Origin of the sequence: Streptomyces tuirus (assembly GCF_014701095.1) — a bacterium.
Classification (GTDB): domain Bacteria; phylum Actinomycetota; class Actinomycetes; order Streptomycetales; family Streptomycetaceae; genus Streptomyces; species Streptomyces tuirus.
The window spans coordinates 5,075,012-5,131,280 of sequence record NZ_AP023439.1; the positions used below are offsets into that span (position 1 = coordinate 5,075,012).

General features: G+C 70.4%; 52 protein-coding genes, 2 pseudogenes and 1 riboswitch (2 of these 55 cut by a window edge). Of the genes and pseudogenes, 32 read left to right on the forward strand and 22 right to left on the reverse strand.

Features of this window, described 5'->3' with window-relative positions; all coding sequences use genetic code 11:
• The 7 genes from rsrA to IGS69_RS23490 all read left to right on the forward strand — a co-directional run.
• A protein-coding gene (gene rsrA / locus IGS69_RS23460; protein WP_190902501.1) for a mycothiol system anti-sigma-R factor crosses the window boundary here: on the forward strand, positions 1 to 160 show its 3' portion. Its footprint begins 152 nt before the window's first position; the window shows 160 of its 312 coding nt (coding positions 153–312); its start codon lies off the left edge, out of view; it ends in the stop codon at positions 158 to 160.
• A gap of 155 nt (positions 161 to 315) precedes the next feature.
• Positions 316 to 1,653, forward strand: a complete 1,338-nt coding sequence (locus IGS69_RS23465) for an HD-GYP domain-containing protein (protein WP_190902502.1) — start codon at positions 316 to 318, stop codon at positions 1,651 to 1,653.
• Positions 1,650 to 2,897: an HD domain-containing protein gene (locus IGS69_RS23470; protein WP_190902503.1), complete on the forward strand. Its 1,248-nt coding sequence runs from the start codon at positions 1,650 to 1,652 to the stop codon at positions 2,895 to 2,897. Before IGS69_RS23465 ends, IGS69_RS23470 begins: the two co-directional genes overlap by 4 nt.
• 117 nt (positions 2,898 to 3,014) lie before the next feature.
• On the forward strand, positions 3,015 to 3,995 hold the full coding sequence (locus IGS69_RS23475) for a tetratricopeptide repeat protein (RefSeq protein ID WP_190904613.1): 981 nt from the start codon (positions 3,015 to 3,017) through the stop codon (positions 3,993 to 3,995).
• Between the two features lie 126 nt (positions 3,996 to 4,121).
• Positions 4,122 to 4,772, forward strand: coding sequence for a peptide deformylase (gene def / locus IGS69_RS23480; RefSeq protein WP_190902504.1), 651 nt, complete (start codon positions 4,122 to 4,124; stop codon positions 4,770 to 4,772).
• A 294-nt stretch (positions 4,773 to 5,066) separates the two neighbouring features.
• Entirely contained in the window at positions 5,067 to 6,152 is a 1,086-nt protein-coding gene (cyc1, locus tag IGS69_RS23485; RefSeq protein ID WP_190902505.1) for an epi-isozizaene synthase, read from the forward strand.
• A complete protein-coding gene (locus IGS69_RS23490) occupies positions 6,149 to 7,519 on the forward strand; it encodes a bifunctional albaflavenone monooxygenase/terpene synthase (protein ID WP_190902506.1) in 1,371 nt (456 codons plus the stop codon). Before cyc1 ends, IGS69_RS23490 begins: the two co-directional genes overlap by 4 nt.
• A gap of 12 nt (positions 7,520 to 7,531) precedes the next feature.
• Here the strand turns inward: IGS69_RS23490 and IGS69_RS23495 are convergent, their stop codons facing one another.
• Complete coding sequence (locus IGS69_RS23495; protein ID WP_190902507.1) at positions 7,532 to 8,494, reverse strand: GlxA family transcriptional regulator; 963 nt, start codon at positions 8,492 to 8,494, stop codon at positions 7,532 to 7,534.
• 93 nt (positions 8,495 to 8,587) lie between these two features.
• Here IGS69_RS23495 and IGS69_RS23500 point away from each other — a divergent pair, with 93 nt between their 5' ends.
• Positions 8,588 to 8,830 (forward strand): hypothetical protein, encoded by a 243-nt coding sequence (locus tag IGS69_RS23500; RefSeq protein WP_190902508.1) that lies wholly within the window; start codon positions 8,588 to 8,590, stop codon positions 8,828 to 8,830.
• On the opposite strand, the gene IGS69_RS23505 is transcribed toward IGS69_RS23500, so the two are convergent.
• The gene (locus IGS69_RS23505; RefSeq protein ID WP_190902509.1) at positions 8,743 to 9,750 is read right to left on the reverse strand and encodes a ribonucleotide-diphosphate reductase subunit beta; all 1,008 of its coding nucleotides are present in this window, start codon (positions 9,748 to 9,750) and stop codon (positions 8,743 to 8,745) included. The two genes, IGS69_RS23500 and IGS69_RS23505, sit on opposite strands and share 88 nt — an antisense overlap.
• Positions 9,750 to 12,107, reverse strand: a complete 2,358-nt coding sequence (locus IGS69_RS23510) for a ribonucleoside-diphosphate reductase subunit alpha (protein ID WP_190902510.1) — start codon at positions 12,105 to 12,107, stop codon at positions 9,750 to 9,752. The genes IGS69_RS23505 and IGS69_RS23510 overlap by 1 nt, the downstream gene beginning before the upstream one ends.
• Before the next feature lie 123 nt (positions 12,108 to 12,230).
• Positions 12,231 to 12,357, reverse strand: a riboswitch (cobalamin riboswitch).
• A 201-nt stretch (positions 12,358 to 12,558) separates the two neighbouring features.
• Between IGS69_RS23510 and IGS69_RS23515 the strand changes: the two genes are divergently transcribed.
• Positions 12,559 to 16,164 carry an NACHT domain-containing protein gene (locus IGS69_RS23515; protein WP_190902511.1) on the forward strand — a complete coding sequence of 1,202 codons (3,606 nt, stop codon included), beginning with the start codon at positions 12,559 to 12,561 and terminating at the stop codon, positions 16,162 to 16,164.
• 83 nt (positions 16,165 to 16,247) lie between these two features.
• On the opposite strand, the gene mctP is transcribed toward IGS69_RS23515, so the two are convergent.
• From mctP to IGS69_RS23530, 3 genes are all read right to left on the reverse strand, one after another.
• Entirely contained in the window at positions 16,248 to 17,876 is a 1,629-nt protein-coding gene (gene mctP, locus IGS69_RS23520; RefSeq protein ID WP_190902512.1) for a monocarboxylate uptake permease MctP, read from the reverse strand.
• On the reverse strand, positions 17,873 to 18,139 hold the full coding sequence (locus IGS69_RS23525) for a DUF3311 domain-containing protein (protein ID WP_190902513.1): 267 nt from the start codon (positions 18,137 to 18,139) through the stop codon (positions 17,873 to 17,875). Before IGS69_RS23525 ends, mctP begins: the two co-directional genes overlap by 4 nt.
• 143 nt (positions 18,140 to 18,282) lie before the next feature.
• Positions 18,283 to 19,047, reverse strand: a complete 765-nt coding sequence (locus tag IGS69_RS23530; RefSeq protein WP_031109149.1) for a GntR family transcriptional regulator — start codon at positions 19,045 to 19,047, stop codon at positions 18,283 to 18,285.
• A 312-nt stretch (positions 19,048 to 19,359) separates the two neighbouring features.
• On the opposite strand from IGS69_RS23530, the gene IGS69_RS23535 reads away from it, so the two are divergent.
• From IGS69_RS23535 to IGS69_RS23550, 4 genes are all read left to right on the forward strand, one after another.
• Positions 19,360 to 20,640 (forward strand): extracellular solute-binding protein, encoded by a 1,281-nt coding sequence (locus IGS69_RS23535; RefSeq protein WP_190902514.1) that lies wholly within the window; start codon positions 19,360 to 19,362, stop codon positions 20,638 to 20,640.
• Between the two features lie 73 nt (positions 20,641 to 20,713).
• Positions 20,714 to 21,703: a carbohydrate ABC transporter permease gene (locus IGS69_RS23540; protein ID WP_190902515.1), complete on the forward strand. Its 990-nt coding sequence runs from the start codon at positions 20,714 to 20,716 to the stop codon at positions 21,701 to 21,703.
• Entirely contained in the window at positions 21,700 to 22,542 is an 843-nt protein-coding gene (locus IGS69_RS23545) for a carbohydrate ABC transporter permease (protein WP_190902516.1), read from the forward strand. The genes IGS69_RS23540 and IGS69_RS23545 overlap by 4 nt, the downstream gene beginning before the upstream one ends.
• A 9-nt stretch (positions 22,543 to 22,551) precedes the next feature.
• The gene (locus tag IGS69_RS23550) at positions 22,552 to 24,090 is read left to right on the forward strand and encodes a glycoside hydrolase family 3 protein (protein WP_190902517.1); all 1,539 of its coding nucleotides are present in this window, start codon (positions 22,552 to 22,554) and stop codon (positions 24,088 to 24,090) included.
• A 319-nt stretch (positions 24,091 to 24,409) separates the two neighbouring features.
• On the opposite strand, the gene nagB is transcribed toward IGS69_RS23550, so the two are convergent.
• Positions 24,410 to 25,195, reverse strand: a complete 786-nt coding sequence (gene nagB, locus IGS69_RS23555; RefSeq protein WP_190902518.1) for a glucosamine-6-phosphate deaminase — start codon at positions 25,193 to 25,195, stop codon at positions 24,410 to 24,412.
• A 235-nt stretch (positions 25,196 to 25,430) separates the two neighbouring features.
• Positions 25,431 to 26,183 (reverse strand): SDR family oxidoreductase, encoded by a 753-nt coding sequence (locus IGS69_RS23560; RefSeq protein ID WP_190902519.1) that lies wholly within the window; start codon positions 26,181 to 26,183, stop codon positions 25,431 to 25,433.
• Between the two features lie 89 nt (positions 26,184 to 26,272).
• Here IGS69_RS23560 and IGS69_RS23565 point away from each other — a divergent pair, with 89 nt between their 5' ends.
• Together IGS69_RS23565 and IGS69_RS23570 are read left to right on the forward strand one after the other, a co-directional pair.
• On the forward strand, positions 26,273 to 26,971 hold the full coding sequence (locus tag IGS69_RS23565) for a TetR/AcrR family transcriptional regulator (RefSeq protein ID WP_385863440.1): 699 nt from the start codon (positions 26,273 to 26,275) through the stop codon (positions 26,969 to 26,971).
• A gap of 352 nt (positions 26,972 to 27,323) precedes the next feature.
• Positions 27,324 to 28,790: a sensor histidine kinase gene (locus IGS69_RS23570; RefSeq protein ID WP_190904615.1), complete on the forward strand. Its 1,467-nt coding sequence runs from the start codon at positions 27,324 to 27,326 to the stop codon at positions 28,788 to 28,790.
• A 238-nt stretch (positions 28,791 to 29,028) separates the two neighbouring features.
• Here the strand turns inward: IGS69_RS23570 and IGS69_RS23575 are convergent, their stop codons facing one another.
• Entirely contained in the window at positions 29,029 to 29,286 is a 258-nt protein-coding gene (locus IGS69_RS23575) for a WhiB family transcriptional regulator (protein ID WP_016639615.1), read from the reverse strand.
• Positions 29,287 to 29,607: 321 nt separating this feature from the next.
• Positions 29,608 to 30,576: a diacylglycerol/lipid kinase family protein gene (locus tag IGS69_RS23580; protein WP_190902520.1), complete on the reverse strand. Its 969-nt coding sequence runs from the start codon at positions 30,574 to 30,576 to the stop codon at positions 29,608 to 29,610.
• 116 nt (positions 30,577 to 30,692) lie between these two features.
• Here IGS69_RS23580 and IGS69_RS23585 point away from each other — a divergent pair, with 116 nt between their 5' ends.
• Complete coding sequence (locus IGS69_RS23585; protein WP_190902521.1) at positions 30,693 to 31,133, forward strand: hypothetical protein; 441 nt, start codon at positions 30,693 to 30,695, stop codon at positions 31,131 to 31,133.
• A gap of 3 nt (positions 31,134 to 31,136) precedes the next feature.
• Here the strand turns inward: IGS69_RS23585 and IGS69_RS23590 are convergent, their stop codons facing one another.
• The 3 genes from IGS69_RS23590 to IGS69_RS23600 form a co-directional block, all read right to left on the reverse strand.
• Positions 31,137 to 32,264: an RNA polymerase sigma factor SigF gene (locus IGS69_RS23590; RefSeq protein ID WP_190902522.1), complete on the reverse strand. Its 1,128-nt coding sequence runs from the start codon at positions 32,262 to 32,264 to the stop codon at positions 31,137 to 31,139.
• A gap of 17 nt (positions 32,265 to 32,281) precedes the next feature.
• A complete protein-coding gene (locus IGS69_RS23595) occupies positions 32,282 to 32,695 on the reverse strand; it encodes an ATP-binding protein (RefSeq protein WP_003992877.1) in 414 nt (137 codons plus the stop codon).
• Positions 32,696 to 32,957: 262 nt separating this feature from the next.
• Entirely contained in the window at positions 32,958 to 33,218 is a 261-nt protein-coding gene (locus IGS69_RS23600) for a UBP-type zinc finger domain-containing protein (RefSeq protein ID WP_190902523.1), read from the reverse strand.
• Between the two features lie 62 nt (positions 33,219 to 33,280).
• On the opposite strand from IGS69_RS23600, the gene IGS69_RS23605 reads away from it, so the two are divergent.
• Complete coding sequence (locus IGS69_RS23605; protein ID WP_190902524.1) at positions 33,281 to 34,879, forward strand: Na+/H+ antiporter; 1,599 nt, start codon at positions 33,281 to 33,283, stop codon at positions 34,877 to 34,879.
• Positions 34,880 to 34,969: 90 nt separating this feature from the next.
• Here the strand turns inward: IGS69_RS23605 and IGS69_RS23610 are convergent, their stop codons facing one another.
• Complete coding sequence (locus tag IGS69_RS23610) at positions 34,970 to 35,878, reverse strand: 1-aminocyclopropane-1-carboxylate deaminase/D-cysteine desulfhydrase (protein ID WP_190902525.1); 909 nt, start codon at positions 35,876 to 35,878, stop codon at positions 34,970 to 34,972.
• A 251-nt stretch (positions 35,879 to 36,129) separates the two neighbouring features.
• Here IGS69_RS23610 and IGS69_RS23615 point away from each other — a divergent pair, with 251 nt between their 5' ends.
• The 8 genes from IGS69_RS23615 (at position 36,130) to IGS69_RS23650 (ending at position 43,040) form a co-directional block, all read left to right on the forward strand.
• Positions 36,130 to 37,536, forward strand: a complete 1,407-nt coding sequence (locus tag IGS69_RS23615) for a family 2B encapsulin nanocompartment shell protein (RefSeq protein WP_190902526.1) — start codon at positions 36,130 to 36,132, stop codon at positions 37,534 to 37,536.
• Positions 37,537 to 37,647: 111 nt separating this feature from the next.
• The gene (locus IGS69_RS23620; protein WP_190902527.1) at positions 37,648 to 38,817 is read left to right on the forward strand and encodes a family 2 encapsulin nanocompartment cargo protein polyprenyl transferase; all 1,170 of its coding nucleotides are present in this window, start codon (positions 37,648 to 37,650) and stop codon (positions 38,815 to 38,817) included.
• 341 nt (positions 38,818 to 39,158) lie between these two features.
• The gene (locus IGS69_RS23625) at positions 39,159 to 39,779 is read left to right on the forward strand and encodes a GNAT family N-acetyltransferase (protein WP_190902528.1); all 621 of its coding nucleotides are present in this window, start codon (positions 39,159 to 39,161) and stop codon (positions 39,777 to 39,779) included.
• Between the two features lie 303 nt (positions 39,780 to 40,082).
• A complete protein-coding gene (locus IGS69_RS23630) occupies positions 40,083 to 40,667 on the forward strand; it encodes a dihydrofolate reductase family protein (protein ID WP_190902529.1) in 585 nt (194 codons plus the stop codon).
• Between the two features lie 26 nt (positions 40,668 to 40,693).
• The gene (locus IGS69_RS23635) at positions 40,694 to 41,065 is read left to right on the forward strand and encodes an LITAF-like zinc ribbon domain-containing protein (RefSeq protein ID WP_190904780.1); all 372 of its coding nucleotides are present in this window, start codon (positions 40,694 to 40,696) and stop codon (positions 41,063 to 41,065) included.
• 85 nt (positions 41,066 to 41,150) lie between these two features.
• A complete protein-coding gene (locus IGS69_RS23640; RefSeq protein ID WP_190902530.1) occupies positions 41,151 to 41,564 on the forward strand; it encodes a YciI family protein in 414 nt (137 codons plus the stop codon).
• 29 nt (positions 41,565 to 41,593) lie between these two features.
• Positions 41,594 to 42,814 carry an RNA polymerase sigma factor gene (locus IGS69_RS23645; protein WP_190902531.1) on the forward strand — a complete coding sequence of 407 codons (1,221 nt, stop codon included), beginning with the start codon at positions 41,594 to 41,596 and terminating at the stop codon, positions 42,812 to 42,814.
• A gap of 10 nt (positions 42,815 to 42,824) precedes the next feature.
• Positions 42,825 to 43,040 (forward strand): hypothetical protein, encoded by a 216-nt coding sequence (locus IGS69_RS23650; RefSeq protein WP_190904781.1) that lies wholly within the window; start codon positions 42,825 to 42,827, stop codon positions 43,038 to 43,040.
• Here IGS69_RS23650 and IGS69_RS23655 read toward each other — a convergent pair.
• A pseudogene (locus IGS69_RS23655) lies at positions 43,037 to 43,770 on the reverse strand (VOC family protein). The gene IGS69_RS23650 and the pseudogene IGS69_RS23655 sit on opposite strands and share 4 nt — an antisense overlap.
• Before the next feature lie 105 nt (positions 43,771 to 43,875).
• On the opposite strand from IGS69_RS23655, the gene IGS69_RS23660 reads away from it, so the two are divergent.
• Positions 43,876 to 45,030 (forward strand): inorganic phosphate transporter, encoded by a 1,155-nt coding sequence (locus tag IGS69_RS23660; RefSeq protein WP_190902532.1) that lies wholly within the window; start codon positions 43,876 to 43,878, stop codon positions 45,028 to 45,030.
• 277 nt (positions 45,031 to 45,307) lie between these two features.
• Here IGS69_RS23660 and sodN read toward each other — a convergent pair whose 3' ends face one another.
• Positions 45,308 to 45,703 carry a superoxide dismutase, Ni gene (gene sodN / locus IGS69_RS23665; RefSeq protein WP_020123534.1) on the reverse strand — a complete coding sequence of 132 codons (396 nt, stop codon included), beginning with the start codon at positions 45,701 to 45,703 and terminating at the stop codon, positions 45,308 to 45,310.
• Between the two features lie 223 nt (positions 45,704 to 45,926).
• On the opposite strand from sodN, the pseudogene sodX reads away from it, so the two are divergent.
• A pseudogene (gene sodX / locus IGS69_RS35235) lies at positions 45,927 to 46,100 on the forward strand (nickel-type superoxide dismutase maturation protease); the annotation flags it as partial.
• A gap of 65 nt (positions 46,101 to 46,165) precedes the next feature.
• Here the strand turns inward: sodX and IGS69_RS23675 are convergent.
• Positions 46,166 to 46,825 (reverse strand): CGNR zinc finger domain-containing protein, encoded by a 660-nt coding sequence (locus IGS69_RS23675; RefSeq protein WP_232543623.1) that lies wholly within the window; start codon positions 46,823 to 46,825, stop codon positions 46,166 to 46,168.
• A gap of 88 nt (positions 46,826 to 46,913) precedes the next feature.
• On the opposite strand from IGS69_RS23675, the gene IGS69_RS23680 reads away from it, so the two are divergent.
• Positions 46,914 to 47,684 carry a class I SAM-dependent methyltransferase gene (locus tag IGS69_RS23680; RefSeq protein WP_190902534.1) on the forward strand — a complete coding sequence of 257 codons (771 nt, stop codon included), beginning with the start codon at positions 46,914 to 46,916 and terminating at the stop codon, positions 47,682 to 47,684.
• A 56-nt stretch (positions 47,685 to 47,740) separates the two neighbouring features.
• Here IGS69_RS23680 and IGS69_RS23685 read toward each other — a convergent pair whose 3' ends face one another.
• Genes IGS69_RS23685 through IGS69_RS23695 form a run of 3 tightly spaced genes read right to left on the reverse strand, consistent with a single transcriptional unit; the run spans position 47,741 to position 50,423 of the window.
• The gene (locus tag IGS69_RS23685; RefSeq protein WP_269783181.1) at positions 47,741 to 48,502 is read right to left on the reverse strand and encodes an amino acid ABC transporter ATP-binding protein; all 762 of its coding nucleotides are present in this window, start codon (positions 48,500 to 48,502) and stop codon (positions 47,741 to 47,743) included.
• Positions 48,499 to 49,440, reverse strand: a complete 942-nt coding sequence (locus IGS69_RS23690) for an amino acid ABC transporter permease (RefSeq protein ID WP_190902535.1) — start codon at positions 49,438 to 49,440, stop codon at positions 48,499 to 48,501. Before IGS69_RS23690 ends, IGS69_RS23685 begins: the two co-directional genes overlap by 4 nt.
• Positions 49,441 to 49,472: 32 nt before the next feature.
• Complete coding sequence (locus IGS69_RS23695) at positions 49,473 to 50,423, reverse strand: ABC transporter substrate-binding protein (RefSeq protein WP_190902536.1); 951 nt, start codon at positions 50,421 to 50,423, stop codon at positions 49,473 to 49,475.
• A gap of 625 nt (positions 50,424 to 51,048) precedes the next feature.
• Here IGS69_RS23695 and IGS69_RS23700 point away from each other — a divergent pair.
• From IGS69_RS23700 to IGS69_RS23715, 4 genes are all read left to right on the forward strand, one after another.
• Entirely contained in the window at positions 51,049 to 52,281 is a 1,233-nt protein-coding gene (locus tag IGS69_RS23700) for an NAD(P)-dependent malic enzyme (protein ID WP_190902537.1), read from the forward strand.
• 364 nt (positions 52,282 to 52,645) lie between these two features.
• Positions 52,646 to 53,611 carry a zinc-binding dehydrogenase gene (locus IGS69_RS23705; protein ID WP_190902538.1) on the forward strand — a complete coding sequence of 322 codons (966 nt, stop codon included), beginning with the start codon at positions 52,646 to 52,648 and terminating at the stop codon, positions 53,609 to 53,611.
• A 100-nt stretch (positions 53,612 to 53,711) separates the two neighbouring features.
• On the forward strand, positions 53,712 to 53,921 hold the full coding sequence (locus IGS69_RS23710; protein ID WP_003992902.1) for an HTH domain-containing protein: 210 nt from the start codon (positions 53,712 to 53,714) through the stop codon (positions 53,919 to 53,921).
• Positions 53,921 to 54,493, forward strand: a complete 573-nt coding sequence (locus IGS69_RS23715) for a Clp protease N-terminal domain-containing protein (RefSeq protein WP_190902539.1) — start codon at positions 53,921 to 53,923, stop codon at positions 54,491 to 54,493. Before IGS69_RS23710 ends, IGS69_RS23715 begins: the two co-directional genes overlap by 1 nt.
• A gap of 29 nt (positions 54,494 to 54,522) precedes the next feature.
• Here IGS69_RS23715 and IGS69_RS23720 read toward each other — a convergent pair whose 3' ends face one another.
• Complete coding sequence (locus IGS69_RS23720; RefSeq protein ID WP_190902540.1) at positions 54,523 to 55,590, reverse strand: helix-turn-helix transcriptional regulator; 1,068 nt, start codon at positions 55,588 to 55,590, stop codon at positions 54,523 to 54,525.
• 1 nt (position 55,591) lies between these two features.
• On the reverse strand, positions 55,592 to 56,269 hold the 3' portion of the coding sequence (locus IGS69_RS23725; protein WP_190902541.1) for a DUF4097 family beta strand repeat-containing protein. It continues 291 nt past the right edge of the window; the window shows 678 of its 969 coding nt (coding positions 292–969); its start codon lies beyond the right edge, outside the window — the gene reads right to left on this strand; its stop codon occupies positions 55,592 to 55,594.

A 56,269-nucleotide genomic window follows, 5' to 3' on the forward strand; every position in this document is an offset into this window, starting at 1 on the left:
GCAGGCCGTGAAGAAGCTCGTCAAGCGCTGCTGCGGGCACGACGACGTGCCGGGTGACCTGCGGGACAAGGTCATGGGGCGGATCGACCTGATCCGCTCCGGCCAGGCCGTCCCCGAGCAGGACATCACGGCCTCGCCCGCCACGCCCCAGGAGTCCTGACACTCCCGCGCCTTTGGACCCACCCCGCCTCTGCGGGGTCAGTCCCCCCCGAACACGTCACTCGAACGTGCTAAACCGCGGGCTATCGACCCGCGGAACCCCCTGCCGCCGTCCTAGGCTCCGATGCCTGACGGACATGGCCGGGGGAGGGGCTCATGGAAGCGGTACCGGCACGGGCACGTGTCTACATCGCCTGTGTCGCCGTGGCCGCGCTGCTCTGCCTGCTGCCGCTGCCGGGCGTCCGCACGCCCTGGTGGGCGGCCGCGCTGCTCGCGGCGCTGTACGCGGTGTGCGAGCGCGTGGCCAGGTCCCGGTTCGTGGGGATCTCCCACCCGGCCGGGACCTTCTACCCCGTCCTGCTCGCCGGCGCCTTCCTGTTGCCGGCGAGCGCCGCCGCGCTGGTGGTCGTGCCCGGCGCGCTGCTCTCCCAGGTCGCGCAGCGGCCCGTGGCGCTGCGGCGGGTCTGGCGGGCCGCCCAGCTCGTCCTCGGCGTGTGGGCCGCGGCCGAGGTGCACCGGCTGCTCGGCGGGCGCGACGCGGTCGCGGCGGGCGACGTCCCGTACGCCCTCGGCCCGGCCGGAGCGGCCGTGCTGGCGTTCTGCCTGGTGCTCGCGCTGCTCGACGCCGGCATCCTGGCCCTGGCGGAACGGGTGCCGGTACGGCGGGCCTGGCGCGGCCTGGTGGCCCGCTCGCTCGCGCCGATCGCCGTGCACGGCCTCGCCGGGCTGATGATGGCCGTCCTCTGGCGCAGCCCCTACGGCCCCGTCTCCGCGCTGCTCGTCCTGCTGCCCATGTGCGTCTCGTGGTGGGCGTTCGCGCAGTACCACCGGGAACGCGCCGCCCATCAGGCGACCATCCGGGCGCTGGTGCAGGCCGTCGACATCAAGGACGGCTACACCCGCGGGCACAGCGAGCGCGTCGGGCAGGCCTCCATGATGATCGCGCGCGAGCTGGGCATGGCCGACGAGCGCGTGGAGGTGCTCCGCTTCGCCGGGATCCTGCACGACGTCGGCAAGCTGGGCGTGCCCACCCGGCTGCTCAGAAAGGACGGGCCACTGACACCCGAGGAGCGGCGGGTGATCGAGCTGCACCCCGAGTACGGGCACGAGATGGTGCGCGGCATCGGCTTCCTCGGCGAGGCCCGCGCCGCCGTGCTGCACCACCACGAGCGGCTCGACGGCAGCGGGTACCCCTATGGCCTGGTGGGCCGTCAGATCCCGGAGTCCGCACGGGTGGTGGCCGTCGCGGACGCCTTCGACGCCATGACCTCCACCCGCAGCTACAGCAGGGCCCGGCCCGTCTCCGTGGCCCTGGCGGAGCTGGAGCGGTGCGCGGGCAGCCAGTTCGACCCGGTGATGGTCGCGGCGCTCGTCGAGGCCGTCGGGCGCGCGGGATGGCACCCCGCGGTGACCGCCGACGACGAGGAGACCCGCCCGTCCCGCGTGCCCCCGCCCGGCACCCGCCTGGCCGGCCGTCCGGGAGCACACCGATGAGCGCCTACCGGCCGCCCCCGCTCCTCACCCTCGTCCACGCCTGCGCCGCCCTCTTAGCGACCGGCTCCCTCGTCGTCACCCTCCACCACGGCCTGGAGGAACGCCGGGTCGCCCTCGCCTTCGGCGTCCTCGTCACCGTCGGCGAGCTCACCCGGCGCAACGGCGCCCGAGTCCGGGAACCGGCACCCCTCGGGGCCGCCGCCGCCCTCTCCTACGCCCTGCTCGGCGAGGCCGGCGGACGGGCCAGCCACCACGGCCCCGCCCAGGTCGTCACCGTCGTACTGATCGCCTCCCTGCTCGGCAGCGTCCCGCATGTCGCACGCGGGCAGGGGCCCACCCTCGACCACCTCGCCCGCCGCGTGCTCACCGTCGGATTCGTCGCCGTCTGCTTCCAGCCCCCGTACAGCCGGGGCATGTTCGACGACTGGGGCGGTCCCGCCTACGCCCTGCTCCTCCTCGCGCTGCTGTCCCTGACCGCGCTGTGCGACGCGGTGCTCGCCGCCGCCCTGGCCCACACCCGCACCGGCTGGCCCTTCGGGCCGGTACTGCGGGACGAGATGCGGGCCGTGTACGGCATCGGGTCCGCCGTCATCGCCACCGGGGCGGTGATGGCGCTGGCGGTCGCCGTGGTGGGGCTGTGGGCGCTGCCCGTGTTCTCCGTGCCGCTGCTGCTCGCCCAGATGGCGTTCCGCCGGTACGCCGCCGTCCGGGCGACCTACCGGCAGACCATCGCCTCCCTCGCCCGGGCCACCGAGGTCGCCGGATACACCCCGGCCGGGCACGCCCGGCGCGTCGCCGTGGTCAGCAAGGCGGTGGGGCGCGACCTGGGCCTGACCCAGCCCGAGCTCGCCGTCCTCGAGTACGCCGCGCTCATGCACGACATCGGCCAGCTCAGCCTCGTCGACCCCGTTCCGGCGGGTGCCACCGCCGCGCTGCCCGTCGCGGAGCAGCGGCGGATCGCCCTGCTCGGCGGAGCCGTCGTACGGCAGACGGGCGTCGACGAGGCGGTGGCCGTGGTCGTGGAGCGGCAGGCCGACCCCTACGCCGAGCAGCCGCTCGCCGCGCGAATCGTCCGGGCCGTGAACGCGTACGAGGAGAAGTCCCGGGAAGGAGGGCCCGGCGGGCCGCTGACGGCGCTGGAGGAACTCCGGCTCGCCACCGCCGGGACGTACGCCCCGGAGGTGGTGGAATCACTGGCCCGGGTACTGGCAAGGAGCAGTCTGACCCTGCCCGTGGCTGGGTAACCCATGGGTAATGAGCGCCCTCGAGGCCGTACATGGTTGGATGCGAAGGAGAAGGTGTCCGGGGGCTCGAAACACAGCTACGGCCAGCCCACCGCACGGAACTGGCAGGCGGGAATCGTGAGGATCTTCGGCAAGGGACGGCACCGGCCCTCCGCCTCCTGGCGGCAGGCCACGGACCGGGCGTTCACCCTCATCGGCGACGGCCGGTACGAGGACGCAGGCGCACTGCTGACACGTGCCGCCGATCTGGAGCCCTGGCTTTCCGAGTCCTGGTTCAACCTCGCGCTGCTGCACAAGTTCCGGCACGACTGGGAGCAGGCGCGGGCGGCCGGACTCAGGGCCGTGGCGCTGCTCGACCGGGACGCCGGCGCCCCCGACTGGTGGAACGTCGGCATCGCCGCGACCGCGCTCCAGGACTGGCCGCTGGCCCGGCGCGCCTGGCAGGCCTACGGGCTGCGGGTGCCGGGGGCGGCCAACGACTCCGGTGAACCCCTCGGCATGGACCTCGGCAGCGCGGCCGTACGGCTGTCCCCGGAGGGCGAGGCCGAGGTCGTGTGGGGGCGCAGGCTGGACCCCGCGCGGATCGAGGTGCTGTCCATCCCGCTGCCGTCCTCCGGGCGGCGCTGGGGAGAGGTCGTCCTGCACGACGGGGTGCCGCACGGCGAGCGGACGACCGCCGCCGGGCACACGTACCCGGTGTTCGACGAGATCGAGCTGTGGGCGCCGTCGCCCGTGCCGACGTGGGTGGTGCTGCTGGAGGCGGCGACCGAGGCGGACCGGGACGCGCTGGAGCAGCTGGCCGCGGACGCCGGGTTCGCCGCGGAGGACTGGTCCTCGTCGGTGCGGTTGCTGTGCCGGATGTGCTCGGAGTCACGGATGCCGTCGGACGAGGGCGACGGGGAGCATCTCGACCCGCACGATCACAGTGAGCCGGGGCATCCGGGGCCGCTGGGGCACCGGACGGACGGGCAGCTGTGGGTCCCCGAGCGGGAGTGCGGGCTGGCTGCGCCGGCTGCGCTGGTCCGGGGGCTTCTGGACGGGTGGGTCGCCGACAGCCCGGATTCTCGCGACTGGCGGGATCTGGAAGAGGTCTGTTAGCGCCGTTGCCGGGTGCGGCTGCGTCGTGGTTGTTCGCGCAGTTCCCCGCGCCCCTGAGGGGGCGCCTTCCCCGTACCCTGTATGAGCATCCCGGGTTGGATTTGTTCAGGAAGGCGTACGGACGTCATGGCTCAGCAGGACACCGATCAGCAGCGCGCGGGCGTGCTCCCCGTCGATGACGAGGGGTACGTGATCGACACGCAGGACTGCGAGGAGCGCGAGGCTGCCTGGCGGGAGCGGGGGACCTCGCGGCCGATCACGGTCGTCGGGAACCCGGTGCTGCACAAGGAGTGCAAGGACGTCACCGACTTCGGCGACGAGTTCCAGCAGCTCGTCGCGGACATGTTCGCCAGCCAGCGCACCGCCGAGGGCGTGGGCCTCGCCGCCAACCAGATCGGCGTCGACGCGAAGGTCTTCGTCTACGACTGCCCCGACGACGAGGGCGTCCGGCACACCGGCGTCGTCTGCAACCCCAGGCTCGTCGAGCTGCCCGCCGACAAGCGCCGCCTGGACGACAGCAACGAGGGCTGTCTGTCGGTGCCCACGGCGTACGCGCCGCTCGCCCGGCCCGACTACGCCGAGGTGACCGGGCAGGACGAGAAGGGCAACCCGATCAAGGTGCGCGGCACCGGATACTTCGCACGGTGTTTGCAGCACGAGACGGATCACCTGTACGGCTACCTCTACATCGACCGGCTCTCCAAGCGCGAACGCAAGGACGCGCTGCGGCAGATGGCCGAGAACGAGCCCCGCTACCCGGTCGTGGCCAACGACTGAGACCTCAGCCGCACCGGGCGCACGGCGTCTGTTCGGGTTTCCCACCCGAACGGGCGCCGTTCGTCTGTTCCGTTCGCCTGTCCGTCGCACGTTCGATCGCATCTGCTCTTCAGGTGATCCCCCAGTAGCCACACAACGGGATGTTCCCGGCACTGTGGGGTAGTGAATGAAGCAAATGCGTTCCCAGAACGGTCAGTTGTAGTGCTGAATGGGATGAGCGGGGTATGCAACGGCGCACGCCCGGCACGAAGGGAGGGGCGCTCGCGCCGACTGGCGGCTGAGAGGGGTTAGTTCGTGCATGCTTTGTCACACGGCACCACACCGACACCGGTCACGATCGCAGTTCCACCTTCGCTCTCTCTCCCGGTGATCGAGGCGGAGTTTCCCCGGCAACTCCACCCGTATTGGCCCAAGTGTCAGGAGAAGACCCGGGCCTGGCTGCTCGAAAAGCGGCTCATGTCGGCGGACAAGGTGGAGGCATATGCCGACGGCCTTTGCTACACCGACCTCATGGCCGGGTACTACATCGGCGCCTCCGACGAGGTCATGCAGGCGATCGCCGACTACAGCGCGTGGTTCTTCGTCTGGGACGACCGTCACGACCGCGACATCGTGCACGGCCGTCCTGTCGCCTGGCGGCTCCTGAGGGACCGGCTGCACACGGCCCTCGACTCCCCCGAGGAGCACCTGCACCACGAGGACCCACTGGTCGCGGGGTTCGCCGACAGCGTGCTGCGGCTGTACGCGTTCCTGGGCCAGACGTGGAACCTCCGGTTCGCCCGGCACTTCCACGCGGTGATCGACGCCTATGACCGGGAGTTCCACAACCGCACCCAGGGCATCGTCCCGACGGTCGAGGAATACCTCCAACTGCGCCGGCTCACGTTCGCGCACTGGATATGGACGGATCTGCTGGAGCCGACCGCCGGCTGTGAATTCCCCGACGCCGTGCGGAACCACCCGGCGTATCGGCGGGCGGCGCTGCTCAGCCAGGAATTCGCCGCCTGGTACAACGATCTGTGCTCGCTCCCGAAGGAAATCGCGGGCGACGAGGTGCACAATCTCGGAATCAGCCTCATCACCCATGAGGGGCTGACTCTGGAACAGGCCGTCGCGGAAGTCAGGTGCCGAGTCGAGAAAACCATCACGGGTTTCCTCGAAGTCGAGCAGGAAGCGTTGCGGTTCGCCGACGACCTCGCCGACGGATCCGTGCGGGGAAAGGAATTGAGCGCCGCCGTGCGGGCCTGCCTGAGCAATATGCGGAACTGGTTCAGTTCCGTCTACTGGTTCCACCACGAGTCCGGCCGGTACATGGTCGACAGCTGGGACGACCGGTCCACGCCCCCGTACGTCAACAACGAAGCGGCAGGTGAGAAATGACCGTCGAGTCTGTGCAGCCCGAAACCCCGCCGGCCCTGGAGCTGCGGGAGCCGCCCCGGGCGGGCGGAGGCGTCCCCGTGCTCGGGCACGGCTGGAAGCTGGCCCGCGACCCGCTGGCCTTCATGTCCCGGCTGCGCGAGCACGGCGACGTCGTGCGGCTGAAGCTCGGGCCGAAGACGGTGTACGCGGTCACCACCCCGGCCCTGACCGGCGCCCTGGCGCTGAGCAACGACTTCATCATCGCCGGACCGTTGTGGGAGTCCCTGGAGGGTCTGCTCGGCAAGCAGGGCGTGGCCACGGCGAACGGCCCGCGCCACCGGCGCCAGCGGCGCACCATCCAGCCCGCCTTCCGGCTCGACGCCATCCCCGGCTACGGCCCGATCATGGAGGAGGAGGCACACGCGCTCGCCGAGCGCTGGAAGCCCGGCGAGACGATCGACTGCACGTCGGAGTCCTTCCGGGTGGCCGTGCGCATCGCGGCCCGCTGTCTGCTGCGCGGCGACTACATGGACGAACGGGCGGAGCGGCTGTGCGTCGCCCTCGCCACCGTCTTCCGCGGGATGTACCGGCGGATGGTGGTCCCGCTCGGACCGCTCTACAACCTGCCGCTCCCGGCCAATCGCGAATTCAACCGGGCCTTGGCCGATTTGCATCTCCTCGTCGACGAGATCGTCGCCGAGCGCCGGGCATCCGGTCAAAAGCCGGACGATTTGCTGACGGCATTGCTCGAGGCGAAGGACGAGAATGGCGACCCGATCGGGGAACAGGAGATCCACGATCAAGTCGTCGCGATCCTCACCCCCGGCAGCGAAACCATCGCCTCCACGATCATGTGGCTCTTGCATATGCTCGCGGAGCACCCCGAACACGCCGACCGGGTGCATGACGAAGTGCAAGCCGTCACCGGTGGGAGGCCGGTGGCATTCGCAGACGTCCGAGGACTCAGGCACACCAACAATGTCGTCGTCGAGTCCATGCGTTTGAGCCCGGCCGTCTGGATTCTCACCCGCCGGGCGGTGCGGGACACGGAACTCGGTGGATACAGTATTCCGTCCGGGGCGGACATCATCTACAGCCCGTACGCGATCCAGCGCGATCCGAAGTCGTACGAGCGGCACCTGGAGTTCGACCCCGACCGCTGGCTTCCGGACCGGGTCACCGACATCCCGAAGCACGCCATGAGCCCCTTCAGTGTGGGCAACCGCAAGTGCCCCAGCGACCACTTCTCGATGGCCCAGCTGACGCTGGTCACGGCGGCGCTGGCGACGAAGTACCGCTTCGAGCAGGTGCCGGGCTCGAAGGACGCCACCCGTGTCGGCATCACGCTGCGGCCGCACGACCTGCGGGTGCGGCCGGTGGCGAGGTGAGAATCCCCGGGCTCAGGCCGCCTCGGGGCCCCTGAACGTCCGCCGGTAGGCGTTCGGGGTCGTCCCCACCGCCCGGACGAAGTGGTGGCGCAGTGTGGCCGCGTTGCCGAACCCCGTTCGGCCGGCGATGGCGTCCATGGTCTCGTCCGTCGCCTCCAGCAGCCGCTGGGCCAGCAGCACGCGCTGGCGCAGGATCCAGCGGTAGGGAGTGGTCCCGGTCTCCTGCTGGAAGCGGCGGGCGAAGGTGCGCGGGGACATGTGGGCGTGGATGGCGAGCTGCTCGACGGTGACCTCCTCGTCGAGATGGCGCTCCATCCACGCCAGCACCTCGCCGATCGTGTCGCCCTCGGGGTGGGGGAGGGGGCGCTCGATGTACTGGGCCTGGCCGCCGTCGCGGTGCGGCGGCACCACCATCCGCCGGGCGATCTTGTTGGCGACCTCGGTGCCCTGCTCCTTGCGCACCAGGTGGAGGCAGGCGTCGATGCCGGCGGCCGTGCCGGCGGAGGTGATCACCGGGTCCTCGTCGACGTAGAGCACGTCCGGCTCGACGACCACGCCGGGGTACAGCCGGGCGAGGTCCGTCGCGTGCTTCCAGTGCGTGGCGCACCGGCGGCCGTCCAGCAGTCCGGCCGCGGCCAGCACGAAGACACCGGAGCAGACGCTCAGCACGCGCGCCCCGCGGTCGACCGCGCGGCGCAGCGCGTCCAGCAGCTCCGGCGGGAAGTCCCGGGACGCGTAGCTGTGCCCCGCGGGCACGGCGATCAGATCGGCCGTCTCCAGCCGCTCCAGACCGTGCTCCACCTGGAGCGAGAAGCCCGAGTTCATCCGCAGGACCGGGCCCTCGGCCGAGGCGACGGCGAAGTCGTAGACCGGCAGGCCCTCGTCGCTCCGGTCCGTGCCGAAGACTTCGCACACCACACCGAGTTCAAAGGGGTTCACGCCGTCGAGGAGGGCGACGGCCACGTTCTGCAGCATGGATCCAGTGTGCCTCGTCCTTGGCAGGAATTCGAGGGTCTACGGCAGTACTGCCACTGACGGTAAGGAGTAATCGGCGCGACAGTGGTGTCCATGAACACGAACCAGATCGAAGCACTCATCGGACTGTCCGCCACCTTCGGGATCCTGGTCCTCCTGATCCTCCCGTCCGTGATCGGCCTGGTGCGCGAGCGGCGCATCGACCGTCAGATCCGGGAGGCCCAGGAGGCCCGCGGAGAGCGTCCGGCTCAGAAGTCCTCGTCCAGGTCGACGGTGCCCTCCACCGCCACCTGGTACGCGGAGGGCCGCCGCTCGAAGAAGTTGGTCAACTCCTGAACCCCCTGGAGCTCCATGAACGAGAAGGGGTTCTCCGAGCCGTGGACCGGAGCGAAGCCCAGGCGGGTGAGCCGCTGGTCGGCGACGCACTCCAGGTACTGCCGCATCGACTCGGTGTTCATGCCCGGCAGGCCGTCACCGCACAGGTCGCGCGCGAACTGCAGCTCGGCCTCGACGGCCTCCCGGAGCATGTCCGTCACCTCCTGCTGGAGCCGGTCGTCGAACAGCTCCGGCTCCTCCTTGCGGACCGTGTCGACCACGTCGAAGGCGAAGGACATGTGCATCGTCTCGTCGCGGAACACCCAGTTGGTGCCGGTGGCCAGGCCGTGCAGCAGGCCCCGGCTGCGGAACCAGTAGACGTAGGCGAAGGCGCCGTAGAAGAACAGGCCCTCGATGCACGCGGCGAAGCAGATCAGGTTGAGCAGGAACCGGCGGCGGTCGGCCCGGGTCTCCAGCCGGTCCAGCTTCTCCACCGAGTCCATCCACTTGAAGCAGAACGACGCCTTCTCGCGGATGGACGGGATGTTCTCCACGGCGGCGAAGGCCGCAGTGCGGTCCTCCGGGTCGGGCAGATAGGTGTCGAGCAGCGTCAGATAGAACTGGACGTGCACGGCCTCCTCGAAGAGCTGACGGCTCAGATACAGCCGCGCCTCGGGGGAGTTGATGTGCTTGTACAGCGTCAGCACCAGGTTGTTCGCGACGATCGAGTCGCCCGTGGCGAAGAAGGCCACCAGCCGGCCGATCAGGTGCTGCTCCGCCGGTGACAGCTTGGCGAGGTCGGCGACGTCCGAGTGGAGGTCGACCTCCTCCACGGTCCAGGTGTTCTTGATGGCGTCCCGGTAGCGCTCGTAGAAGTCCGGGTAGCGCATGGGACGCAGGGTGAGCTCGAAGCCGGGGTCGAGAAGGTTCTGGGTGCTCATTACTGGCAGGCCTCGCAGGACTCGGGGTTTTCCAGGGAGCAGGCGACCGCTTCGGGATCCGGGGTGGCCTGCGCGGGGACGGTGGCCTGGGCGGCACGGGCGATGCGGGTCGCCGGGCGCGAGCGCAGGTAGTACGTGGTCTTCAGCCCGGACTTCCAGGCGTAGGCGTACATCGAGGAGAGCTTGCCGATGGTCGGCGTCTCCAGGAACAGGTTCAGTGACTGGGACTGGTCCAGGAACGGCGTCCTGGCCGCCGCCATGTCGATCAGGCCGCGCTGCGGGATCTCCCACGCCGTGCGGTAGAGGGCGCGCACGTCCTCGGGGATCCAGGCGAAGTCCTGCACCGAGCCGCTGGCCTCACGCAGGGCCTCCCGGCTGCGGGCGTCCCACACGCCGAGCCGCTTGAGCTCGTCCACCAGGTAGGAGTTGACCTGGAGGAACTCACCCGACAGCGTCTCGCGCTTGAACAGGTTGGACACCTGCGGCTCGATGCACTCGTACACGCCCGCGATCGAGGCGATGGTGGCCGTGGGGGCGATGGCGAGGAGCAGCGAGTTGCGCATGCCGGTCGTGGCGATGCGCTCGCGCAGCGCCGCCCAGCGCTCCGGCCAGGTCAGCTCCACGTCGTAGTGGTCGGGGTGCAGTACGCCCCGGGCCGTACGGGTCTTCTTCCAGGCCGGCAGCGGGCCGCTCCGCTCGGCGAGGTCGGCGGAGGCCTCGTACGCGGCGAGCATGATCCGCTCGGCGATGCGGGTGGAGAGGGCCTTGGCCTGAGGCGAGTCGAAGGGCAGGCGCAGCTTGAAGAAGACGTCCTGAAGGCCCATCGCGCCGAGGCCGACCGGACGCCAGCGGGCGTTGGAGCGGCCCGCCTGCTCGGTCGGGTAGAAGTTGATGTCGACGACCCGGTCGAGGAAGGTCACGGCCGTACGGACGGTCTCGTCCAGTCGCTCCCAGTCCAGGCCGCCGGTCGATGTGTCGACAAAGGAACCCAGGTTGACCGAGCCCAGGTTGCAGACCGCCGTCTCCCCGTCGCTGGTGACCTCCAGGATCTCCGTGCAGAGGTTGGAGGAGTGGACGACGTGGCCCGGCTCGGCCGTCTGGTTGGCGGTGCGGTTGGCGGCGTCCTTGAAGGTCATCCAGCCGTTGCCGGTCTGCGCGAGGGTGCGCATCATGCGGCCGTACAGCTCACGGGCGGGCAGGGTCTTCCTCGCCAGGCCCTTCGCCTCGGCCGCCCGGTACGCCGCGTCGAACTCCTCGCCCCACAGGTCGACCAGCTCGGGCACGTCCGAGGGGGAGAACAGCGACCACTGCCCGTCGGCGTTCACGCGCCGCATGAACTCGTCCGGCACCCAGTGCGCCAGGTTCAGGTTGTGCGTGCGGCGGGCGTCCTCGCCGGTGTTGTCGCGCAGCTCCAGGAACTCCTCGATGTCGGAGTGCCAGGTCTCCAGGTAGACCGCGGCCGCGCCCTTGCGCCGGCCGCCCTGGTTCACGGCGGCGACCGAGGCGTCGAGGGTCTTCAGGAACGGGACGATGCCGTTGGAGTGCCCGTTGGTGCCGCGGATCAGCGAACCGCGGGCGCGGATGCGGGAGTAGGCGACTCCGATGCCCCCGGCGTGCTTCGACAGCCGGGCCACCTGGTGGTAGCGGTCGTAGATGGAGTCCAGCTCGTCCTTGGGGGAGTCGAGGAGGTAGCAGGACGACATCTGCGGGTGCCGGGTCCCCGAGTTGAAGAGGGTGGGGGAGGAGGGGAGGTAGTCGAGGCGGCTCATGAGCCCGTACAGGGCCGCGACCTCCTCCAGCGCACGGGTGGTGTCGTCCTCCGCGAGGCCGCTCGCCACCCGCAGCATGAAGTGCTGGGGCGTCTCGACGACCTTGCGGGTGATCGGGTGCCGGAGCAGGTAGCGGCTGTGCAGGGTGCGCAGGCCGAAGTAGCCGAAGCGGTCGTCGGCGCCGGTGTCGATCAGGGCGTCGAGCCGGGCCGCGTGCACCCGGACGAACTCGGCGGTGCGGTCGGCGATGAGGCCCTCTCGGTGGCCGACCGCCACGGACTCGGTGAAAGACGTGACGCCCTGCGAGGCGGCCTCCTCGCGGATGCCGATGGTCAGCAGCCGGGCGGCCAGCCGGGAGTAGGCGGGATCCTCGGAGATCAGACCGGCCGCGGCCTCTGTCGCCAGTTCCCGCAACTCCGCCTCGTCCGCGGCGGCGGACCGGCCGCGCAGCGCGGCGGCGGCGACCCGGCCGGGGTCGGCGTCGGGGAGGTCGGCGGTCAGCTCGGTCAGGGTCCGCAGCAGCGCGGTACCGGGAGCGTCCTGCTCCTCCTCGGCGGCTGAGACCGGTTCGGCTGGCGCGATGGTCACGTGGGGCTCTCCCTCGCTCGGCACGGGGCCTCGTCGAGGGCAGGGGGCAGCACACGAGCGCACGCGGCGTCGCGTCCACCGGCCCATTCCACGAGGCCCGGACGTCAGGGCACACCGGCCGGGTGGCCGGGTGCGCTGTCGGCAGGTCCTCGGACTGACGCCCATGCGCCGATATGGGCATGGGTACACCGTTGCGGGACAGTTCCGGATTCGCACCGGATTCCCCTGCGGCGACAGCGAGCATGAGCATACATCTTGTGCCGGGCCGGGTTGGCACCCCCAGATGTTGTGTCGCGGTGGTGTCGGAGCGTCAGCTGATGGATGAGGAGAGTGATCCCTCGGGGCGTGTCCCACCGGGTTGCGGGGCGTGCCTGGAGTGCTTCCATGGAAGTAGGTGCCGGCGCCCGTCAGATCCTCCGCAGCGGAAGTCCTCTCGGAGGGAGCAAGCGCCATGACGAGGGTCGTCCGTCGCACTGCGGGCAAGGAGCGGCCGCGCAACGCGCCGATGGTGACACTGGATCTGCGCCGGGCAGCGAAGCGGACCAGCCGCGGATTCGTCGGCCACTGGCACGGTCTGACCATTCGTCTCGAGGCCCGCCGGGGCACCACCCGCCCCAAGAAGTGGCGCAGGTGGTTCTCCTACACCAACGTGGTCCGGATGGCGTGGGCGGTCGGAGCCCTCGTGGTCTTCGGCTGGATCGGGGCCGGCGTCCACATGCTGCTGGTCACCGGCAGGGAGACCACGGTCGAGAAGTGGCAGCAGGAGCCGGGGGTAGAGGCGCTGGTCAGGTTCGTCGGCCCGGTCCTCACCGCATCGGTCGCCGCCGCGCTCTTCCTGTTCTGGTGGTACAGCTGGAACAAACGGCGCTACCTCGTCAAGGCGCGCAAGGACCCTCATGGACTCGTGCTCACCTCCGGCCACGACGACACGCAGATCGTGGGCCGCGAGGAACTCGCCCAGGTCATCGCGCAACGGCTGAGGGAACGCACCACCCGTCGGCCCTATCTGCTCGTCGGCGGTGTCGGCACGGGGAAGACCGCCGTCCTCGTGCGGCTCACGGAACTGCTGGCCCATGAGCGTGCCGTTCCCGTGCCGATCCGGCTGCGGGACGCCGACGGCGAGGCCGATCTGAACTTCGAGCGGATGGCCCAGCAGCGGTTCGCCGAGGAAGCGCCCCAGGGCATCCTCGCCCGCACCAAGACCGAGCGTGTCTGGCAGCAACTGCTCGCCGACGACAAGCTGGTCGTCATCGCCGACGGCCTCGAAGAGGCTCTTCTGGACGGCCGTCTCCAGCAGAACCGGGACAACATCATCCGCCGTGCCATCGAACGTGCCTACGAGGAGCGGCTACCGGTGGTCATCGCCTCCCGGCCGCACAGTCCGCTGGACACCACGTCCGCCGCGATCGTGGAGCTGGAACCGCTGAGCGAGGAGGAGGCGCTGGACTTCGTCAAGGCCTCCGCACCGGAGACGGACGAGCGCCGGGTGGACTGGATTGTGGAGACGGCGGAGGTGACCGAGTCGCCCGTCTACCTGCAGATCGCCCGCGAACTCCACCGGCACGGCGCCCTGGAGCGCGACCGCCCGACCGACGACCCCAAGCGCCTGAACACCCGCAGCCGGGATCGCAGCATGCTCCGGCTGTGGCTGCTGGACACCTGGGGCCGTGCCCTGCAGGAGGGCCGACTGCGCGTGGACGTCGCGCTCACGCCCCAGGAGCGCCAGGACACTCTGGAGGTTGTCTCCGCCCTGGCGTGCGTGGGCCTCCTGCAGGACAAGCTGGAAGTGGACTTCGCCGAGTTGCTCGGCCGGGACGCCCACCCCGGCAGAGCCCGGCACGCGAGGACCCAGGCAGGCCACCTGTGGACCCGGGTGCGTGGCACCGACCGGTACGGCAAGCAGGACCACGCCTTCTCCGAGTGGCACCGGGAGAGGATCTGGGAGGCGCTCAGCGTCAGGCTCGGCGACGAGGAGAACAAGCGGCTGCACCGGGGGAACATGACCCAGGCCCACGCCGTCCTCGCCCGTCTGGTGGGCAACGCGGACAAGCTCGGACTGCTGGAGGGCTTCGAGCAGAAGGCGCGCTTCCCGCACAGCATCCTCCAGGCCTACTTCGGCTTCCGTCTGCTGACCCACCTGGACGAGACGGACGTCTGCGAGCTGATCGAGGATGCGCTGCAGCCGCCCGGTCCCGGCCGTGAGCTTCTCGTCATGGTCGTGCTGCTCTCCCGTCGGCGGGCGGCGGAGCGTCCCGCCCGGAACGGCCGGGTGGGCTGGCACAAGGGCAGGGAGGAGCTGTTGCGGCGGGTCCCGGCGCTGGGGCGCGCCCCGTCCGAACAGCTCTGCGCGGCAGCACGGCAGCGACTGGAGGACCCGAAGAGCCTCGACCTCTACGCCGCTGCCCTCGAAGTCGAAAGCGTGGACGCGGACTTCAGACGGCTGAGCGACATCGTCGACAGGGTGGCGGCCGACTGGCCGGCCATCAAGGGCGACCAGCGCTCCCTGGAGGACGCGAAGCGGAGGTTGCTCAAACAACTCGGCGCCGCGCTGCGGGAGGCTGCAAAGAAGATCGACACCACTTCGCTGTACGAGCGGCTCTTCCAGATCGGCATCGCGGAGCCCTCGTACTCCATACGACTGGCCGCCGCCCAGGAGTTCGGCAGCGGCGGCAACGAGGCGTTCGCCGTGATCCGCAAGCGCGTCGGTCTCAACAGCGACCCCATCGAGGAGTACAACGACAAGATCCGTGACCTGAAAGCCGAGAGGACGAAGAACTTCGAGGCGTGGACCGTCCGTATGGGGCAGGCCCGGTCCAGCCGCTGGTCCACTCGGGTCGCCTCCTCGACGTCTCCCGAACGGCTGCAGGACGAGCGGGAGGAACTCAACCGGCGGTACGAGAGCGATCGGGTGGAACTCCTACGGGAGTTCGTGATGCGGGCCTGGATGCTGCCCATGCTCCTGGGGTCGGTCGACGACTCCCACCGCGGTGAGGCCGGAGAGCGCCTCACCAAGTGGCTGCTCCATCTCGACCCGGCCCACACCGATGGTGTCCCCGACCTCCCTCTCGCCCTGGAGGTGGCGCTGGCCCAGGGTTTCAAGTACGCGGCCAACCGGCGTCAACGCCATCCGCACACCGACCCGGGCAGACGCGTCGACCTGATACGGCAGGCGGAGACCGTGCTGCAGCAGTCCCGATGCTGGTACACGCAGGTCAGCCTGCTCCAGGCACTGTGCCTGTGGAGGCTTCCGGACCGGCTCGGCCACCACGAGCACGGCGGCCATACCGGAGCGGCGCAGAACGGTGATCACGGCGGGGCACGTGAGCCGGGCACGACGATCGGTGGTTCCACCGCCGTGCAGACCGTGCAGCGCTGGCTGGCGATGGCCGGCACGGTGAACGCCCCGCCCGGTGGCGACGGCGATTCGCCGCGGCGGCTTCTGCACCCGTTCGTCGCCGAGGCGGGCGATCTGGTGGCCCTCGCCCTGGAGACCGGGCAGCCCGAGCGCTTCCTCTGGATCGACGAGAAGGGGGTCGCCGACAACATCGGCTCCCGCGCGGGGAACTCCGGCGGATACCGCAAGCACAACCTGTGGATCCCGCCCTCGGTCGGCTGGAGCACCCTCGACGGGCGGGCCCAACGTCTCGTCGCCGACGTGCTGGTGCTGCTGAACCTGATCGAACGGGACGGGCGCCCCGACGAGGTCGAGGAGCGCATGATCCGCGCGGAGCAGTCCGGCATGCCGCTTCCGCCGTGTCTCCGTACGAACCGCGAACCGCTGCGGCCCGGCGCGCGGGACGGTACCGCGGCCCCGCCCCAGCCCGGCACCACATGCCTGCCCGACTGCAAGTTCCAGCTCTGCCCGTACCCGCCCCGGGGCGTGCCCCGGGGAGAGATCCGGGAGCCGTTCTGCCGCCAGCAGCAGGCTCTGCTGCCCGGCCGCCTGCGCCGCTTGTTCCCCAGGTTGCTGCGCCGGAAGACACCGCCCTGGGTGAGCATGCGCGTCCGCGAGCTGGACCGCTTCTGGCACGCCATGGCCACACGCACACGCGACTAGGGCACGGGGCGGGCGCGCCACGGGGCGGATACGCCGACGGGCCGCCGGGATGCCCCCGACGGCCCGCCTCCGCTGTGCAGGAATCAGTGCGCGGAACCAGCCGTCGCCGGCGGGAGTTCCACCTGGACCCCCGGGTCGCCCGCGTCCGCCGTGTAGTCCTCCGGCTTGGTCTCGTCGATGCCGTCGGGGGCCTTCAGGGCCTTGAGGACGAAGGTCAGGACCACCGTCACCACCGCGTTCAGGACGAACGCCGTGAGGCCGATGTAGCCGATCTCGCCGATGCCCGGGATCTCCTTCGCGGAGCCGCCGAAGTGCTTCTGGGTCGGGGAGGCCACGCCGTACGCGGCGACCGTGCCGTAGATCATGCCGACCGCCCAGCCCGCGAGCAGCGCCCAGCGGTGGAACCAGCGGGTGAACAGGCCGCCGACCAGGGCCGGGAAGGTCTGCAGGATCCAGATGCCGCCCAGCAGCTGGAAGTTGATGGCGACCGTCTTGTCCATGGTGAGGACGAAGGCCAGCGCGCCCACCTTCACCAGCAGGGAGACCAGCTTGGAGACCTTGGTCTCCTGCGCCGGAGTGGCGTCCGGCTTGATGAAGTCCTTGTAGATGTTGCGGGTGAAGAGATTCGCGGCCGCGATGGACATGATGGCCGCGGGCACCAGCGCGCCGATGCCGATCGCCGCGAACGCCACGCCCGCGAACCAGTCCGGGAACATCGTCTCGAACAGCTGCGGAATCGCCAGCTGCCCGTTCTGCACCTTGATGCCGGCCGCGATCGCCATGAACCCGAGCAGCGCCAGCAGACCCAGCATCAGCGAGTACAGCGGCAGGATCGTGGTGTTGCGGCGGATCACCTCACGGCTCTTGGAGGACAGCGTCGCCGTGATCGAGTGCGGGTACATGAACAGGGCCAGGGCGGAGCCCAGCGCCAGCGTGGCGTACGTCCACTGTCCCGGCTCGGCCGGTGTCAGCGCACCGCGCGGCGCGCCCGTCGCCGGGTTGGTCTGGCCGTACGCCTCACTGGCCTTGGCGAAGATGTCGTCGAAGCCGCCCAGCTTGATCGGGATGTAGATGATCGCCACCGCGATGACGATGTAGATCAGCGTGTCCTTCACGAACGCGATGAGCGCGGGGGCCCGCAGACCCGAGGAGTAGGTGTACGCCGCCAGCACGCCGAACGCGATCAGCAACGGCAGGTCCTTGATGAACCAGTTGGTGTTCTCGCCGCCGCCGACGCCCATCACGTCCAGCACGGCCTGGATGCCGACCAGCTGGAGCGCGATGTACGGCATCGTCGCCAGGATGCCCGTCACGGCCACCGCCAGCGACAGGCCCTTCGAACCGAAGCGGCCGCGCACGAAGTCGGACGTCGTGACGTAGCCGTGCTTGTGGGACACCGACCACAGGCGGGGCAGGAAGGTGAAGATCAGCGGGTAGACCAGGATCGTGTACGGCACCGCGAAGAAGCCGGCCGCGCCCGCCGCGTAGATGGCCGCCGGCACGGCGACGAAGGTGTACGCCGTGTACAGGTCGCCGCCGAGCAGGAACCAGGTGATCCAGGTGCCGAACGAGCGGCCGCCCAGGCCCCATTCGTCCAGGCTGTTCTCGTTCTCGGCCTTGCGCCAGCGCGCGGCCAGGAAGCCCATGACCGTCACGGCCAGGAAGAAGAAGATGAAGACGCCGAGCGCGACGCCGTTCACGCCGTCCTTCACTGCGACGCACCGCCCTTCGCGGCCGAGCGGGCGCGCTGGTCACGCTGCCACAGCTTGAAGGCGGTCATCGTCAGGACGCTGGAGATGAGCACCCACGCCATCTGGTACCAGTAGAAGAACGGGATCCCGATGAAGGCCGGGTCGGTCTTGGCGTACGAGCCGACCCACAGCAGGGCCACGAACGGTGCTATGAGGCAGACGGCGATGACGACGCGCATGGGCGTCACCACCGGCCCTCCACCGGCTTCTGGGGCTTGCGACATCAGGCGGCTCCGTCCCCTTGGTGATCACCTGTGCAATGCGCAGGCAATCTAGGTCAGGGCGTGCCCATAGCGGAACCCCTCGTTCGCAATGCGGTACCCAACCGAAACCAGGCCTCGGCAGTGACTCGAGCGGCCAGGTTTCCCTAGTCGGCGGGCCGCTTCAGCCGCGCCACGAACTTGTACCGGTCGCCCCGGTAGACCGACCGCACCCACTCCACCGGCTGGCCGCTGCGGTCCAGGGAGTGCCGGGAGAGCATCAGCATCGGCAGCCCGACGTCCGTGCCGAGCAGGCCGGCCTCGCGCGGGGTGGCCAGGGACGTCTCGATGGTCTCCTCGGCCTCCGCGAGGTGGACGTCGTAGACCTCGGCCAGCGCCGTGTAGAGGGACGTGTACTTCACCAGCGAGCGCCGCAGCGCCGGGAAGCGCTTCGCGCTCAGGTGCGTGGTCTCGATCGCCATCGGCTCGCCGTTGGCCATGCGCAGCCGCTCGATGCGCAGCACGCGCCCGCCGGGCGTGATGTCGAGCAGCCCCGCCAGGCGGTCGTCGGCGGTGATGTAGCCGATGTCCAGCAGCTGAGAGGTGGGCTCGAGACCCTGGGCGCGCATGTCCTCGGTGTACGAGGTCAGTTGCAGTGCCTGCGAGACCTTGGGCTTGGCGACGAACGTGCCCTTGCCCTGGATGCGCTCCAGCCGGCCCTCGACGACCAGTTCCTGCAGCGCCTGGCGCACGGTGGTGCGCGAGGTGTCGAACTCCGCCGCCAGGGTGCGCTCGGGCGGGACCGGCGTGCCGGGCGCCTGGGTCTCCGTCATGTCCAGCAGGTGCTTCTTCAGGCGGTAGTACTTGGGCACGCGCGCGGTACGGACGGGCACCCCGTTCTCGTTCTCCGCACTGCTGACGTCGGTGCTCATGCTCCGCCTTCCCGGCTGGGTCTGCCGACACGATCCCACTTGTATACCGTCGGCGCCTCTTTTGGTCTAGTCCACCAATCACTGTGGTCTACCCGCAGTATGCCGTGTCCATCCGGGTTTTCGCTGACTTCTTACTTAAAGGTTCCTGCATATGTAGGTCGCATAACGGCTGGTCAGGGCCGTATCGCGACCCTTGACAGGCTTCATGGTCTGGTCCAAGCTCCCCGTACTGGTCTACACCATTGGTCCAGGCCCGGCCCCACGTTCACTGCGGGGAGCCAGGGGGGTTGTGGGATCCCTGAGGAGGGTGGCGTGAAGCGCAAGCTGACAGCCGCGATCGGTATCGCGGGCATGATGGTCTCCATCGCGGCGTGCGGCGGCGAGGGCGGCGGGGGTTCCGACAAGGGCGCGGACGCCAAGGAGCTGACCGTCTGGCTCACCGTCGACGCGCAGAACAACTGGCCGGAACTGGTGAAGGCCGCCGACGCCGCGGTGAAGAAGAAGCACCCCGGCGTCAAGATCAACCACGAGTACTACGGCTGGCCCGACAAGAACGCCAAGCTCGACGCCGTCCTCGCCACGGACAAGGTCCCCGACGTGGTCGAGATGGGCAACACCGAGATGCTCGGCTACATGGTCAAGGGCGCCTTCGCCCCGCTCGACCAGGCCAAGTTCGACAACTCCGACGCCTGGCTGGACGGCCTCAAGGCCTCCGTCACCTACCAGGACAAGACCTACGGCGTCCCGTACTACGCCGGCGGCCGCGTCGCCAACTGGCGCAAGGACGTGGCGGCTTCCGTCGGGGTGAAGTCGGCGCCCAGGACGTACAAGGAACTCACCGCCGCCCTGGACAAGATCCAGAAGAAGCAGGGCGACAAGTACAACGCCTGGTACCAGCCCACCCGCGACTGGTACGCGGCCATGTCCTTCGTCTACGACGCCGGCGGCGCCATCGCCACCGAGTCCGGCGGCCAGTGGAAGGCCTCCCTCTCCTCGCCCGAGTCCCTCAAGGGCCTGAAGGAGTTCAAGAACGTCGTCGACTCCTACATGCACGGCGACAAGACCAAGGACGAGTCCGACCGCTACATCGTCTACGGCCAGGGCAAGTCCGCCATGATCTTCGCGGCGGCCTGGGAGGGCGCGACCGCCGAGGACCCCAAGAACGACAAGACCGGCAAGCTCAAGGGCAACCTCGAGAACTTCGTGATGCCCGGCCCGTCCGGCAAGAACATGCCCGTCTTCCTGGGCGGCTCCGACCTCGCCGTGCCGGTGAAGTCCGACGCGCAGGCCCTGGCCGCCGAGTGGATCAACGCCCTCACCGGCTCCTCCGGGCAGAAGGGCCTGATGGCCAAGGGCAACCTGCCCAACAACAAGACCGACCTCGCGACGCTCAAGAACGACCCTAAGACGGCGGTCCCCGCCACCGCGGCCGAGTCCAACTGGTTCGTCCCGATGGCCCCCGGCTGGGGCCAGGTCGAGAAGGCGCAGATCCTGCAGACCATGCTGCAGAGCATCGGCACCGGCAAGAAGTCCGTCGAGGCCGCCGCCAAGGACGCGGACGCCGCGATCGACAAGGTCATCAACACCAAGTGACCTGCGCGCGGGGCTCCCTGGCCTGCGGAGCCCCGCCGCCGTCAAGACCTGAGGGACCGCCGAGGAGCGCGCGATGAGTGCCGCAGACACCACCACCCCCGCCAAGGTGCCGCCACCGCGGCAGGCACCACCGCCGCCCCCGAAGGACCGGCGGCCCCGCGGGCAGCGCACGTCGGGCGGTGCCTCCGCCCCCTGGCTGCTGCTCGCGCCCTGCCTGCTGATCCTCGCCCTGGTCATGGGCTATCCGCTGGCCCGCCTGGTCACCCTGTCCTTCCAGAAGTTCGGCCAGTCCCAGCTGTGGGGCTTCCAGCCGGCCGAGACGGTCGGGTTCGACAACTTCGCCAAGGTGCTGGGCGACGGCGAGTTCTGGGCCGTCGTCCTGCGCACGATCGTCTTCGCCGCCGGCGCCGTCGTCTTCACCATGGTGATCGGCATGGCCCTCGCCCTGCTGCTCCAGCGGGTCTCCGGCTGGCTGAAGATGCTCATCAACATCGTGCTGGTGGCCAGCTGGGGCATGCCGGTGATCGTCGCCACCACGGTCTTCAAGTGGCTCTTCGACTCCGACTACGGCGTCTTCAACGCGCTGCTCAGCAAGCTGCCCGGCGTCGAGATGATCGGCCACAACTGGTTCGCGAGCGGCCCCGAGGGCCTGGCCGTGATCATGCTGCTGGTGATCTGGGGAGCCGTGCCCTTCGTGGTCATCACCCTCAGCGCCGGTCTCACCCAGGTCCCGAAGGAACTGGAGGAAGCCGCCCGTCTGGACGGCGCCAACTCCTGGGGCGTCTTCCGCTTCGTCACCCTGCCCGTCCTCAAGCCGATCATCGTGATGCTCACGACCCTGTCGGTCATCTGGGACATGGGCGTCTTCCCCCAGGTGTTCGTCATGCGCAACGGCCACCCCGAGCCGGAGTTCCAGGTCCTCAACACCTACTCCTACGACCGGGCGTTCGTGGTCAACGACTACGCCCAGGGCTCGGCCATCGCGCTGATCACCGTCCTGCTGCTGCTCGGCGTGGTCGCCGTCTACATGCGGCAGATGCTGAAGATCGGAGAGGTCGAATGAGCACGCTCCCCGGAGCCGGCCGCCGGAAGTCACGGCTGGGCTGGAACCTCCTCGGCCTCCTGGTCTTCGTCGTCGCCGGCTTCCCGCTCTACTGGATGCTCAACACGGCGTTCAAGCCCGCCAAGGACGCCATCGACCCGGACCCCAGCCTGCTGCCGACCGGCCTCACCTTCGACAACTTCCACCGGGCGCTGGACATCGCCGACTTCTGGGGGCCGGTGGGCCGCAGCCTCGTGGTGTCGCTGGCCGTGGTCGTCATCGGCATGGTCGTCGGGCTGCTGGCCGCGCTCGCCATCTCCCGGTTCGCCTTCCGCGGCCGCAAGATCGTGATCGTGGGCATCCTGGCGGTCCAGATGGTGCCACTGGTCGCCATGATCATCCCGGTGTTCCTGCTGCTCAACGACCTGGGCCAGTACGACCGGCTGACCGGCCTCATCATCACCTACCTGACCTTCATCCTCCCCTTCACCGTGTGGACGCTGCGGGGCTTCATCGTCAACATCCCGAAGGAGCTGGAGGAGGCCGCGATGGTCGACGGCTGCTCCCGCACGGGCGCCTTCCTCCGGGTCGTCTTCCCCCTCCTGGCTCCCGGCATGGTCGCCACCTCGGTCTACGGCTTCATCCAGGCCTGGAACGAGTACCTCTACGCCCTGATGCTGCTCAGCCAGAAGAACCAGACCGCGACCGTCTGGCTCGGCAACTTCACCACCAAACACGGCACCGAATACGCCCCGATGATGGCCGGCGCCACGATGATGGCCGTGCCGATCGTCGCCCTCTTCCTCCTCGTCCAGCGCAAGATGGCCGCGGGCCTGACCGCGGGCGCAGTGAAGGGATGACCTCACCCGATGACGACACTCGCCGACGGCACGGACACGCTCACCCGTGACGCCCTGACGGTCCTCCAGCCCGGCTTCACCGGCACCACCGCCCCCGACTGGCTGCTGCGCCGGCTCGGTGAGGGCCTCGCCTCCGTCGGACTGTTCGGCCGCAACATCGCCTCCCCCGGCCAACTGGCCGCGCTGACCGCCCAGCTGCGGGCCGAGCGCGACGACGTCCTGGTCGCGATCGACGAGGAGGGCGGCGACGTGACCCGCCTGGAGGTGCGCAGCGGCTCCTCCTTCCCGGGCAACCACGCGCTCGGCGCGGTCGACGACGTGGAGCTGACCCACCAGGTCGCCCACGAACTCGGCCGCCGCCTCGCCTCCTGCGGCGTCAACCTCAACTGGGCCCCGTCCGCCGACGTCAACTCCGACCCGCGCAACCCGGTCATCGGCGTCCGCTCCTTCGGCGCCGACACCGAACTGGCCGCCCGGCACACCGCCGCCTACGTCACCGGCCTGCAGTCCGCCGGTGTCGCCGCCTGCACCAAGCACTTCCCGGGCCACGGCGACACGGCCGTCGACTCCCACCACGCCCTGCCCCGCATCGACGTCTCCGCCGACGTACTGGCCGAACGCGAACTGGCCCCCTTCCGCGCCGCCATCGCCGCCGGCACCCGGGCCGTCATGAGCGCCCACATCCTGGTCCCCGCCCTGGACCCGGACCGCCCGGCCACCCTCTCCCGCCGCATCCTGACCGGCCTGCTGCGCGGAGAACTCGGCTACGAGGGCCTGATCGTCACCGACGGCATGGAGATGCGCGCCATCGCCGGCACCTACGGCATCGAACGCGGCAGCGTCCTCGCCATCGCCGCGGGCGCCGACGCGATCTGCGTGGGCGGCGGCCTCGCCGACGACGCGACCGTCCTGCGCCTGCGGGACGCCCTGGTCGGAGCCGTGCGGGCGGGCGAACTCCCCGAGGAACGCCTCGCGGAGGCCGCCGGCCGGGTCCGGGCACTGGCCCGCTGGGCAGGCGCCGCGGGCAGCCCTGCCGAGAGCACCCACGGCACCGACATCGGCCTGCACGCCGCCCGCCGCGCCCTCACCGTGACCGCCGCGCCGGGCCTGGGCAGCCCCGACACCTTCGAGCCCCTCACCGAACCCCCCTACGTCGCCGCCTTCACCCCCATCGCCAACATCGCCGTCGGCGACGAGACCCCGTGGGGCGTCGCCGCCGAGCTCATCAACCTCCTGCCGGGCACGGTGACGGGCAGCTTCTCCGCCGGGGACGGCCCGGAGAAGAAAGCCGGGGAGAGCGCGGGCCGGGCGGCCCTCCAGGCGGCCGGCTCCCGCCGCATCGTCGCCGTCGTCCGCGACGAACACCGCCACCCCTGGATGGCCTCGGCCCTAGACGCGCTGCTGGCGGCCCGCCCCGACTCGATCGTCGTCGAGATGGGCGTCCCCCAGGCGACCCCCCGCGGCGCCCTGCACATCGCCACCCACGGCGCGGCCCGCGTCTGCGGCCGCGCCGCGGCCGAGGTGATCACCGGGGGTCCGGGGGCGTGAGAGCACGGGCGTGAGCCGATGGGCGGGTGGGGCTGTGCCGGCTCGTTCTGAGCACGCACCCCGGCTCGTGAACGGGCTGGGTGAGGGCGTGGGGACTGAGCCGGGGCCCACCCGCAGCCCGTGCAGGGGCCCGGTCCGGTCGTGCGGGCTCGGTTGGGGGCGCCAGCGGCAGAGGTATCCGGCACTCCCGGCGGCCCGCAGCCAGGACCTGGGCGCCCAGGCCCCCGCCGGCAGCCGGCCTCTCGTCCGGATCAAGCGGCGGGAGAGCGGCGGGGAATCGGCGCCGCCGATCCGGTGCGGTGCCGGTGGGGGGAGGCCCTCAGATCCCCTGCCACTCCGGCTTGTTGAGGTACGTGTGCCGGAAGTAGTCCGCCAGCTTCAGCTTCGACGCGGCGGCCTCGTCGACTACGACGGTCGCGTGCGGGTGGAGCTGGAGCGCGGACGCGGGGCACACCGCCGCGATCGGCCCTTCCACCGTCGCCGCGACCGCATCCGCCTTGCCCTCACCGGTGGCGAGCAGCACCAGGTGACGGGCCTCCAGGATGGTGCCGATGCCCTGAGTGATCACGTGGTGCGGCACCTGGTCGATGTCACCGTCGAAGAAGCGCGCGTTGTCGATGCGGGTCTGCTCGGTCAGCGTCTTGATCCTCGTCCGAGAGGCCAGCGACGAGCACGGCTCGTTGAAGCCTATGTGCCCGTCCGTCCCGATCCCGAGCAGCTGAAGGTCCACACCCCCGGCGTCCGACAGTGCCTTGTCGTAGGCCTCGCACGCCCCCTGCACGTCCTCCGCCGTGCCGTCCGGGCCCATGAACTGGTCCATTCCTATCCCCAACGGCTCCAGCACCTCGCGGCGCAGCACCGAGCGATAGGACTCCGGATGTTCGGCGGGCAGCCCCACGTACTCGTCGAGCTGCGCGATCCGAGCCCGGCCGACGTCCGCGGCACGGGAGCGCACCTTCACCGCCAGCGCCTCGTACACGGGAAGCGGCGTCGAGCCGGTGGCCACGCCGAGCAGGGCGCCCGGCTTGCGGCGGAGCAGCTTGGCCATGGCCTCGGCAATGAGCTCGCCGCCCGCCTTGGCGTCCGGGACGATGACAACTTCCACGCTGGGCCTGCCGATCTGAGAGGAGTGCTCAACTGGGACTGGACCCGGGAGGGGTCGTGTGGTTTAGACCAATCTAACAGAGCTGCTCTGTCCCTCCCAGGGTGAAATCTGCTGCTTCCATGCGGGCAGCGCTGCCGTGCCGACCGGGCCACTGAGGCTGCAGCCCCGCCACTGAGTCTGCAGCCCCGGCCCCGGCCGGCCACGGGGTGGGGAATCTGCCCGGCCACGTGCGTGCCTACGTAAGCGATCCCCCCGTCACATCCACCCAACTGCCCGTCACCCACCGCCCCCCGTCCGACACCAGGAACGCCACCACGTCGGCGACCTCGGCAGGCTCGCCCACCCCGCCCAGTGCCGATATCGCCGAGGCCTTCGCCCGGCCGTCGGGGGTGCCGCGCAGCAGTTCCGCCGTGTTGTCCGTGTCGATGATCCCCGGCGCCACTGAATTGACCGTGATGCCCCGGTGCCCCAGCACCTTGGACAGGTCCCGGGAGAAGACGTCCAGCGCGCCCTTCGTCATCGCGTAGGCCACGTTGTCCGGCATCACCGCCGTGCGGGCCAGGCCCGACGAGATGTTGACGACCCGGCCGCCGTCCCGCAGACGCGTCATGCCGTGCTTGAGGATGAAGAACGGCGCCTTCACGTTCACCGCGAAGACCTCGTCGTACTCCTGCTCCTCCAGCTGCCCGATCGGCCGTGTGTTACCGATCGCCGCGTTGTTCACCAGGATGTCCAGCCCGTCCGCGTGCCGGTCGAACTCCGCCCACAGCGCCTCGGCGTCCCCCGGCACCCCCAGCTTCACACCCACCGCGAACGCCGAGCCCCCGGCCCTCTCGATCGCCGCGACCGTCTCCTTCGCCGCCGTCTCGTTCCTGCCGTAGTGCACCGCGACCCGCGCGCCGTCGCGTCCCAGCCGCTCGGCGATTCCTCGTCCGATGCCCCTGCTCGCCCCCGTGACGAGTGCGGTCCTGCCCGTGAGCACGCCCATGGTGGCGCCCCCTTTCCCATTTCTCTAGCGGTCGCTACAAAAATGACCGTACAGCAGCCCGCAGACATTTCTCTAGTGCCCGCTATAAAATGCACCCCATGGTGAACGACGACGGAACCGCCCCGGCCTGCAAGGGGCCCGAGGCCGCGAGCGTGAGAGCCGCCGGGGACGGCAAAGTGAGGACCAAACCCCGCGGCCGCCCCCGCTCCTTCGATCGCGAGACCGCGCTGGAGAAGGCTCTCCTCGCCTTCTGGGAGCACGGCTACGAGGCCACGTCCGTCTCCGATCTCACTCGCGTCATGGACATCGGCGCCCCCAGCCTCTACGCCGCCTTCGGCGACAAGCGATCCCTCTTCGAAGAGGTCGTCCGCGTGTACGGCGCGAGGCACGGATCCTTCACCGACCGTGCTCTCGCCGAGGAGCCCACCGCACGGGCCGCCGTCGAGCGCACCCTGCGCGAGGCCGCCACCGCGTACACCGAACCCGGCCACCCGCACGGCTGCCTCGTCGTCCACGCGGCGGCGAACTGCTCGAACCCCGAGGTGGAGCAGTCGCTGCGGGATCGCCGCAATGCCAACATCGCCGCGTTCGAGAGCCGCATCAGGGCCGACGTCGCCGCCGGCGTGCTGCCGCCTGCCACCGACGCCGCCGCCCTGGCCCGGCACACCGGAGCGATGATCCAGGGCATGTCACAACAGGCACGCGACGGGGCGAGCCGGGAGGAACTGGAGGCGGTCGCGGAAATTGCCCTCTCCATCTGGCCCCGCACAGGAACCCACACGGGTTAGGCTGCCTGCTGGACGCCGGTGCGTCCGACGTGTCGCGGAAAAGACAACAACGAACAGCCTCCCACGCATGGACACCCGCAAGTGGTCTAGTCCACAATGCGTGACGAGAGCGCGTGTGCAACGCGCACCAGCCTCCGTCTTCCCCGCACAGGAGGACGGACCGAGGAACCGAGGCTCTCTGCCCTGACTGCCCCGGCTCCTCATCCTTCGGCCGACCGGGACCGCACACCCCACGGCCGATGCTGCTCCGGGCTGCGGTGCCGGGAGGGTTGAGGGTCCCTCTCAGGCGCCGCGGCCCGCGGGTGTTTCAGGGCCGTACGAACCCCCGGGTACGCTCGCAGACGTGCCCTCCATGAACGAACTCGTACGCCAGCACACCGCACTCGACGACACCGACCTCGAGTGGCTGCACCTGCTGGTCTCGGAGTGGCAGCTGCTCTCCGACCTCTCCTTCGCCGACCTGGTCCTGTGGGTCCCCACCAGCGACGGCACCCGGTACGTCTCGGTCGCCCAGATGCGGCCCAACACCGGCCCGACCTCGTACCAGGACGACATGGTGGGTCACCTCGTGCCGCGCGGCCGGCGGCCGATGCTGGACGCCGCCCTCGACGAGGGACGCATCGTGCGCGAGGGAGACCCCGAGTGGCGCGAGGAGGTTCCCGTCCGGGTCGAGTCGATCCCCGTGCGGCGAGAAGGGCGGGTACTCGGCGTCATCGCCCGCAACACCAACCTCCTCACCGTGCGGACCCCGAGCCGCCTGGAACTCACCTATCTGCAGAGCGCCTCCGACCTGGCCCAGATGATCGCCGCCGGGTCCTTCCCGTTCCCGAACCAGCAGCTCGACATGGACGCCTCGCCCCGGGTGGGCGACGGCCTGATCCGGCTCGACGCCGACGCCATCGTCCAGTACGCCTCGCCGAACGCCCTGTCCGCCTACCACCGGCTCGGCCTCGCCTCCGACCTCGTCGGTCAGCACCTGGGCAAGACCACCGCCGAACTCGCCCCGACCAGGGGCCCGGTGGACGAGGCGCTCGCCAAGGTCGCCAGCGGCTGGGCGCCGCGCGAGTTCGAGATCGAGGCCAGTGACGGGGTCATCCAGTTCCGTGCGATCCCGCTCAAGCCGAAGGGCACCCGCATCGGTTCCCTCGTGCTGCTCCGCGACGTCACCGAACTGCGTCGGCGTGAGCGCGAGTTGATCACCAAGGACGCGACGATCCGGGAGATCCACCACCGCGTCAAGAACAACCTCCAGACGGTGGCGGCGCTGCTCCGTCTCCAGGCCCGGCGTATCGAGTCCGACCGCGGGCGCGAGGCCCTCGAAGAGGCGGTGCGGCGCGTCGGATCGATTGCGATCGTGCACGAGACGCTCTCCCAGAACCTGGACGAGCGGGTGGAGTTCGACGACATCGCCGACCGTGTGCTGGCCATGGTCGCGGAGATCTCCCCGGGCAAGGTCGCGGGCCGGCGCACCGGCCGCTTCGGCATTCTCGACGCCGAGGTGGCCACTCCGCTGTCGATGGTGCTGACCGAGGTGCTGCAGAACGCCCTGGAGCACGGCTTCCGTGAGGGCGACACCGGCACGGTCGAGGTGTCGGCGGTGCGCGGCGGCACTTCCAAGGAGGCCCGACTGCTGGTCACGGTCCAGGACGACGGGGTCGGTCTGCCCGAGGGATTCGATCCGCACACCGCCGGCAATCTCGGCCTGCAGATCGTGCGGACCCTGGTGGAGGGCGAGTTGGGCGGCACCTTCGACATGGTCCCGGCCCCGGAGCGCGGCACCCGCGTGATCCTCGACATCCCGGTGCCGTCGCAGAAGTGACGGAATCGCGGGGCCGGCGGGATCGCGGGGGTAGCGGAATCACGAGGTAGCGGAATCCCGCAGTCCTCGCAAAGGGCCCGGTAAAGCAATGAGCCCCGGGCCACCAAGTGGCCCGGGGCTAAAGCTCGTTGCTGCTTAACTAAGCGCATCGGGGGAACTGCGCGCTGCGGCTCGGGGGCGGGAGATGCGTACGCGCTGTACGCGCCGCCAAGCTCAGGCTGTCAGCAGGGGTGGGTTGTCAGGCGGAGGCCTGACGGGCCCGGTTGCGGGCGGCGCGGCGCTTCATGGCGCGACGCTCGTCCTCGCTGAGACCACCCCAGACGCCGGAGTCCTGGCCGGACTCGAGCGCCCACTGCAGGCACTGCTCCATAACCGGGCAGCGACGGCAGACGGCCTTGGCTTCCTCGATCTGCAGCAGCGCAGGACCGGTGTTGCCGATGGGGAAGAAGAGCTCGGGGTCTTCCTCGCGGCAAACGGCGTTGTGACGCCAGTCCATGGCTGCTACCTCTCCTTGGTATTACGTGCAGGGTTGCTTGTGAATGTGAACGCTTTCACGAATCCCTCAACAAGTGAAGGGCCGACTGCCAGGTTCCCCGGCGAAGGTCCTGTGAGTTGAAGAGGGGTTCTGGTGATCAGTGGAGGCCGGTGTTGCGGGCCGTCTCGATCGCCACGTAGAGACTCGCAAACCTCAGCGGCGGATACAACCCCTTCTGGAAAGTTTTTTTTGATTCTTCGGTGTCGACTAGGTCACAGCCGTACTTCCATGGGGTGGATCCTGGCCTAAACGTTCGAGTGAAAGGACTTTAGCCAGTTCTGCTCACACAATCACACGCAGTGCACGGCGTACGCCTGTGAACGTCACGCTTGTTCGCAGCCCCAGGTGGTCACCGTCCATCTGGAGGGGGAGCGGGACCTTCGAATGCAAGGTGAACTCTGTCAAGTCGTGCAGAGAGGTGGCGTGCTTGCCATGGGGTCCACGCTCGGGGGACGAAGTGAGCAACTGGGTGCCATACCGGGCAACCGCCGCGGTGGACAGGCGGCTGAGACCGAAGAGATCGAGCCCGGTATCGAACGAGGCTTTAGGCGCCGCGTAGATCGGGCGATTGCCCAGAAACGTCCATGGCGAGGTGTTCGAGACTATGGACAGCACCAGATCGGTGACCGGATCCTCGCCGGCCCGCTCCAGCGTGATCGTCCCGTTGCGGCGGTTCGGCTCGCCCAGGAGCTGACGCATCACCTGGCGCACATAGAGGGCATGTGTGGATTTCCTGCCGCGCTCGCGATGCTGCTCCACACGGCCCACCACGCCGGCGTCGAAGCCGAGCCCCGCGTTGAAGGTGAACCAGCGGGACGGCACCGACTCGTCCTCCGTGCCCGGCGTGCCCGAGGTCAGGCCCAGGCCGACGGTTCGCTCGCTGCCGTCGCGCAGGGCGTCCAGCAGGGCGCCGGTGGCTTCCACGGCGTCGTTGGGCAGGCCCAGGGCGCGGGCGAAGACGTTGGTGGAGCCACCGGGGACCACGGCGAGGCCGGGCAGATGCCCCGGGGCGGGGCCGGCGTGCAGCAGGCCGTTGACCACTTCGTTGACCGTGCCGTCGCCGCCGAGGGCCACCACCAGGTCGATGTCGTCACTGTCGGCCGCCTGCCGGCCGAGGTCGCGCGCGTGGCCGCGGTACTCCGTGGTGACCGCCTCCAGCTTCATCTCGCTGGCGAGCGCATGGATCAGCACGTCGCGCGTGCGCGCACTCGTGGTGGTTGCCGCCGGATTGACCACGAGAAGTGCACGCATGACTGGCAGCGTACCTACTGGGTGGTACCGGGCCCATACCGAGGTAGGGATCAGGTAAGAGGACGGGGGTGAACCGCGCCCCGGGGGGCGTGCACGGCGGGGGCTACTCTTCAGGGGTGAGCAGTGAGCAGACCCCCACCACCGAGGAAACCACCGGCCCCCGCCCCCGGCGTCTGACGTACGCGGCGCTGCTGGCCGCGCTGGAAGGCCTCGCGCTGGTCGTCGGCGGCGTCTGGATCCTCGTCCTCGGCCTCACCGGGCATCCGGACGACCGGCAGCAGGCCGTGACCGGAGGCATCACGCTGGTGGTGCTCGCACTGCTTCCGCTGCTCGCCGCCCGTGGGCTGCTCGGCTGCCGCAGCTGGAGCCGCGGTCCTGCCGTCATCACCCAGCTCATGGCGCTGCCGGTGGCCTACAACCTGCTGCAGGCCGACAGCATGGCCATTCCGGCCGGGATCGCCCTCGCGGTCGTGGCCGTCGCGTCGCTCGTGCTGCTGGTGAACCCCGAGACGACCCGGGCCCTCGGGATCCGCGGGCCCGGCAACCTGGAGAAGTAGCGCTCACTCCTCGACGAGGAGCTTCTCCCGCAACTGCGCGAGCGTGCGCGCCAGCAGCCTGGAGACGTGCATCTGGGAGATGCCGACCTCCTGCGCGATCTGCGACTGGGTCATGTTGCCGAAGAAGCGCAGCAGCAGGATCCGCTTCTCGCGCGGCGGGAGATCCTCCAGCAGCGGCTTGAGCGACTCCCGGTACTCCACGCCCTCCAGCGCCTCGTCCTCCGCGCCGAGGGTGTCGGCGACCGCCGGGGACTCGTCGTCGGTGTCGGGGACGTCCAGGGACAGCGTGGAGTACGCGTTGGCGGACTCCAGGCCCTCCAGGACCTCCTCCTCCGAGATCGCCAGCTTCTCGGCGAGCTCGTGGACCGTGGGTGAGCGGCCGTGCAGCTGGGAGAGCTCGGCCGTGGCCGTGGTCAGCGCCAGGCGCAGCTCCTGCAGCCGGCGCGGGACGCGCACCGCCCAGCCCTTGTCGCGGAAGTGCCGCTTGATCTCTCCCACGACCGTGGGAGTCGCGTATGTGGAGAACTCCACGCCGCGGTCCGGGTCGAATCGGTCGACCGACTTGATCAGGCCGATCGTGGCGACCTGGGTGAGGTCGTCCAGCGGCTCGCCGCGGTTGCGGAAGCGGCGCGCGAGATGCTCCACGAGGGGCAGATGCATACGGACCAGCTGGTTGCGCAGCTCCGCGTACTCGGGGCTGCCACTGTCCAGCGTGCGCAGTTTGAGGAACATCTCGCGCGCACCGCTGCGGTCCGGAGAGCCGTGATGCCCACCTTGTGTGTGGTGTGCGCGCGGCGCCTGATCCTCGGAGTTCCGCTCGTGCTCGCTCATCGTCCCGCCCGTCGCCCTTCCCCGAGCGCTCGCCTCCTCCGGCACCCCCGACTTCGAGCGGGTGGGCGGACCCCCCTGGGCCGGGGATGCGGCGATCCCCCCGCCCGGAGACGCGCTCCGCACGGCACCGTCCCGGTCCAGCCGCCCGCCGCCCGGGAGGACGGCCTCCACGGAGTCGTCCTCGGGGTGCGGGCGGGCCTGCTCGGGAATGCCGTCGATGCCGTCCGCCATGCGCCGGGCACCGCTCGTGCCCGTGCCCTCGGCCGGCAGCCCTCGTGTGCCACGCTCTTCGTCCCGCACCGGCCCGTCCTCGCTCCTCACGCCGGCCCGGGTCCCGCGCCGCGCTGTTTGTAGAGGCTGATCGAAACGGTTTTGTCCTTGTCCACGGCAGAGGAGACCTTGCCCGCGAGGGCGGACAGAACCGTCCAGGCGAAGGTGTCCCGTGACGGGGCATGGCCGTCCGTGGTCGGCGCCGAGACGGTGACCTCGAGCGAGTCGTCGACGAGGCGGAAGACACAACTGAGCACCGAGCCGGGCACGGCCTGCTGAAGCAGGATCGCGCAGGCCTCGTCCACCGCGATGCGCAGGTCCTCGATCTCGTCGAGGGTGAAGTCCAAACGGGCCGCGAGACCGGCCGTGGCCGTACGCAGCACCGACAGGTAGGCACCCGCGGCCGGCAGCCGGACTTCCACGAAGTCCTGGGTCGCGGGCTCGCCTGCGATCTGGGACACCCTCACCTCCATGGTGGTACAAGCGTTTCAGGGCCGAGGGTCACCCCCCGGTACAACGCGATTCGTGGTTCAGCGGTGACGCTATCGCGCTCTCGACGGTCCTGTCCCCGGGACCCCATCCCCTTGTCGTCACTCACAGTAAACCTGTGGATACGCTCCGTGTCTAGAGGTTGGGCGGGCCCAAATGGGAAGAGCGCGCGCCGGATTGACGTACCCAGACGTCAGACGGTCGAACCGTCCGCCGCCCGGGGTCCTGTCGCGCTCACACCAGGACATGGTCGACAAAGCACCAACGCCAGGTCTCCCCGGGTTCGTGGCTCCGCATCACGGGATGGCCGGACTCCTTATGATGCTCCGCCGCGTGCCGTCCAGGCGAGGAGTCGCAGCAGCCGACGTGACCGCAGCTCAGGCACAGCCGTAGTTGCACCGGATCCATGCCGTCCGCCAGGCACTCCGGACACGTCTCGCTCAGCGGGCCGGGTTCTGGGTGCGGCAGCGCGTCGGAGTGCGTGCACTGTTTCATGATTGCCAGGTTACGACGGTCGGGCGGAAGACCGCGTCGAAAAGTGAGGGCGGGCGAGAACGATGGACGTGATGCCACTGCTGCTGCTCGTGGCGGGCAGCGCCGCGATCGCCGCGGCCGCGCGGCGTACCCCGGTGCCGGCGCCCCTGCTGCTGGTGGCGGCGGGGCTGGCGGTCAGCTACGTCCCGGGGGTGCCCGATTACACGCTTGACCCGCACGTGGTCCTGCCGCTCATCCTGCCCCCGCTGCTGTACACGGCGGCCACCGACAGCTCCTACCTCGACTTGCGGGCGCAGCTGCGGCCGGTCGCGATGCTGTCGGTCGGGTACGTGCTGTTCGCGACCTTCGTCGTGGGCTGGGCCCTGTACCTCATCGTGCCGGGCATGCCGCTGACAGCGGCGCTGGTCTTCGGCGCGGTGGTGGCGCCCCCGGACGCTGTCGCGGCGACGGCGGTGGCCCGCCGGGTCGGGCTGCCGTCGCGGATCACCACGATCCTCCAGGGCGAGTCCCTGCTGAACGACGCGACCGCGATCACCACCTACCGGGTGGCCCTGGCCGCCGCCGTCGGCGAGGGCGCGACCTGGGCCGGGGCCATCGGCGAGTTCCTGCTCGCGGCGGTCGGCGGCGTCGTGGTGGGCCTGCTGCTGATGGCGCCGATCCACTGGCTGCGCACGCACCTGAAGGAACCGCTGCTGCAGAACACGCTCTCCCTGCTGATCCCGTTCGTCGCGTACGCAGTCGCCGAGCAGGTGCACGCCTCCGGTGTCCTCGCGGTCGTGGTCGTCGCGCTCCACCTGGGGCACCGTGCGTGGGAGGTCGACTTCGCGACGCGCCTGCAGGAGGAGGCGGTCTGGAAGGTGGTCGCCTTCATCTTGGAGTCGACGGTGTTCGCGTTGATCGGACTCCAGCTGCCGGTGGTCCTCAGGGGCCTCGGCGAGTACGAGGGGGCCGACGCCGCCTGGTACGCGGTCGCGATTTTCCTGGTCGTCGTCGTGAGCCGTTTCGTCTGGGTGTACCCCGCCACCTTCCTGCCGCGGCTGCTGTCGGCCCGGGTGCGGGAACGGGAGGAGGACCCGACCTGGAAGGGGCCGTTCGTCATCGCGTGGGCCGGGATGCGGGGCGTGGTCTCCCTGGCCATCGCCTTCTCTATCCCGCTCACCATGCACGACGGCGAGGAGCCCTTCCCGCACCGCAACCTCATCCTCTTCCTGACCTTCACGACCGTCATCGGGACCCTCGTCGTGCAGGGCCTGACCCTGCCCCCGCTCATCCGGCTGCTGAAGTTCCCCGGACGGGACCCCCAGACCGAGACGCTCATCGAGGCCAACGCCCAGGCACAGGCCTCCAGGGCCGCGGAACAGCGCCTGGAGGAGCTCCTGGCCGACGAACGCAACGCCCTGCCCGCTCCGCTCGCCGACCGGCTGCGCACCGTCCTGGAGCGCCGCCGCAACGCCCCCTGGGAACGGCTTGGCCAGGCCAACCCGATCACCGGGGAGTCCGTCGACGACACCTACAGGCGGCTGTCACGGGAGGTCATCAGCGCCGAGCGCGAGGTCTTGGTCAAGCTCCGGGACGGCCGCTACATCGACGACGAGATGCTGCGGACCCTGCTGCGCAGGCTGGACCTGGAGGAGGCGGCGGCCTTCCGGGAGGCCGCGTGACGACGGGCCGCCGCCCCAGGGGCGACGACGGGCCGGCGTCTCCGAGGAGTCGACGGGCCGGCGACTCAGGTACGACGACGGGTCGGCCTCTCAGGGGAAGGGGCGCCCGGTGATCACGGCCGCCACCGCCGTCCCGCGAGGGAAGGCGCCTTCTCCGGCCAGGGTGACGAGGCCGTAGAGCAGCTTGGCGACATACAGGCGTTCGACGGGCAGGCCGTGCCGGTGCTCGAATTCCGCCGCGAAGGCGTCGAGCTCGGCGGGCACGCGCGCGTAGCCACCGCCATGGAAGCGCTCGTCCAGGCTCCAGGCGCCGCGCCTGCCACCGAAAGCCTCACGCTGCAGTGCCTCCGTCTCGGCGGCCAGGAAGCCGCCCCTGAGCACCGGCACACCCAAGGCCCGCTGGCCGGGAGCGAGACCGGCCGCCAGCCCCGCGAGCGTGCCACCGGTACCGCAGGCCACGGCGACGACCTCGGCCAGGCCGCGCAGTTCGGCGCCGAGCGCCCGGCAGCCGCGGACGGCCTCGGCGTTGCTGCCGCCCTCGGGGACCACGTACGCCTCCTCCGCGTCCGCCGCGCGCAGGATGCCGGCCAGGGTCCGCGGCCCGGACTTGCCCCGGTAGGTCGCCCTGTCGACGAAGTGCAGCCGCATGCCGTCGGCCGTGCAGCGGGCCAGCGAGGGGTTGAGGGGCCGGCCGGCCAGCTCGTCGCCGCGGACGACACCGACGGTGGGGATGCCGAGCAGCCGGCCTGCCGCGGCCGTGGCACGCAGGTGGTTGGACCAGGCACCGCCGAAGGTGACGACGGTACGGCCGGCCGCCGCGGTCAGATTCGGAGCCAGCTTGCGCCACTTGTTGCCGATCAGCTCCGGGTGGATGAGATCGTCGCGCTTCAGCAGCAGCCGCACACCCCGGCGCTCGAACCGGCCGTCCACGACCTCCTGCACCGGTGACGGCAGCCGTGGGCGCAGCGCGGCGATTCCGGGAGCGTCGGGGCTGGTCACCGGCCCATTGTCACCCGGGAGTGGGGAAGCGCGGGGCTCGGGCTGACGCCGCGCTCCCGCCTGGGCCCCTCGTCCGAGGGCCCGACACGAGCGCCCTCCAACGCCGTGACGGCCCCCTTGCCCAGCAGCGCAAAGCTCCATTCCCGCTCTTTCGGGTAATAGCACGACCACGCTGAGTGAGGAAGGCTTGCCCGTGCACATCGATGCCCGAGGCATGTGGGCGTCGGTCACAACCGGGAGGGCAGTTCTCTATGTCGGTAGGCGAAGAGGTCCGCACGGAGCAGACCAAGCCGCAGCAGAGTCTCGGCACGGCGGCCGCGCGGAACCTGGCCACCACGACCAAGTCCGTGCCGCAGATGCAGGAGATCAGCTCCCGCTGGCTGCTGCGGATGCTGCCGTGGGTCGACATCCAGGGGGGTACGTACCGGGTGAACCGGCGGCTGACGTTCGCCGTGGGCGACGGCCGTCTGACGTTCGTGAAGACCGGCGACCGTGTCGAGATCATCCCCGCGGAGCTCGGCGAACTGCCGGCCCTGCGGTCCTACGAGGACGAGGAGGTGCTCTTCGAGATCGCCCGCCGCTGCGAGCAGCGGGAGATCCCGGCCGGCGACGTGATCGCCTCGTTCGGCAGCCCGTCCGACGAGGTGTACCTCCTCGCGCACGGCAGGGTGGAGAAGGTCGGCACGGGCCCCTACGGGGACGACGAGTCCCTCGGTGTGCTCGCCGACGGCGCCTACTTCGGCGAGGACGCCCTGCTGAACGAGGACGCGATCTGGGAGTACACGGCCCGCGCCCTCACCGCGTGCACCGTGCTGGTGCTGCCCCGCCAGGAGTTCGCGCAGATCGCGGAGCGCTCGGACACCCTGCGCGAACACCTCCAGCAGCGCCGCTCGATCCCCTCGCAGCGCTCCAACAAGTACGGCGAGAAGGAGATCGACCTCTCCGCCGGCCACTCCGGCGAGCCGGACATCCCGCACACCTTCGTCGACTACGAGGCCCGGCCCCGTGAGTACGAACTGAGCGTCGCCCAGACCGTGCTGCGCATCCACTCGCGCGTGGCCGACCTGTACAACCAGCCCATGAACCAGACCGAGCAGCAGATCCGGCTGACGGTCGAGGCGCTGAAGGAGCGCCAGGAGCACGAGCTGGTCAACAACCGCGACTTCGGGCTTCTGCACAACTGCGAGTACGACCAGCGGATCCAGCCGCACGACGGCGTGCCCGGCCCGGACGACCTGGACGAGCTGCTCAGCAGGCGCCGCGGCACCAAGATGCTCCTCGCCCACCCGCGCGCCATCGCCGCGTTCGGCCGCGAACTCAACAAGCGCGGACTGGTCCCCGAGACCATCGACATGGCCGGCAACCGCATCCCGACCTGGCGCGGTGTGCCGATCTTCCCGTGCAACAAGATCCCCGTCTCGGACGCCCGGACGACGTCGATCATCGCCCTGCGTACCGGCGAGGCCGACCAGGGCGTCATCGGTCTGCGTGCCTCGGGCATCCCGGACGAGATCGAGCCGAGCCTGTCGGTGCGCTTCATGGGCATCAACGAACAGGCCATCATCAAATACCTGGTCACGGCCTACTACTCCGCCGCGGTGCTGGTACCGGACGCGCTCGGCGTCCTGGAGAACGTCGAGATCGGCCGCTGGCGGTGATACTCCCGGTACGCCGGCCGTGTCCCCGCCCGTCAGGGCGGGTACATCCTCGGGGTACGCGCCCAGCGGCAGCGGAAGCGCCACCGTCCGCTCATTCTCCGAGGCGGTCCCATGGGTGAGTCCCTCACGGAGTTCAGGACGGAGACGACGCTGCCCGCACCCTGCGGGCAGCACGGCACCGAGCCCGGGCCGGCGGCCGGAGCACCGGAAAGGCGGGGGCACATCGGGACGCAGCGGGACGGCGGGGCTGCACCGGCCGAAGGGCACGAGGCGGTCGTCCTGCTGGAGCGGGCCCGGGCGGAGGTCGATCCGGTGCTGCGAGTCGCCCTCGGCTCGCTGCCCGGCCCGATGCGCCGGATCGCGCGCTACCACTTCGGCTGGGAGCAGTCCGACGACAGCCCGGCGGAGGGCGGCTCCGGCAAGGCGATCCGGCCCGCGCTGGTCTTGGCCGCGGCGGCCGCCCTCGGCGGGCCCGAGGCGCGGGCCGGGGCGGCCCGGGCCGCCGCCGCGGTGGAACTGGTCCACAACTTCACACTGCTGCACGAGGACGTGATGGACCGGGACACCACCCGCCGCCACCGCCCCACCGCGAGGACCGTGTTCGGCGACGCCGACGCCGTCCTCGCCGGGGACGCCCTCCAGGCGCTGGCCCTGCGGCTGCTCGCCCAGGACCCCCACCCGGCGTCCCCGGCCGCCGCCGCCCGGCTCGCGGACTGCGTCATCGAACTGTGCGCGGGGCAGCACGCGGACACGGCCCTGGAGCGGTGCGCCCCCGCGGAGGTCACGCTCGACAGGGTGCTCGCCATGGCGGAGGCCAAGACGGGCGCCCTGCTCGGCAGCGCCTGCGCGATCGGCGGGCTGTACGCGGGCGCCTCGGACGAGGAAGTGGCGGCGCTGGACGCGTTCGGCCGGGAAGCCGGGCTCGCCTTCCAGCTCATCGACGACGTCATCGGCATATGGGGTGACCCGGGCGGCACGGGCAAGCCCGTCGGTGCCGACCTGGCCGCCCGGAAGAAGGCATTGCCGGTGGTGGCGGCCTTCGCCTCCGGCACACCGGCGGCCGCTGAGCTCGCCGGGCTGTACGCACGACCCGGCGAGCAGGAGGACCTGGAGCACATCGCCCTGACCGTGGAGCGCGCGGGCGGCCGCGACTGGGCGCAGGGCCAGGCGGCCGACCGGATGGCCCGGGCGATGCAGCAGCTGGCCCGAGCGGTGCCGGACCCGGAGGCGGCGGGCGGCCTGCTGGCGCTCGCCGAGTTCGTGACACGGCGGACCGGTTGACGGCCGGGGGCGCCGGTCGGCCGGCAGCAGTCGACGACCGGCCGTGGCAGGCCGCTGATCGCCGGCCTTTGTGACGACCTTCGGGTGACCGAAGGGCAAGACCACGGAGCGTCGGGGCCGTGCGGCTCCTGACCCCGCACGGCTACCGGCCTCCGGTCGGCGGGTCCCGCACTGCCCCACGGTGTGCGGGGCCCGCCCCCTTCCCCGACCACCCACCCGTACAGATCCGTCGAGTTTGCGCACACGTTCCACTGAATCCCGCCAAGATCTCGCTCGTATCCCTTCATGGGGAGAGGCGCCCCTACGATCAACGCCCGTCGGGTCGAGCGAAGGGGCGGGACATGGGTGTGGCCATCCGGACGGCGGGCGAAGGAGACAGGGAGCTGATCGTCCGGCTTCTGGACGAGGCGTTCCAGGACGACCCCGTGAGCGGCTGGGTCTTCCCGGGCGCGGCGGATCGCCCTGCCAAGCACCCCGCGCTCATGGCCGCCTTCACCGACATCGTGCTCGCGGCCGGCCGCATCGACGTCACGGAAGACGGCTCGGCCTGCGCCCTGTGGCTTTCCGTGCCCGCCGACGAGGGCCACGGCGAAGGCGACGCCGGGGACGACGAAGGTCCAGCCCAGGTACGCGAGGCCGTCGACCCGGACAACGAGCGCATCGAGGCGATCGGCCGGCTGACGGCCGCCGTCCACCCCGCCGGGCGGGCCCATGAGTACCTGTGGATGATCGGTGTGGCACCCGGCCGCCAGGGCGAGGGGCTCGGTACCGCGCTCATCGAGGCCGTCCTCGACCGGTGCGACCGCGAGGGGCTGCCCGCCTACCTGGAGGCCAGCAGCGCCCGCAGCCGCACGCTGTACGAGCGCCTCGGCTTCGAGCTCGTCGGATCGGTCCTCGACCTGCCGGACGGCCCGGCGATGTGGCCCCTGTGGCGCGAGCCCAGGCCGCACCGGTCCGCTTAGGCCGGGTGGCTTTCAGACGTAGCTCCGATGAGGGCCAGACAGCCGGGGCGGTCGCGGGTCGCCGGCCACGAGGTCGTGCATGAAGGGCGTGACCAGCGTGTGGTCCGTCGCCCTGGTCATCAGGTCGGCGACCACGTCGGGGTCAGGCACCTGCGTCGACGAGCGCGGCCCGGCGCCCGGGGTTGCCGACCATGCGGAATCCCTTCTCCTACTTGCGGCGATTCGCAAGGAACCCTTGAAACCACTACAGAGGAAGTACTACGAATGAAGTTATTGCGGTGACGCCTACGAAAAGAGACCGGCTTGCGAAAGCTCACGTACTACATCGCCTGCTCCATCGACGGCTTCATCGGTGACCCGAGCGGCGACGGAACGGCGATGATCCGCTTCGTCGACGAGGAGTTCCTCGACTACTTCCGCGAGGAGTATCCCGAGGCCGTGCCCACCCATGGCCGCCGTGCCCTGGGCATGGACGACCTGCCGAACAAGCGGTTCGACACGATCATCCAGGGGCGGGGCAGCTACGACCTCGCCCTGAAGGAGGGCATCACCAGCCCCTACGCCCACCTGCGCGAATACGTCGCCTCCAGCACCCTGACGGAGTCGCCCGACCCGAACGTCGAGATCATCGCGGACGACCTGGTCGGCAAGGTCCGCGAACTGAAGGCGGAGGACAGCGAGTTCGGCATCTACCTGTGCGGCGGCGCGACGGTCGCCGGCGAACTGCTCGACGAGGTCGACGAACTCGTCATCAAGACCTACCCCATGGTGTACGGCGCGGGCATGCCGATGTTCGGCTCCGGGGTCGCGATCTCGGACTTCACCCTGGAGTCGGTGCGCACGTTCGGCAACGGCGCGGTGGTGCGCACGTACAGCAGGAAGCGCTGAGCCTCCGACCGGCCTACTCTGAGGTCATGGGCAGCGAACGACACGTCTGTCCGGCCTGCGGACAGCCAGTGGAAACAGTCGTCCGGCGTCACAAGACGCTGGGCACCTGGGTCCCGCTCTGGGTGGCGGGCCCGTGCCGCAACCCCGAGTGCGGGGCCTACGACGCGGAAGGCGCCGCCGGTGGTGACACCGGCCACGGCGACAGCCGTGAGGGCGACCAGGGCACCCGGCCACCGGAAGGCACCCGGCCACCGGAAGGCACCCGGCCACCGGAAGGCACCCGGCCCCCAGAAGGCGACCTGCCCCCGGAAGGCGGCCGGCCCGCCGGGGACACCGCCCCGCCTGCCACGAGCCCGCCCGAACCGGCCCCGGGAGAAACCGCCGCGGAAAAGTCCTGAGCCCGTGTCGAGAAGCGCGGCCCGGCTCCGACGTCCCTTGTGAAGAACCGCCCACCGGGGCGGTGAGAGCCGAAGGAGCGGACTGATGAAGTACCTGGTCATGGTGCAGGGCACACAGGCGGACTACGACGCCATGCGCGGCAAGGCGTCCCCGGACTCCCCGGCCTGGAGCGAGGAGGAGCTGCAGACCATGTTCGCCTACATGGGTGCCATCAACGACGACCTGGCCGAGAGCGGCGAGCTCGTCGACGGGCAGGGCCTGGCCGAGCCGGCACAGACCCGGCACGTCACCCTCGGTGACGACGGCAAGGCCGTGATCACCGACGGGCCGTACGGCGAGACCAAGGAGCTGCTGGCCGGCTACTGGGTCCTGGAGTGCGAGAGTCTGGAGCGGGTCACGGAGATCGCCGACCGCGTCGCCCGCTGCCCCCAGCCGGCCGGCGCGCCCGACTACCCGGTCGTGATCCGCCCGATCATGGACGGTTCCGGGGACATCTGACCGACCGCCCGGCGCCGACGGACACGCTGGTGAGAAGCACACCCGAGATCGAGGACCTGCTGCGCGCCGACGCGCCGCAGGTCCTCGGTGCGCTGGTCAGACGGTACGGACACTTCGACGCCGCCGAGGACGCCGTACAGGAGGCGCTGCTCGCGGCCGCCGGGCAGTGGCCCGACGAGGGCGTGCCCGGCAATCCGCGCGGCTGGCTGATCAAGGTCGCCTCGCGGCGGCTCACCGACACCCTGCGCAGCGATCAGGCCCGGCGGCAGCGCGAGGAGCGGGCGGCCGCGCTCGCGCCCCGCGACGCCTTCACGGCGCCGCCGCCGGGGGAGCGGGCGCCCCGCGACGACGACACGCTCTCGCTGCTGTTCCTGTGCTGCCACCCGGATCTGTCGCCGCCCGCGCAGATCGCGCTCACGCTGCGCGCCGTGGGCGGTCTGACCACGGCGGAGATCGCCCGGGCGTACCTCGTCCCGGAGGCGACCATGGCGCAGCGCGTCAGCCGCGCCAAGCAGAAGGTGCGGGGTGTGCGCTTCGGCCGCCCGGACCGCTGGGAACAACGGCTGCCGTCCGTCCTGCAGACCCTCTACCTGATCTTCAACGAGGGCTACACGGCCACTTCCGGCGCCGCCCTGCAGCGCCGTGATCTCGCGGGCGAGGCCGTGCGGCTGACCCGTACCGTCCACCGGCTGCTGCCCGGCGACTGCGAGGTGACCGGCCTGCTCGCGCTGATGCTGCTCACCGACGCCCGGCGCGAGGCGCGCAGCGGCCCGCACGGCGAGCTGATCCCTCTCGACGAACAGGACCGCGACCGCTGGGACCGCGCCGCGATCGACGAGGGCGTCGCGCTCATCACCGCGGCCCTGTCCCGGGGCCGCCCGGGGCCGTTCCAACTGAGGGCCGCGATCGCCGCCGTGCACGACGAGGCAAGCTCACCCGAGGCGACCGACTGGGCCGAGATCCTCGGCCTGTACGACGTCCTCGTCGGCCTGGTCCCCGGCCCGGTCGAGCGCCTGAACCGCGCGGTCGCCGTCGCCATGGTCCACGGCCCGCGCGCGGGCCTGACCGAAGTGGATTCCCTGGCCGATGAGTTGAAGGGCCACCGGCTGGACGCCGTACGAGGTCATCTCCTGGAGCGCGCGGGCGAGCCCGAAGCCGCCCGGGCCGCCTACGAGTCGGCGGCCGCACAGACCCTCAGCCTGCCCGAGCAGCGCTATCTCCGGGCCCGGGCGGCGCGGTTGGGCGACTAACGTGTACGGCATGGATATACCGGGGGAGCGGCGCCGCACCGTACGGCGCCTGGTGGTGATGGTGTGGGCGCTGGTCGCGGTCGTGGCGGGCGGGCTGACGCTGTGGATGCAGGACTCGGCGGAACCACCGGGACCCTACGGCTGGGAGCGGACGGATCCCGGCGACGCACAGCACCTGCCGCCCTGCCCGACGCCCGAGGCCTGCGCGTACGTCACCAGGCCCTAGCCGCGCCGCCCGCCCGTCGCCGGGGCGCGGGTCGTCAGGCAGTACGTGCCGCCCGCCGGGTCGCGCATGGCCGTCCAGCCGGGGAAGGCGGCCACGAATGCGGCCCCGAACTCCTCGTGCCGGGCCCGGGTCGCCGGGACGTCCGCGCAGGCGAGGTCGAGGTGGGCGGAGGCCGGACGTTCCTCGTCGAGGCGTTGCAGGAGCAGACGGACCGGCAGGCCGGGCGGCGGCTCGACCACGTGGAACTCCGCACGGGAGCCCGGCCGCGACTCCCAGCCGTCGAGCAGCGTGCTCCAGAAGGCGACTTCCCCGTCGAAGGCAGAAGCCGGGACGTCCACGCACACCTGGTCGAGCCGGCTGCCCCGCACCACACCCGGCCGCGCCGACTGCCCGCGCCACGGGGCCGCGCAGAACAACTGCCGCCGGGCGAGCGCAGCACGACGAGTGACCCCAGGTCGGCCACCACGCCCGCACCGAGCCGCACCGCCGTGGCGGCGAACTCCGGTACGTCGTCCACACAGAAGTCGAGGTGCGCACCCCCGGAAGACGGACCGACCGCCTGCACCTTCACGCACGCGTCGGCGCCGTCGGGCAGCAGGGTGACGAACTCGTCGTGTTCGCCGCGCAGTTCGGACAGACGTGTGTCCGTGACGGCCGTCCAGAAGTCGCAGGCGGCGCCGAAGGCCTCGCGCGGGCGGTCGATGAAGGCGTACGTCCAGCTGATCCTCATGGGCGCGATCGTAGAGGGACCGCCCCACCGCCACCTGCGTGAACCTCGACCTGCCCTCGCCGCACCGTTCCCCGCCGATCGCTCTGCGCTTGTTTGCATTCAGGAATGGATCACATCACGTTCCTCGTGGCGGCCGTCATCGTCACGGCGCTCGCCTTCGACTTCACCAACGGATTCCACGACACGGCGAACGCGATGGCCACATCCATCGCCACCGGCGCGCTCGCACCCCGTACAGCGGTCCTGATCAGCGGTGTCCTCAACGTCGTCGGTGCCTTCCTGTCCACGGAGGTCGCCAAGACCGTCTCGGGCGGCATCGTGGACGACACCCTCGTCTCCCCGGGCATGATCTTCGCGGGACTGGTCGGCGCGATTCTGTGGAATCTGCTGACCTGGCTGATCGGCCTGCCCTCGAGCTCCTCGCACGCCCTGTTCGGCGGTCTGATCGGGGCCGTGTGGGTCGGAGCGGGCAGCCAGGGCGTCAACGTCGAGAAGGTCGTGGAGAAGGTGCTGGTGCCCGCGGTGGCCTCGCCGATCGTGGCCGGTGTCGCCGCGCTGCTCGCCACCCACCTCGCCTACCGGCTCACCGACCGGGCCCGGGGGGACTCCGTCACCAAGGGGTTCCGCATCGGCCAGATCGCCTCCGCCTCGCTGGTCTCCCTCGCCCACGGCACGAACGACGCGCAGAAAACCATGGGTGTCATCACCCTCACCCTGATCTCGGCGGGTGCGCTCGGCCACCACGCCGGCCCGCCGCTGTGGGTCATCGCGTCCGCGGCCCTCGCCATCGGCCTGGGCACCTACCTGGGCGGCTGGCGGATCATCCGCACCATGGGCAAGGGCCTCACCGAGATCCAGTCGCCGCAGGGCTTCGCCGCCGAGACCGCCTCCACGACCGTCATCCTGACCTCCGCCCACCTCGGCTTCGCCCTGTCCACCACCCAGGTGGCCTCGGGCAGCATCCTCGGCGCGGGGCTCGGCCGCCGGCTCGCGGAGGTCCGCTGGGGCGTCGCCGTCCGGATGGCGGTCGCCTGGACGGTCACCCTGCCCGCCGCGGCGCTGGTCGGGGGTCTGGCCGCCGCCGTCGTGCAGAACGGCGGGGACCTTGGCACGGCGGTCGTCGCGCTGGTCGGCGTGGCCCTCGCGGCGGGCATCGTGGTCCTCTCGCGCCGCAACCCGGTGCACGCGCGCAACGTCAACGACGCGCACGAGGCCGGCATCACCGCCGAGCGGCCGGCCAAGGTCGGCACGGCCGCGTGAACGCCGGGAGCAGGACATGCATCCGGACGGGACCGCACTCGGCGGCCGGGCGGAGCGCGTGCACGCGGCCCTGTTCGCCGGCCTGATCCGTGTCGCCGCGGTGAGCGCCGGCGTCACCGTCGCCGTGGTCGCCGTATTGGCCCTCGTCGTCCTCGGCCTCGCCCGGCTGGAGGGCGGCCGCGCACAGCAGGTGATCGTCCCTCAGTTCCACCGACGGCGCGTACGGCGAAGGGGCCCGGCCGGTTCTCGGCCGGGCCCCTTCGCCGTACGAAGGCGATCAGGCCTTCTTGGTCTCCCAGAAGATCTTGTCGATCTGGGCGATGTAGTCCAGAGCCTTCTGGCCGGTGGCCGGGTCGGTCGAGGCCTTGGCGGCCGAGAGGGCCTTGAGGGCGTCGTTGACCAGCTGGTGCAGCTCCGGGTACTTCTCGAAGTGCGGGGGCTTGAAGTAGTCGCTCCAGAGCACCGAGACGTGGTGCTTCGCGAGCTCGGCGCGCTGCTCCTTGATGACGGTGGCGCGCGCCTGGAAGTGCGGGTCGTCGTTGGCGGCCATCTTCTCCTGCACGGCCTTCACCGACTCCGCCTCGATGCGGGCCTGGGCGGGGTCGTACACACCGCAGGGAAGGTCGCAGTGGGCACTGACCTTGACCTTGGGGGCAAACAGGCGGGAAAGCATGGAGCATTCCTTCCTCGTGATCGTCTTCTCACAGGGGACATTACTCCGTGAGGGACGGCTTTTCGCGGGTGCCCCCATGGGCTTAGGACAAAAGTCCGGGGTGAGACTGAGACTGGTGGACGAAGAACCGGGGAGGTGCCGGGTGATGCCGGAGTTGTCGCAGGAGTCCGAGCGGGGGAGGCCGGCCCCGCCCTTCGGGGTGGCCGAGGTGACCGGGCCGTCCATGGTGCCCACGCTGTACCACGGGGACCGGCTCCTGGTGCATTACGGGGCCCGGGTCAGGCCCGGGGACGTCGTCGTGCTGCGGCACCCCTTCCAGCAGGACCTGCTGGTCGTCAAGCGGGTCGCCCAGCGGCGCGAGAGCGGCTGGTGGGTGCTCGGGGACAACGCGTACGCCGGCGGCGACAGCACCGACTACGGCGTCGTGCCCGACGACCTGGTGCTGGGGCGGGTCCGGTTCCGCTACCGGCCGCGCAGGCCCGACCGGCGCTCGCCGTGGGCGCTGCTCGGCTGGGCGCTGTCGGCGGCCAGGCCCGTGTTCTCGGGCAGGACGGGCCGTGCGGCCTCCAGGCGCTTGCGGGCGCGGTAGGCCGCCACGTTGGCGCGGGTCGCGCAGCGGTCGGAGCAGTAGCGCCGGGAGCGGTTGGTGGAGGTGTCGAGGTAGGCGTTGCGGCAGGGCGCGGCCTCGCACAGGCCGAGGCGGTCGGCGCCGTGCTCGGTCAGGTGGAACGCCAGGCCCATCGCCGCGATCGCCGCATAGCCCGCGGTGGCGTTCGACGGGTGGTCCGCCAGGTGCATGTGCCACAGGGGCCGGCCGTCGTCGTCACGGAAGTCGTGTCCCGAGATCTGCGGGCTCACCGGGAACTCCAGCAGCAGCGAGTTCAGCAGGTCGACGGCGAGCCTCTCGTCGCCCGAGTCGGCCGCCTCGAAGACCGCGCGCAGCCGGGCCCGGACCGAGCGGAAGCGCGTCACGTCCGCGTCGGTGGCGCGGCGGGCCGCCGACTGGCTGGGCCCGAACAGATCGCGGACGGCCTCGACCGACGTCAGGGCGTCCTTGCCCCGGGCCGGTTCCTCGGTGTTGACGAGGCGCACGGCGTAATCCGAGTAATAGGCCAGTTCCACTTGTAGTCCTTACGGAGGGGCTTTATCGTCGGGGGCGTGCACGTGTAACAGCTGATGGTGCTTCCAGGGTATTACGAGGGAGGGGTCGATGGCGGACGCCGACATCACCGCGGCCAGCGCCGACTGGCAGGCCTGGCAGGAGAGCTGGGACCGGCAGCAGGAGTGGTACCTGCCCGACCGCGAGGAGCGGTTCCGGATCATGCTCGACATGGTCGAGGCCCTCGTGGGCACCGCCCCGCGCGTCCTCGACCTCGCCTGCGGCACGGGCAGCATCACCGCCCGGCTGCTCGCCCGCTTCCCGGACGCCACCAGCACCGGCGTAGACCTCGATCCAGCGCTCCTCGCCATCGCCGAGGGCACCTTCGCGGGCGACGACCGGGTCCGTCTGGTCACCGCCGACCTCAAGGACCCCCACTGGCCGGCGCACCTGCCGTACGACTCGTACGACGCCGTCCTGACCGCGACGGCCCTGCACTGGCTGCACCGGGAACCCCTCGCGGACCTCTACGGCCAGGTCGCGGGACTCGTCCGCGCCGGCGGTGTCTTCATGAACGCGGACCACATGATCGACGAGACGACGCCCCGGATCAACGCGGCGGAGCGGGCGCAGCGGCACACCCGTATGGAACAGGCCAAGCGGGACGGCATCCTCGACTGGGCCGAGTGGTGGCAGCTCGCGGCGAAGGACCCCGTTCTCGCCGGACCCACCGCCCGGCGCTACGAGATCTACGGCGAGCACGCGGACGGCGACACGCCCTCGCCCGGCTGGCACGCGCGCGTGCTGCGCGAGAAGGGGTTCGGCGAGGCCAGGCCCGTGTGGTGCTCGCCCTCGGACACCCTGCTGCTGGCCGTCAAGTAGCACGGACGGAGGGGGCGGTACGGAGATCCCGTACCGCCCCCTCGCCGTGCGTACCGTCAGAGCACCTTGGACAGGAACGACTTGGTCCGCTCGTGCTGCGGGTTCGTCAGCACCTCGCGCGGGTGACCGGATTCGACCACCACACCGCCGTCCATGAAGACCAGGCTGTCGCCCACCTCGCGGGCGAAGCCCATCTCGTGGGTGACGACGATCATCGTCATGCCGGACTCGGCCAGGTCGCGCATGACGTCCAGGACGTCACCCACCAGCTCCGGGTCGAGCGCCGAGGTCGGCTCGTCGAACAGCATCAGCTTCGGGTCCATGGCGAGGGCCCGGGCGATGGCGACGCGCTGCTGCTGACCGCCGGAGAGCTGGGAGGGGTAGTTGCCCGCCTTGTCGGCCAGGCCCACCCGGTCCAGCAACTCCAGGGCACGCTCCCGCGCCTTGCCCTTGCCCACGCCCTTGACCTGGACCGGCGCCTCCATGACGTTCTCCACGGCCGTCATGTGCGGGAACAGGTTGAAGCGCTGGAAGACCATGCCGATGTCCCGGCGCTTGACCGCGACCTCGCTGTCCTTCAGTTCGTAGAGCTTGTCGCCCTTCTGCCGGTAGCCGACCAGCTCGCCGTCGACCCACAGCCGGCCGGCGTTGATCTTCTCCAGGTGGTTGATGCACCTCAGGAAGGTCGACTTGCCGGAGCCGGAGGGGCCGATGAGGCAGAACACCTCGCCGGACTTCACCTCCAGGTCGATGCCCGTGAGGACTTCTACGGGGCCGAAGGACTTGTGGACGCCCTCGGCCTTGACCATGACGGTCATGCGGTGCCTCCCGTCGACGCCGAGCGGTTGGACAGGGACAGCAGGTTCGCCTTGATCTTCTGGAACGGCGTGGCCGGCAGGGACCGGCTCGAACCACGCGCGTAGTACCGCTCCAGGTAGTACTGGCCGATGCTGAAGATTGAGGTCAGCAGCAGGTACCAGGCCGCCGCCAGGAACAGCATCTCGGCGGGGGCGCCGGAGGTCTGCCCGATGTCCTGGGCCGCGCGCAGCAGCTCCGGATACTGGACGACCGAGACCAGCGAGGTCGTCTTCAGCATGTTGATGACCTCGTTGCCCGTCGGCGGCACGATCACGCGCATCGCCTGCGGGATGACGATCCGGCGCAGCGTCCTGGAGTGGCTCATGCCCAGCGCGTGCGACGCCTCGGTCTGGCCCTCGTCGACCGAGAGCAGACCGGCCCGGCAGATCTCCGCCATGTAGGCGGCCTCGTTGAGGCCGAGACCCAGCAGAGCCGTCAGGAACGGGGTCATGAAGTCCGACCACTCGTCCTTGTAGAACGGCCCGAGGTTGATGTACTCGAAGACCAGGCCCAGGTTGAACCAGACGATCAGCTGCACCAGGACCGGGGTGCCGCGGAAGAACCAGATGTAGAACCACGCGATCGACGAGGTCACCGGGTTCTTCGACAGGCGCATCACGGCGAGCATGACGCCGCCGACGATGCCGATCACCATGGACAGCACGGTCAGCAGGAGCGTTTTGCCCACGCCGTCCAGGATCCGGTCGTCGAAGAAGTAGTCCGGGATCGCACCCCAGTTGATCTTGCCCTGGGAGAACGCGTAGACGACCCCGACCAGCAGGGCGATGGCGACGACGGCGGAGACATACCGCCCGTAGTGCCGGACCGGGATGGCCTTGATGGCCTCCGGTCCGGCCGGGGGCGTGTCAGCCGGCGTCTTGTCGATGTCAACAGTCACGGGTGTTGCCTTTCAGTGCCGCTGAGCTGCGGTCACTTGCCGCCGTTGATGGTGGCCTCGTCGATGGAGCCGTCCGTGACGCCCCACTTCTTCATGATCTTCTCGTACTCGCCGTTCTCGATGACGGCGTTCAGCGCGTCCTTGAGAGCGTCACGCAGCTGGGTCTGGTTCTTGGCGACCGCGATGCCGTACGGGGCGGCCTCGACCTGCTCGCCGACCAGCTGGAAGTCCTTGCCGCCACCGGAGGTCTTCACCGCGTACGCGGCGACCGGGAAGTCGGACGAACCGGCGTCCGCGCCACCCGCGCGCAGACGGGTCTGGGCCTGCTGGTCGTTGTCGAAGGCCTCGATGGCGATCTTCTTGCCGGCCGGGCACTTCTTCGACTCGGCCTTGGCGAGGTCCTCGGAGACCGTGCCGCGCTGCAGCACGATCTTCTTGCCGCACAGGTCGGACCAGGTCTTGATGCCCTGGTCGTCGCCCTTCTTGGTGTAGATCGACACACCGGCGGTGAAGTAGTCCACGAAGTCGACGCCCTCGCCGACCTTCTTGCCGGTGTCGGAGTCGATGCCCTCCTGGCGGTCCTTGGTGTCGGTCATCGCGGACATGGCGATGTCGTAGCGCTTGGAGCGCAGACCCGTGATCAGCGTGTCGAACGTGCCGTTCTCGAACTGGAAGTCGACCCCGAGCTGCTTGCCCATGGCGGCGGCGAGGTCCGGGTCGATGCCGACGACCTTTCCGGAACCGTCCTTGAACTCGACCGGGGCGTAGGCGATGTCGGAGCCGACCTTGATGACACCCTTGTCGCGGATGGCCTGCGGCAGCTTGTCGGCGAGCGGGGCCGAGGCCGCGGTGTCGCTGGAGCCGGTGTCCTTGGTCTGGTCACCGCATCCGGTGAGCATCAGCGCGCCTGCGACCGCGATCGCACCGACCGCTGCTAGCCGGGAGTGCGCGGCGGTCGTACGACGGGTGGAGCTTGCGGTCATGGTGGGTTCCTCCGGCGGATGGGTGGAGTTGCCGATGGGGCGGGCCGCCGCCGATGGATTCGGCACGGCCGTGGCACGCCGAAGGGTTCGGCAGTGCCGTGGGTCGACGAGAGCACACGTCTTCGAGTGTCGCGACCTCGTGTGATTACGGCATCTTGCCATTCGGACTGCGCGATTCTGGGGGCCAGTCATGTCAAAATCGGATAACGGGCGACCCCCGAACCGCAGCACTCCGGTACATCACGGCCGGACCTTCTATAGGAATCACCCCTTCCGGCCGGAAGATCTTCGGTAAATCCCGGGATTTCCACACGGCAGCCGAGGACTTCGCCGGTGGTTGAGTGGTTGTAGCTGCTTTGTCCAGGTCTTGTCCCGATTTTGGACGAAGCGTCAGAGCCTCGTCATGTGACCTTCGCGTTATCGACTCGTCCCTGACGCCGTCCGTCCGGTATGAAGGGTCTTTACACCCCTCATCCGGGGCTCAGGGCGCGTGTGCGGCGCGCCCGTCGCGTACGCGCCCGTACGTATACACGTACAAGCACGACATGGGCCTACGCGGTGCCCGCCCACCCCTCACCAGGAGTGGCCACCCTCAAAACAATGAAGATTTAAGGGGTAAAACGAAGTGGCAGCGGAGATCGTCAATCCTCGCAGCGAGAGCAAGACCGGTGATACGGAGCACGAGGGCAGTGCGGAGCCCCTCGACTCCTTCGACCCGGCGTTCGCGTTGCACCGCGGCGGCAAGATGGCTGTGCAGGCCACCGTGCCGGTCCGTGACAAGGACGACCTGTCCCTGGCGTACACGCCCGGCGTCGCGAAGGTGTGCAGCGCGATCGCGGAGCAGCCGGAGCTCGTGCACGACTACACGTGGAAGTCGTCGGTCGTGGCCGTCGTGACGGACGGTACGGCCGTGCTGGGCCTCGGTGACATCGGGCCCGAGGCCTCCCTCCCGGTGATGGAGGGCAAGGCGATTCTTTTCAAGCAGTTCGGTGGCGTGGACGCGGTCCCGATCGCCCTGGCCTGCACGGACGTCGACGAGATCGTCGAGACCGTGGTGCGGCTCGCGCCGTCGTTCGGCGGCGTCAATCTGGAGGACATCTCGGCACCCCGGTGCTTCGAGGTCGAGCGCAGGCTCCAGGAGCGGCTGGACATCCCGGTCTTCCACGACGACCAGCACGGAACGGCCGTGGTGACGCTGGCCGCCCTGCGGAACGCCGCGCGGCTGAGCGGGCGGGCGCTGGGGGAGCTGCGGGCCGTCATCTCCGGCGCCGGTGCGGCGGGTGTCGCCATCGCCAAGATGCTGGTCGAGGCCGGGATCGGGGATGTCGCGGTGGCCGACCGCAAGGGTGTCGTGTCGGCGGACCGGGACGACCTCACGCCGGTGAAGCAGGGGCTGGCCGGGTTCACGAACAAGGCCGGGATCACCGGGTCGCTGGAAACGGCGCTGGAGGGGGCCGATGTGTTCATCGGCGTCTCCGGTGGCACGGTCGCGGAGTCCGCGGTGGCGACGATGGCCAAGGGTGCGTTCGTCTTCGCCATGGCGAACCCGAACCCCGAGGTGCATCCCGAGGTCGCGCACAAGTACGCGGCGGTCGTCGCGACCGGGCGGTCGGACTTCCCCAACCAGATCAACAACGTGCTGGCGTTCCCCGGGATCTTCGCGGGGGCGCTGCAGGTGCGGGCCTCCCGGATCACCGAGGGGATGAAGCTGGCCGCCGCGGAGGCGCTGGCCGCTGTGGTCGGGGACGATCTCGCCGCCGACTACGTCATTCCGTCGCCGTTCGACGAGCGGGTCGCGCCGGCGGTCACGGCCGCGGTGGCCGCGGCTGCTCGGGCCGAGGGTGTGGCGCGGCGCTGAGGCCGACCCGACGTTGGTGTGATGTGGCCCCGCCCGGGATCGGGTGGGGCCACTTCTTTGCGTTGGCGTAGGGCTGTTCGGGTGGTGTGCCTGTTGGCTTCGCCGTCGCGTGGTGGTGGGTCGGGGCCGCGCCGGGGGGTGTCCGTCCTCGGAACGGCGCGATGGAGCTTCATACCGACTGACTTGCGTTGACGCGCCAACCGCTGCGGGCGGACACCCCCCGACACGGCCCCTCGCGTACGACGGCGGGTGCGGGTGCGTCCCGCCTCGCCTACGCACAACACTGCTGCCCACCTGGCAAGAGGGCGTGTCTCACAGGGGTGGATGGTTCCTTCGGGTTCTCGGGGAACCTATCGTCGAGGTCATGTTCGCTGTCTACGCCGCCCGAATCGACCGCGACCAGCCGCTGTCCGGCCTGGAGTTGGGAGAGCGTCCCGCTCCCGAGGCCCGTCCCGGCTGGAGTACCGTCACGGTCAAGGCCGCCTCCCTCAACCACCACGACCTCTGGTCCCTGCGTGGCGTGGGCCTCGCAGAGGACAAGCTGCCGATGATCCTCGGCTGTGACGCCGCCGGCATCGACGAGGACGGCAATGAAGTCGTCCTGCACTCGGTGATCGGACAGAGCGGGCACGGGGTCGGCCCGAAGGAACCCCGGTCCATCCTCACCGAGCGCTACCAGGGCACCTTCGCCGAGCGCGTTGCCGTGCCGACCTGGAACATTCTGCCCAAGCCGAAGGAGCTCTCCTTCGAGGAAGCGGCTTGTCTGCCGACGGCGTGGCTGACCGCTTATCGGATGCTGTTCACCAACGCGGGAGTACGGCCCGGGGACTCCGTGCTGGTGCAGGGTGCCGGTGGTGGTGTCGCCACGGCGGCGATCGTGCTGGGGAAGGCCGCGGGGCTCCGGGTCTTCGCCACCAGCCGGGATGAGGCCAAGCGGAAGCGGGCCCTGGAGCTCGGGGCCGTGGAGGCGCTGGAGTCCGGGGCGCGGCTGCCGCAGCGGGTCGACGCCGTGATCGAGACCGTCGGGGCCGCGACGTGGTCGCATTCGGTGAAGTCGCTGAAGCCCGGCGGCTCTCTGGTCATCTCCGGGGCCACAAGCGGCGACCGGCCCTCGCATGCCGAACTGACCCGGATCTTCTTCCTCGAACTCAAGGTCGTGGGATCCACGATGGGCACCAAGGACGAGCTGGAGGACCTGCTCGCGTTCTGTGCCGCCACCGGGGTGCGGCCCGTCATCGACGAGGTCATGCCGATGGACCGGGCGCGAGAGGGCTTCGAACGGCTGGCTTCGGGTGAGCAGTTCGGGAAGATCGTGCTGACCAATCCTTGAGTTCGTTCGCAGTGCGTTGACGGTCGGTCCGGGATGGGCCGGCCGTTTTCGTTTGTCAACTGTGGTTGACGAAGGCTGCTTGTCAACGTAGGTTGACTACATGACCGAAGCGACCGATCTGGCCGAGCGTGCGGGTGACCGTGATCCACGGGTCGGCCTACGGGCCGTCGCCGCGCTGCGTCGGCTGCTGGAGCAGTTGGAAGCCGTACAGGTGCGCAATGCGCGCAACCAAGGCTGGTCGTGGCAGGAGATCGCCACCGAACTCGGTGTGAGCAGGCAGGCCGTGCACAAGAAGTACGGGAGGCATTGATGTTCGAGCGGTTCACCAAAGACGCCAGGGACGTGGTCAAGGGCGCTTACGCGTATGTGGAGGGGAGTGGTGAGGGCGGGCAGTGTGTGGGGCCGGAGCATCTGCTGCTGGCGCTGCTCGACCGGGAGGGCAGTCGGGGGTCCTTCGCGCTCGTCGCTCTCGGGCTCGACGGGCGCCGGGAGTCCGTGCGGGAAGCGCTGCGTGAGGCGCGGCGGCGGGCCGGGCTGACCCAGGCCGAGACCGATGCGCTGGCCGGGCTGGGGATCGACGTGGAGGAGATCGTCGCCCGGGTCGAGGAGGCGCACGGGGTCGGTGCCCTCGCCGGCGACCGTAAGGGCAGGAGGCGGTGGTCGGGGCGAACCTCCTTCGGCCGGGGTGCCAAGGAGGTGCTGGAGCACTCCCTGCGGGTCGCTCTCGCCCAGCGGGACCGGCACATCGGGGACGAGCACCTCCTGCTGGCCCTGACCCTGCGCCCCGGTGTGCCGGCCGAGGTCCTCGCCGACCACGGGGTGACGTACGAGTCCCTGGTGCGGGTGCTGTACGGCAGCGGTGGCGAGGCCAAGGCCGGGTGAAGGGCAGGGCTGGGGCCCAGGGTGGGCGGCTACCTCTTCTGCGTGCGCAGCAGCGCTCCTATGTGGGCTGCCGCCGTCGACAGGTGGCGGCGGGCGTCGCGCAGCTGGTCGGGGGTGACGCCATGGTCGCGGGCCGCGTCGCGGATGTCGTCCCGGAAGCGGTCGAGCAGACGGTCGAGGTCGCGGGCGGGGTCGCCGGTGGAGTCTGCGGCGTCCTCATGCGCCCAGGCCGGTTCGTAGGCGGCTGGGAAGTCCTCCGGGGACTCTGAAGGTGCCGGCTCGGGAGCGGACCTGCCGGTGCCGGTCCAGTCGAAGCCGAGGTCCTTGCCGAAGTCCTTGCCGTAGTCCTTTCCGAACTCGCCCACCTCCTTGACCAGTTCGCTCAAACCCTCGCGCAGGCCTGTCGGCCAGTCGCCGCGGGCGAAGTGGTCCTGCACCTGCTCCTGGACGCGGCGGGTGATGCGCTGCACCTGCTCCTGGGCCTGGACCCGGGCCTGCTCCTGGGCCTCCTTCGCCTGGCGGCGGGCGCGCTGGGCGTCCTCGCGGGCGCGGCGGCTCTCGTCCTTGGCGCGCCGGGCCTGCTCCTTCCACTCCTGCCGGGCGCGGCGCATCTCCTCCTTGGCGATGCGCCAGGCCTCCTTGTCGCCGTACTGCGAGAAGTCGCCGTAGGGGGCGCCCGACGTGCCGTCGGCCCTGGTGCCGGTGTCCCGGCGGGCCTCGGTCGCCGCGGCGCGCATCTCGCGGCGCAGGTCGCCGGCTGCTCCGCGCACGTCGGCCTGGATCTCGGCGGCCAGTTCCGCGACCGACTCCCGGATCTCCAGCTCCAGGTCGGCCAGCTCGCCGCTGCGGTCGGCCAGCTCGGCGCGGCCCGCGTCCGTGATCGAGTAGACCTTGCGGCCGCCCTCGGTGGTGTGGGTGACCAGGCCCTCGGCCTCCAGCTTGGCCAGGCGCGGGTAGACCGTGCCCGCCGATGGTGCGTACAGGCCCTGGAAGCGCTCTTCGAGGAGGCGGATCACCTCGTAGCCGTGGCGGGGGGCCTCGTCCAGCAGCTTCAGCAGGTAGAGGCGGAGGCGGCCGTGGGCGAAGACGGGGGGCATGTCAGAGCACCTTCTTGTCGGTCGTGCCGTCGGCCGAGGTGGTGGGGGCATCGCCCGGGCCGGAACCGGAATTGTCTCCCGAGCCGTCCTGGCTGCCGCTCCCCGGGGCTGCCGACGCGCGGCCGGTGGCGGCCTGTATGTCCTGTCGGTCGTCGGGGTCGTCCTCTCCGGCCGGGCGGCGCAGCAGCGCGATCGAGCCGGAGACGGTGGTGGCCCGCAGTTTGCCGGTGCCCGCGCCGAGACGGCCCGTGATCTTGTGGGCGCCCCACTGGCCGTGCACCCGCAGGCCGTCGAAGGCGTTGGAGACGGAGCCGCTCGCCGTGTTGGCCTCGACCTCCGCGTCCGCCGGGTACGGCAGACGGATCGCGATCTCGCCCGAGACGCTGGTCAGCCGGACGTCCGTCGGCCCGTTCGGGTCGAGGTCGACGATCATCGAGCCGCTGACCGACTCCGCCCGCACGGACGGCCCGGAGCCCTGGACCACCGTGAGGTCGCCGGAGACCGAGTTGAACCGCAGGTCGCCGGTCACGTCCTGGGCCTCCAGGCTGCCGGAGACCGTGTCGGCGCGGACCGGGCCGGAGAGGCCCACGAGGGTCGTGTCGCCGGTGACGCCCTTCACCACCGACGGGCCCTGGATTCCGGAGATCACGGCGGCCGCGCCGACCACGCCCACCTCTAC

Coding starts and splice junctions, on each gene's coding strand:
- IGS69_RS23705 (WP_190902538.1), top strand. CDS start 52,646: ATGTTCGCTGTCTACGCCGCCCGAATCGACCGCGACCAGCCGCTGTCC.
- IGS69_RS23580 (WP_190902520.1), bottom strand. CDS start 30,576: ATGCGTGCACTTCTCGTGGTCAATCCGGCGGCAACCACCACGAGTGCG.
- IGS69_RS23660 (WP_190902532.1), top strand. CDS start 43,876: ATGGATCACATCACGTTCCTCGTGGCGGCCGTCATCGTCACGGCGCTC.
- IGS69_RS23515 (WP_190902511.1), top strand. CDS start 12,559: ATGACGAGGGTCGTCCGTCGCACTGCGGGCAAGGAGCGGCCGCGCAAC.
- IGS69_RS23620 (WP_190902527.1), top strand. CDS start 37,648: ATGGGTGAGTCCCTCACGGAGTTCAGGACGGAGACGACGCTGCCCGCA.
- IGS69_RS23560 (WP_190902519.1), bottom strand. CDS start 26,183: ATGGGCGTGCTCACGGGCAGGACCGCACTCGTCACGGGGGCGAGCAGG.
- IGS69_RS23600 (WP_190902523.1), bottom strand. CDS start 33,218: ATGAAACAGTGCACGCACTCCGACGCGCTGCCGCACCCAGAACCCGGC.
- IGS69_RS23525 (WP_190902513.1), bottom strand. CDS start 18,139: ATGTCGCAAGCCCCAGAAGCCGGTGGAGGGCCGGTGGTGACGCCCATG.
- IGS69_RS23685 (WP_269783181.1), bottom strand. CDS start 48,502: ATGACCGTCATGGTCAAGGCCGAGGGCGTCCACAAGTCCTTCGGCCCC.
- IGS69_RS23530 (WP_031109149.1), bottom strand. CDS start 19,047: ATGAGCACCGACGTCAGCAGTGCGGAGAACGAGAACGGGGTGCCCGTC.
- IGS69_RS23640 (WP_190902530.1), top strand. CDS start 41,151: ATGAAGTACCTGGTCATGGTGCAGGGCACACAGGCGGACTACGACGCC.
- IGS69_RS23545 (WP_190902516.1), top strand. CDS start 21,700: ATGAGCACGCTCCCCGGAGCCGGCCGCCGGAAGTCACGGCTGGGCTGG.
- IGS69_RS23465 (WP_190902502.1), top strand. CDS start 316: ATGGAAGCGGTACCGGCACGGGCACGTGTCTACATCGCCTGTGTCGCC.
- def (WP_190902504.1), top strand. CDS start 4,122: ATGGCTCAGCAGGACACCGATCAGCAGCGCGCGGGCGTGCTCCCCGTC.
- IGS69_RS23625 (WP_190902528.1), top strand. CDS start 39,159: ATGGGTGTGGCCATCCGGACGGCGGGCGAAGGAGACAGGGAGCTGATC.
- IGS69_RS23550 (WP_190902517.1), top strand. CDS start 22,552: ATGACGACACTCGCCGACGGCACGGACACGCTCACCCGTGACGCCCTG.
- IGS69_RS23505 (WP_190902509.1), bottom strand. CDS start 9,750: ATGAGCACCCAGAACCTTCTCGACCCCGGCTTCGAGCTCACCCTGCGT.
- IGS69_RS23695 (WP_190902536.1), bottom strand. CDS start 50,423: ATGACCGCAAGCTCCACCCGTCGTACGACCGCCGCGCACTCCCGGCTA.
- IGS69_RS23605 (WP_190902524.1), top strand. CDS start 33,281: ATGGACGTGATGCCACTGCTGCTGCTCGTGGCGGGCAGCGCCGCGATC.
- IGS69_RS23565 (WP_385863440.1), top strand. CDS start 26,273: ATGCACCCCATGGTGAACGACGACGGAACCGCCCCGGCCTGCAAGGGG.
- IGS69_RS23635 (WP_190904780.1), top strand. CDS start 40,694: ATGGGCAGCGAACGACACGTCTGTCCGGCCTGCGGACAGCCAGTGGAA.
- IGS69_RS23470 (WP_190902503.1), top strand. CDS start 1,650: ATGAGCGCCTACCGGCCGCCCCCGCTCCTCACCCTCGTCCACGCCTGC.
- IGS69_RS23540 (WP_190902515.1), top strand. CDS start 20,714: ATGAGTGCCGCAGACACCACCACCCCCGCCAAGGTGCCGCCACCGCGG.
- sodN (WP_020123534.1), bottom strand. CDS start 45,703: ATGCTTTCCCGCCTGTTTGCCCCCAAGGTCAAGGTCAGTGCCCACTGC.
- IGS69_RS23570 (WP_190904615.1), top strand. CDS start 27,324: ATGAACGAACTCGTACGCCAGCACACCGCACTCGACGACACCGACCTC.
- IGS69_RS23720 (WP_190902540.1), bottom strand. CDS start 55,590: ATGCCCCCCGTCTTCGCCCACGGCCGCCTCCGCCTCTACCTGCTGAAG.
- IGS69_RS23575 (WP_016639615.1), bottom strand. CDS start 29,286: ATGGACTGGCGTCACAACGCCGTTTGCCGCGAGGAAGACCCCGAGCTC.
- IGS69_RS23710 (WP_003992902.1), top strand. CDS start 53,712: ATGACCGAAGCGACCGATCTGGCCGAGCGTGCGGGTGACCGTGATCCA.
- IGS69_RS23680 (WP_190902534.1), top strand. CDS start 46,914: ATGGCGGACGCCGACATCACCGCGGCCAGCGCCGACTGGCAGGCCTGG.
- IGS69_RS23500 (WP_190902508.1), top strand. CDS start 8,588: ATGAACACGAACCAGATCGAAGCACTCATCGGACTGTCCGCCACCTTC.
- IGS69_RS23650 (WP_190904781.1), top strand. CDS start 42,825: ATGGATATACCGGGGGAGCGGCGCCGCACCGTACGGCGCCTGGTGGTG.
- IGS69_RS23490 (WP_190902506.1), top strand. CDS start 6,149: ATGACCGTCGAGTCTGTGCAGCCCGAAACCCCGCCGGCCCTGGAGCTG.
- IGS69_RS23715 (WP_190902539.1), top strand. CDS start 53,921: ATGTTCGAGCGGTTCACCAAAGACGCCAGGGACGTGGTCAAGGGCGCT.
- IGS69_RS23615 (WP_190902526.1), top strand. CDS start 36,130: ATGTCGGTAGGCGAAGAGGTCCGCACGGAGCAGACCAAGCCGCAGCAG.
- IGS69_RS23495 (WP_190902507.1), bottom strand. CDS start 8,494: ATGCTGCAGAACGTGGCCGTCGCCCTCCTCGACGGCGTGAACCCCTTT.